Below are 57671 nucleotides of genomic sequence, written 5' to 3' on the forward strand. Positions count from 1 at the left end.
ATAAGCGATTTAAAAACTTTAACGCCTCTTCGTTAATTGCTTCATTGTATTCCAAGAGAGCTACGGCATTTCGTTCAGCCTCTCTTGCAAAACAACGACAAAGATGTAGATTTGCGGCCGTGACCGTCCCTCCTGGTAATACAAACCGATCAATTTTTGGGGATTCCTGCCAATAGAAATCAATTTTTTCTTCCAACCAAACAATGACCTGAGATTGAACCTTATAGGGGCGTTTCTCCTCAGGGGTTGCAAAGTCACTGCCACAATCAAATACCCACTGTTGAATCTGGACTAATTCTTCATACAGTGAATCTTTTTGAGCTAAAGAAGCTACGGTGAGTCCAACCTGAGCGTTTAATGTGTCAATCGATCCATACGCTTGGACACGGGGAGCATTTTTTTTTGCTCTTCCTCCCCCAACCAATCTAGTAAAACCACGATCTCCGTAACGCGTATAGATATTCATACACTTACCCCCTGATTCATAATTTGATAAATTTTCTCCAAATCGACATTTTCACGAACTAAATTAGCCAGCTTATCATACTGCTGATTTTTATACTCATGATAAGGCAACGCAATTTTGTCAATCGGGGCTAACCCTTTTTCAGCTCGAACCTGATTTAACAGTTTTCTTCGCCAAGCACTATTATCAAAAACACCGTGAAGATACGTTCCGATCACCTTTTTATCTGAACTAATTGCTCCGTCTTTCTTCAAATCTGCTTGTCCATTAGCAGAAATAATTTGAGCAAAATACTGTTGCTCGTAATTTTCAGATCTGCCCATGTGAATTTCGTAACCGTTAATCGTCTCATCATCAATTATTGCTTCTACCCTCGTAGTCGTTTTTTCTGCTTCAAAAAAGGTTTCTGTGTTCAATAGACCCAATCCATCAATACTGCCAATAGTAGATTCTACGTGATGAGGATCATGCAGTTTTTTTCCAAGTAATTGATAGCCACCACAGATTCCAAAAATCATTTTTCCTTCGGCTCTTATTCGTTCAATCTCTTTCGCTAATCCAGATTGCTGCAAGTAGAGACAGTCTTCTAACGTATTTTTACTGCCAGGTAAAATGAGAATATCCGGACTACCTAGTTGATCATTCGGAAAAACATACCGAACTGACACATCTGGCTCACTTTCTAAACTCTTAAAATCAGTAAAATTGGACATTTTAGATAGCCCTATTACAGCAATGTCTAAATCTTTCTGCGTATTATACATTCGGCTCACCTGTGATAAAGCCACACTATCTTCATCTTCAATATTTAATTGTGCATACGGGATGACCCCAACCACCGGAACATCAGTCAAGTCTTCGATCATTTTTAAGCCTGGTTCCAACAAGGCGACATCGCCGCGAAATTTATTAATGATAATTCCTTTAATTCGAGCGCGTTCTTCAGGCTCTAATAAATGAATCGTGCCATAGATCGAAGCAAAAACACCGCCCTTATCAATATCCGCTACTAAAAGGACCGGAGCATCGGCAATTTTTGCCATTCCCATATTTGCAATATCACGACTATTTAAATTGATCTCTGCTGGGCTACCTGCACCTTCCAGGACAATCACGTCATTTTCTTCTAGCAACTCCTGATATAAATCAGATATTTTTTCTATCAGCTGAGGTTTAAAATTATGGTATTCCACAGCATCCATATCGCAAAGGACTTTCCCATTAAAAATCACTTGCGATTTGCGATCAGAAGTAGGTTTTAATAAAACCGGGTTCATTCGTGCATCTGGTTCAATTCCGGCAGCCTCTGCTTGGAAAACCTGTGCTCTCCCCATCTCTTTGCCATCTAATGTGATATAAGAATTCAATGCCATGTTTTGCGACTTAAAGGGCATTACCTTCATTCCGTCTTGATGAAAAATACGGCACAAGGCTGCCACCAAAATACTTTTACCTGAATCCGAAGCAGTCCCCTGAATCATCAAGCTTTTTCCCATCTTCTTCACCTCGCTCTCATTTTAACTTGCATAAGTTCTTGCTGATTTTTTACTAGCGGAAAACCTAATTGCTGATGAATTTTCACCAACCACGGCTGCTCCAATCCTGCATCCTCAAGAAGCTTATCATCCAAAAATACTTGGTCAGCTTCTCCTTCTTTAATGATTATTCCTTTATCAAGAACATACAGATATTCGCAAATCTCATACATTAGATCCATATCATGACTAGAGAGAATAATTTTGGTCCCCTGTTGGATTAGACGAGAGATAATCTCAATCATCTGTTGTCTGCCGGCTGGATCTAACCCTGCAGTTGGTTCATCCAATAATAGCCATTTTGTTTTAAGCATTAAAACGCTGGCAATCGCAACCTTTTTCTTTTGTCCATAACTCAAGTATTGAACCGGTTTCTTTTTCAAATGTTCAATCTTCAGTAATGCGAACACCTCGTCCATTCTGGCTTTTATTTGCGTTGGTTCAATCCCCAGATTTTTTAGTGCGAAGGCGACATCATCTTCCACGATCGAGTAAAAAATCTGATGTTCAGGTTCTTGAAAGACAATTCCAACTTCCTGTCGGTACTTATACAGCGCCGCTTTTTTATAATTCAGCGGTTGATTATCATAAATGATTTCGCCTTGACTTGGTCGTAAAAGTCCTACGATCGCCGCAAATAAGGTTGATTTCCCTGAACCGTTTGCTCCTAAAACGCCGATTGCTCGATAATCGCTAAAATCCAAAGAAAGATGATGCAAGACATCTGCTTGATTTTCGTAACTGATACATAAATCTGTTACCTTAAACACGGTAGCACCTTCTTTCATTTAGTAATCATAGTGGAAAATCACCATCAAAAAATTTCATTTCAAGCGAAAGAATCATCTTATTGAAGCGATCAAAGGTTTGAAAAAATAGAAGCTTAATCAATACCCCTAATGATTGATAGCTGTTTTTCAATCCTTTGAATCCAAAACGCATATCCTGTGCACGTTTAATAATCAGAAGTTCATCAATGAAAATAAAAATAAAGCGATACATTAACATGGTTAATTCAATCAATAGCGCTGGAAAATGAGCTTTTTTCATAATCAATAAAATTTGGTGGAAAGGAACAGTTAAAATGAAAAAATAGGTACAAATCACACAACTAGCCGACCGAAAAAACAAGCGTGTTCCTAAATAAAGTGATGCTTCGGATATACCTAGAAAATGATGAAATACTGGAATCTGAAAGATAAAATCTTTTGACTGTGAACTGACGGAAAACAAGATTGTTAAGATACTAATCACAAGAAAAGGCGCTGGAACCAGCAGCCATTTGAAATACCTGCTTGCTCTCACTTTCGTAACAAAGATAGTTGCTCCACCAATAATGAGACTTATTAGCACTTGAACCAATGGCGGCGATAGAAAACAACTGATCAATAGAAAAAGATACAAACAACCTTTTATTCCTGGAGATAGATCAAGTAGCCGGTTTTCATAAGCAATCTTATCAATTAACAGCATTTTTATTTTTTCCTTTGTAGTAACCTAAAATATAGGTAATGATTCCTACACCTAAGCTTCCTTGCAGAGTAAATAATAGGCTCTCAATCTCTCCGCTTTTAGGTTCTAATAATGAATTAAACCAAGGTTGGTAATCCGGATTAATCTCTGCTATTACGTTTTCTGCTTCCCCATCTGAACCGCCATACTCGCCATGTTGATTGATTAGTAGTGCCCCCACCATCAAAGCTACGACCGCTAATAATAGAATAATATTTATACCCGTTTTTGATTTATTTTTTTCCATTGTTCAAAACCCCTCTTTCATGAAAAGAAAAATTCGCTGAAATAAGATTATAAGCAACGACGGTCAAAAGCCCTTCGGCAATGGCAATTGGAATCTGAGTCATCATAAAGACACCTACAAATTTCATGATTGCTCCAAAAATACCTGATGAAGGATCGGGGAAAACTAGTCCAAGCTGAACAGAGGTGGTAAAGTACGTCGCTAAATCTGCAATAAACGCACACAAGAACAAACAAACAGACGTTGAAACATTCGCTTTTTTCAGAAGCACATAAACGCCATAACCAACAAATGGACCAACAACTGCCATCGAAAAGGCATTTGCTCCTAAGGTCGTTATTCCCCCATGAGCTAATAATAAGGCTTGGAATAATAAACAAATGGTTCCTAAAACACTGATCACTCCGGGGCCGAAAAGAGCCGTTCCGATTCCAACACCAGTTGGATGTGAAGTAGAGCCCGTAACTGATGGGATTTTCAATGCTGATAAGATGAAAATAAACGCGCCGCTAAAAGCTAACAGTACTTTATTTTGTGGATTTTCAGCCACAGCTTTTCTGATACTGAATAATCCATAGAGAAAGAACGGAATGAATGCCGCATACCAAAACAAACACCAGCCAAGTGGCAAGAAACCTTCCATGATGTGCATCGCGTGTGCCTTTTGAGGGACAACTAGAATTAAAAGAAGCGCGACAAAGAGAATTTTTTTAACTGTTTTTATTTTCATCTTTTTACCTTCCTTTCAACGTTCTATTTTTATAAACAATCATGGTACTGAAATAGGAAAGGGAATCCTGCTCATCCAACTCATTTAGTCCAATCATAATTTTCTCTGACGACATTGAAGAATCACTGACCAATACCGTTTGTCCTAATAAATCTAGCTCCGTTAAGAGCTTTACTATTTTGGGCAGTGCTATCGAAACCTTCATTAAAATAACTGTAGAAATATTTTTTAAAGCGATTCGTAGTATTTCTTCATCAGCAGTCGCAGGTAAAACGGCATAACTCTCTTCATCAATTACCAAAGGAATCTGCAACTCATTAGAAATTTGGCAAAAAGAAGAAATGCCTGGAACTGTCTCTGTTTCTATTTGTTCTGTCATACGCTCTAACAAATAACTGTAGGTACTATAAACCATAGGATCACCTAAAGTTATGAAGGCTACATTCAAGCCGCTCTTGACATCTGAAATGATTTCCTCAGCAATCTTGTCCCAAGCGTTTCGTTTTTCCTCCCAATTATTTACCATCGGGAAGTGACGTTGTTTAATCATTAGGTCTTCCTTTAAATAAGGCGTAACAATTTGTAAAGCTAGACTTTTACCAGCTTTTTTAGGTTCTGGCGTATACAGGCAGTCAACCATTTGCAAAACTTCTTTTCCACGAATCGTTAATAAATCTGATGCTCCCGGTCCAGTCCCAACTCCATAAAATTTAGTCATTTGTCGATCCTTCCATCATTGCTGCTGCATGCTCACAAAATTGCTGTTGTATTTCCTGAAATTCACCCATACCTCTAAGGTGCGCCTCAACAGTAAAACCTGCTTGCTCCAACTGGGTTTTCCACGAATCCTCTTCATCAGAAGCCATATCATTTGTTGCATGATCACCAGCCACGAGCATTAATGGGTACAGCTTGATCTTTTTATATCGGCTATTTTTAAGTCGTTCAATCAACAAAGAAATTTCAGGATAGCTTTCCACTGCACAGATAAAGATTGGTTTTTCCAAAAGCATATGATCAAGACAAGCGTAAACTGTAAAAGCGGAATGCTGACTGCCGTGCCCCATTAAGACTAGCACCTCATTCTCATCGAGATCCGCTGCCATAGTCTCGAGCCAAGCAACGACCTTTTGATAATCTTCGATGCTGCTAAGCAATGGCTTCCCAACTTTGACAAGCTCTAGCTGATCCTTATAACGCATTGCCTGATGCAGAGCTTTAGAATATTCAATTCCAGGAATGATGTGAAGTGGTTGAATATAGATCTCTTTGTACCCTTCAGTAATCAGTTTTTTCATCTGTTGATCTACCGTTAAAACCGTTACATTTTCTTGCTCTTTAATCTTTTTGATCACCTTATTGGAAGTAAAGGCACGGAAAACATCTAATTCAGGATATTTCTCTGCTAACTTCTCCTCTACAGCTCCAATTGTTTTTTTTCGTGTCTCTGGATAACTTGTCCCAAAACTGACAGCAATTAATGCAGGCTTCATCGCTTCATCTCCTCTTTTATTTTCTCTACGACTTTGTCAAATGTAGGTTCTGTCGTCTGAATCACAGCAAGCTGATAACTATCAAAGACCGCTTTTGTTCTTTGCCCCATAACAATCACTTTCTTTTGCGCGACAATTGCCAACTCCTCCTCACTTAATGCAGCTAGGAACAGGCGGGCTGCTTTAGAATTTGGAAAATACATCAGATCGGCCTTTTGCCAAAGATCAGGAATATCAACAGTGATTTTCTCCTCGTGTGTAAGCAGCTTTTCAACGGGAGATTCGTGATTCTTTAGCTCTGCTAACGTTAAAGAATCACCTAAGAATAGGCTGTCCGTGTTTTCTTCTAATCGCTGCAGGCATTCCGTTAAATCTGGATAATTCATATCAGGGCGTATTCCGGCCTTTTCCAGAACCGATCCAGTGTGATGTCCAACAGAAATAAAATACCAGTCGGCTAATTTCCGCCAGTCAATTTCCTGTGTTTTCATTGCTCGAATAAACATTTCTACACTTAGTGGATCAGTGAAAACTACTTGTTGAGGCTTAGAAAAATCAATCGTCGTATCAAAAAATTCAATACTACTTGGTGGTAGTTCGATAATTTCCGCGCCTAAATCTGTTAAACGAGTCGCCATTCTTTTCCTTTTTGTATATGGAACGGCAATACTGACTGAATACAAAGGTCGTTCTTCAAAGAAGTTTAATTCTCTCCTTCGTGTAACCACCTCACCGATCACAATCAAACTAGGCGGCTGTAGTTTCGCGACACAGGCTTTTTCAAAAATTGTTTCTAATGTCCCGACTACTGTTTTTTGTTGTTTACGACTCGCCCATTGAATGATTGCCGCTGGAGTATTCTTATCCTTTCCATGAATCATTAGCTGCTCGGTGATTTTCTTTAGACCGGACATCCCCATTAGAAAAACTAAAGTTCCTCCAACCTTAGCCGCTGTCTCCCAATCAATTTCACGCTCAGAATTATTTAAATGACCAGTATAAACATGAAAGTCTGCTGCCAAATCACGATGAGTAATTGGAATTCCGGCGTAAGCTAATCCTCCAATTGAAGAGGTAATTCCTGGAATCACTTCAAATGGGATTCCCGCTTGCTTTAAAGCCGCTCCTTCTTCTCCACCACGACCAAAAACATAGGGATCACCGCTTTTTAGTCGGACTACATCAAGGTCTTGTTTAGCCTTTTCGATCATGATTTCTTCAATTTTTTCCTGTGAGACAGGATGGTAATCGGGCTTTTTGCCTACGTAAATTTTTTCACAGGTTGCTTTGCAGGAATTCAGAATCGCTGGATTTATCAAACGGTCATACACTATCACATCCGCATGTTTGATTTTTCTCAATCCTTTAACAGTCAATAATTCTGGATCTCCTAGTCCTGCACCAATTAAGGCGATACATCCAGTCATTTTATCGCTCCTCTTTTTTCGTTAATAATTAGTTCTTCTTACTTGTCTCAATTAGTCCTTCAATAGAAGAAAACTTTTCAGGATAGTCTAATTGCTCGCGTTGAATGACAATACACGGAATATTCAGCTCTTTACAGGCTTCAGTCTTCTCGAAAAAACCACCCGCATGACCGCTTTCTTTAGTAATCATTACCCCAGCCTGATTATGGATTAAAAGCTCGCGATTTAGTTCCTTTGAAAAAGGACCTTTAAGTGCTTCGACATTCCCCGTTGATATTTCCAGCTTTTCAACTACTTTTAACACCTCAACTGTTGGCAACACTCTGGCAACAATTCGTTCCTTAGGCAGATACTCTAAAAAATCTGCTAACGTCTTACTTCCAGTGGTTAAATAGATCTTTCCTGAATAATTTAAAGCCTGTTCACAAGCAGCTTTTATTGATTGAACCGTGATCATCTCATCAGTAATCAGTGAAGGACGTTCAAATCGAAGATAATTAGTTCCAAGCTGAGTACAAGCCGTCATGGCGTTTTTTGAAACCTCTATCGCATAAGGATGTGTCGCGTCAATCAATTGAGTGATTTGATGTTTCTTCATGAATTCGATCATTTCTCTTGTACTTAGACGTCCCTTAACCACATTGCTTGTTACTGCTGTAGCCAAATTCTCTCCGTAATCCGATACAACAGATAAATAAAAAGCTAAATTCGCTTTATTTAACTCCTGCGCAATTTTTAGACTATCAGAGGTTCCTCCAAGTAATAGAATCATAATTGATAACCTCGAGGAGTAATCATTCGGCCATCCGATAGATAGGTTTCTTTATTTCCAACTAATACAACCGTCGTCATATCTACTAAAGTTTCATCAATATCACCTATTGAAGTAAAAATTGCCTGTTCTTTTTTGCGACCTACATCTTTAGCCAATCCGATGATCGTATCTTTTGATTTATATTGTTGAATAATTGCTAATGCCTTAGCTAAATGATTTGGTCTGCCTTTGCTTCGCGGGTTATATAGACAGATTACAAAATCGGCGCTGGCTGCTGCATGAAGACGTTTTTCGATCATTGTCCATGGTGTCATTAAGTCACTCAAGCTAATGTGACAAAAATCATTCATTAGCGGAGCACCCAACAAAGCCGCGCCAGCAATACTGGCAGTAATTCCAGGAATCACTTTGACTGCAAGCTCTTCATCCATTTGACTGACAAGTTCTAAGATCAGGCCTGCCATCCCATAGACGCCTGCATCGCCACTAGAAATGACAGCGACATCCTTACCTGTTTTAGCTATTTCAATCGCTTTTTTACAGCGATCAATTTCTTGTTTCATTCCTGTACTGACAATTTCTTTTTCACCAACTAGCTCTTTGATTAAACGAACATAGGTCGTATAACCAACAATCACTTCCACCTTTTTAATAACTTCAATCGCTTCAAGTGACATCTTTTCCTTCTCACCTGGACCTAATCCCACAACGTATAACATGTGTCGTCTTCATCCTTTCCCAATGCAAAGGTGACTCCCTTATTGGCGTAACGCTCAGTCACCACTTTTCCATTACTGGCTAAGTCAGCCGCTGCCAAACAAACACTTCCTACTCCTGTTACTTTTTTAACAAAAGCTGACTGCGGATATTTCTCTGAAACAGTTAATAATTCTGCTGCTGAATAGGTTTCAAAGGGAATTTCCAGCCATTCAGCTAATTGGCAGATTCCAGCTTCTTGTTGCTTAATATCGATACTAACGATTTTCTTAATGCTGCGAAAATGGATATTTACTGATTGACAAAAAGTAAGGTATTCTTCCTTAATGATTGAAAAATCAATCCCTTTTTTTGCCCCAATCCCTAATACATACCGTCTTGGCACAATTTGGATTATTTTTTCAGACTCCAGCTCTTCTCTTTTGTCAGAAATAAGCAATACCGCTTCATAAGAATTAAATGAATCTCCTTCTTTGAGCAAAGAAAGTCCTCGAAGATCCCTCACCCAATTTCCCCGCTGGATCAAACCAACTGCTTGATGCTCTGCTAAGAGTCGATTGACTCTCTTCGTTGTCTCTTTGAAATCTGCATACCAGCCATTCAGCTCTTTACTCAACAAATCAAGAGCCGTCACATTTTGTACATCCGTTGCAGTGGTAATCACCGGACAGCTGTTTAATTTCGCTGCGATTTCTAGCGTCAGTTGATTGCCGCCGCCAATATGACCGGATAAAAGACTGATCGTGTGCCGGCCTTTTTCGTCTATTACAACAATCGCTGGATCTTTTCGTTTGTCTTCCAATACTCCTGCAATACTGCGTACTACGATTCCAGTGGCCATGATGCAAATAAGCGCGTCATATTGCTTGAATAATACCTGAATCCCTGTGCTAAATTTCCCTGTCGGAAAAAGCAGCAGTTCTTCATCCAAATTATCCTCTGATACAAAGATTGGGATTTCCTGATCCCATTTACCTCGGAGTTCTTTGGCTAATTGGATACCTGTTGACGTCAAAGCTAAAATTGCTGCTTTATTCATTACGCTTCACATCACGGTATTCATGTTTAAAAGAGGCATCATACAATTTGGAGTAGTAAAACTCATTTCCTAAAAACTCCCCAACCATGATTAAAGCTGTCTTTGTAATATCTGCTGCTTCGATTTGCTCTGCGATCTTCTCTAAGGTACTAACAATTTTCTTTTCTTCAGGCCAAGTAGCTTTATAAATAACCGCTACGGGTGTTGTAGGCTGATAACCTCCTGCTAATAATTCTTCGACTACTTGCTTGATACCTTGTATAGAAAGAAAAATGACCATTGACGTTTGATGTTGGGCAAAAGAGCGTAGACTTTCCTTATCTGGTACCGGAGTTCTTCCAGCCATACGAGTAATAATCACACTCTGAGAAATTTCTGGAACAGTATACTCCACGCCTAAGCTAGAGGCTGCGCCTAAAAAGGAGCTAACACCAGGTGTACAGGTAAATTCGATCTTGCGTTTTTTTAGCTCTTCAATTTGTTCACGAATTGAACCGTAGATAGAGAAATCACCTGTCTGTAATCGAATAACTTCCTTATTTTCTTGAACACCGTGCTCCATTTCATCAATGATTTCGGTTAGATTCATTGAGGCACTATTAAATATCTTGCATTCCTTTTTACAGTAATTTAGCAGTTCAGGGTTCACAAGTGAGCCTGCATAAATAACAACATCTGCTGATTTTAACAACTTATAGCCTTTAAACGTAATCAGTTCAGGATCACCAGGTCCTGCACCGACAAAATGAACCTTTGTCATATACTTAATCCTCTTTTCTCGTCTCGATAATGATTACTGGGTTTTGTGGTTTAAAATAGTGCCCTTGTCCTAGTTTGGTGAACTGACTAACGTGCATTTGAATCGTCTGGAAGGAGTGATGATTCGTTTCCAGCCATTCCATTGCACTAAGAGCATTTTCTAATAAAATGAAATTTAATACTAAACGACCGTCAGGCTTCAGCAGCTGGAAGCTCCAAGCAAGTATTTCAGCCATGTTTCCACCCGTTCCGCCAACAAAAATTGCATCAAATTTATCCTCTAATTCAATCGGTGCTTTGCCAAGAATACTGTGGATATTCGTTAACTGAAACTTTGCTAGATTTTGCTTCAAAACAGTTACGGCGGTTTGATTTGAATCAATTGTTGTCACTTCTAATTTTGGATATAGCAACGCTGCTTCGATCGCAATACTGCCTGTTCCTGTGCCAATATCTAAAAACTTATCTGCTTTAGCTAACTGCAGCTTTGCTATACTGACCGTTCGGACTTCTTCTTTGGTCATGGGAACATTACCGCGAATAAAACTACTATCTTTCATTGATTATCACCACTGCATTCATTTGATAGTCTTCATTGGGAACCTCAGAAGCTTTATAACGCCTTATTTTCTCATCAGAGTAGCTGAGATTTTCACCTATATAAAAAATTGAATCATTGCCTCGTTTTAGCGCTTCTTGTGCCAGTTGATAAGGACCTGTTCGTTTGTCTGTTACTATCCCGACCCTTGGCAGCTTGAAAATAAGAGAAAAGTCTGGAGATTTCCCATGACTACTAGTGATAAAGCAATCCTCCATCGGAATATTTAGTCGATTGAATAAATACTGAAGGGAACTAATCCCCGGCAAAATCAGTAAATTTTCTCCTGAAAATCGTTTTAGAAGCCAGTTGCCAATGCCATAGGTCAATGGATCACCGGAAGCTAAAATTACTAACTCATCCTTTTGATGATCGTTTAAAAAATCTTCCAGATCATCTAGTTTACGGGGAAGTAAATGAGTTTTGTGCTTCTTGTTTTTAGGAATAATCTCTAATTGACGCTGACTCCCGATAATCAAATCGGCTGCCTGAATAGCCGCTTGAGCTTTTCCAAATAAATAGTCTTGTGTCCCGCCTGGTCCGATACCTATAACAGTGATCATCGCCACTCCTCCTTTAGCTGCTCCAGAGGTTTTGTGGAAGCTAAGTATCCTCGTTGTGAAGAAAAAAGAACGACTTCAATATTTGGCTCATGTTTCCGATATTTCAATAAATCTTCGGAACGTTTCTTAACTTTTTCTGCCAGCACTTGATAGACAGCTTCGTATCCTGCACTGGCAATAATCTCTCCAGCAGCCTCAGTCGTTAAACATCTTTCGATTTCTTGCAATTGGGGTACAGGCATACCTAGTAGGGCTAGATTTGCGATCAAGATTTCCGTTCGTGCATCTGCATCTTTACTGTGAGTTGAAAAAATTCCTGCAGAAACTTTAATCAATTTGCCTAAGTGCCCAACCATCAGAACCTTTTCAAATTCCAAGCGCTGAACTTCTTTTAAGACATAGCCGACAAAATTACTCATTGAAACGATATTCTCGCCATTGAGCTTCATTGTATTTAGAACAAACTCCTCACCATAGTTTCCTGGACACAGAATGACTGAAGAATATCCTTGGCTTTTCTTCATTTCTAATTCCAGCGAGATAGACTGCTTCCAACCATCTTCAGACATCGGTGTGACAATACCGGTTGTTCCTAAAATGGAGATGCCGCCCACTATACCTAAGCGTCGATTCATTGTTTGCTTAGCGATTACTTCTCCTTCAGGAGCAAAAATAGTCACCTTTACTCCCTGATTCAGACCGATGATTTTGCGAACGGAAGCTTCAATCATTTTTCTTGGAACAGGGTTAATTGCGGCCTGACCCACAGGATTTTGTAACCCTACTTCTGTTACTCGACCGATGCCGATTCCACCATCAATTAGAATTTGATTTCCATCAATTTTGACGACCTTTGCGCCGATTAACATCCCATCTGTCGCATCCACATCGTCACCGCCATCTTTTACAACAAAAGCTTGGCTGCCATCTTCCATAGCTTCAATCGAAGCGATTGGAATAGTTAGATTTTTTTTATCGGGTAATTCAATGCAAATCTCCTCTGTGGCTTCCTCTTCAAAAAGAAATGCTGCCGCAGCGGTCGCAGCTGCAGTTGCGCAGGAACCTGTTGTATACCCTTTTCGCAGCTTTTTCCCATTATAGAAAACGAACTCTTCCATCAGTTTTCCCTTTCAATCAATTGATATAACATGGCATTGATAATCGCCGCAGCAACATTACTGCCGCCTTTGCGACCCCTGGCAATGATTGCGGGGAGATCACTTTCAAACAATGCCTCTTTTGATTCTGCAGCTCCAACAAAACCAACAGGAGCACCAATAACAGCAACCGTACTTAATTCTCCTTGTTTATGTAGCTCCAGTAATTTAAAAATTGCCGTTGGCGCATTTCCAATAACAAATAATTTTGGGCCAGAAATTGTTGCTGCTCGCTCTATTCCTGCCATCGAACGAGTCATTCCCTTTGCCTTTGCTTGTTCAGCCACTTCTGGATCGGCAATATAGCATTCATAACGAATACCTAATTTATCTAAGAGACGTTTGTTAATACCGCTAAGTGCCATAGTTGTATCTGTAAAAATTGTGCCATCTCCTCCCAAGAAAAATTTCTCTAACTCCGAAATAACATCATTAGAAAAGACGAGATTTTTCAAATAATCAAAATCGGCGCTTGTATGAATCACCCGTTTAATAATTTTTTCTTCCTTCGCTGATGAGAACATATAGTCAGGAAATTCTTGATCAATGATTTCTTGAATGATTTTGAAGCTTTCTGTTTCAATTAATTGAGGATTTCTTATATAGTCCACGCTTTTTTCTCCTTCTTATAAAAAGTACTTGTTGATGATGATTGCAGTAACACTAAATACAGTTACGCTCAGAATCGCCGTTGTATACAAAAGTTTATTAGCAGTTAATATATCCTTTGGCTTCGCTGAACGAAGTGAGACTCCGATTGTCGGTTTATAAATTTCCACACCATGATAAAGATGCGTGCCGCCAAGTTGGATTCCTAGTGCACCTGCGACCACTGCTTCGGGATAGCCGCTATTCGGACTTTTATGATTACGACAATCAGCTTTTCCAACTTTCCAAGCGTTTGAAGTATTCAAGCGCAGTATTTTAGTTGCTCCTAGTAAATAGAACCAAGTCAAACGAGCAGGGATAAAATTCCAAATATCATCCATTTTTGCGGAAAACCAGCCGATTGCGCGATATTTTGGTGTCACATACCCCACCATTGAATCCAGCGTATTGACAGCCTTATACATCATAGCCAAAGTTGGTCCTCCGAGAAATAGACAGAGTAATGGAGCGATGACACCATCACTGGTATTTTCAGCGATTGTTTCAATGGTTGCTTTGGTAATTTCGTCTTTTGTTAGTTCTTTGGTATCTCTTCCGACAATCATTGCAACCTGTTTACGAGCATTATCGAGACTGTCATTGACTAACTTCTGATAAACTTTTTTACCTTCTAGCGATAAACTTCTGGTTGCTAACGTTGTATAAGACAGATAAATGTAACAGACGATGCCAATAACAGGATGAATTAGAAAACTAAGTTTTAAAAGGATAAAAGTTACCAATCCTGATCCAAACACAGTTACCAACCACAATAGAATCCCCAAACGATAGTTTTCCTGATCACTTTTTGTCTGGGTGAACCTCTCCTGAAACCAAGCGATAAAATTGCCAATCAGCTTAATTGGATGCGGCCAGCTGTAAGGGTCACCAATCAATAAATCTAAAATGAAAGCAACAATAATCCAGTAGATCATCTGCTATTCCTCACTTTCTCCAGCAGATTCTGAAGAAAATCTTCACTTTGATAAAAATGAAGGTGAAGATAACTGCCAAACGTATTCTTTTTCTGATAACCGCCAGTCCATCTCTTCACGACTTCTCCATCGCGTTCCTTTCGCATTTCCAGAACTGTTGGTTCATTACTTTGAAAAATTGAATGATGAAATTCGTGCCCTACTACTGTTGTTCCTTTTTCCCCAAGCAAAGTCTCTTGATTCAGGTCCCCATAGCAGTAGCCAAATTTCTGAAGACCTGATGTCATCTGACTAACTCCTTCAAAAATACCTACCATCGGATAGTTCTTCTCATCTTTATTAAAGGCAGTACCTAGGTACATTAACCCGCCACATTCAGCTAGTATAAAGGCGCTTTGCTCGTGTTTTTTCTTGATATTGCTGCGCATTGATTGATTTGTTGAAAGCTCCAGAGCAAATTCTTCTGGATAACCGCCACCAAAATAATACAAATCCGCCTCTGGAAGATGGTCATCCTTCATTGGGCTAAAGGTGAGCAGCTCCACGCCATGCGTCCTCAGCAAATCAAGATTGTCTTGATAATAAAAATGGAATGCTTCATCTAGAGCATATGCGACCTTGATTTCCGGAAATTGCGGATAATACGGCGGTGTATATCGGATTTTCTCGTTCGGAAGCCGCTCTAATAACTGATCAAGCTCAAAGGTCGCTTCTAAGGATTCTGCTACCTGCTGAATTTTTTCTGTCACATCGTTGATTTCTCGATCAGGGACCAATCCTAACTGTCTAGAAGGCAGCTCTACTCCTTTTTCTCGCTTCAAATATCCGAAAACAGGAACATCGGTGTACAATTCCACTGCTTTTTTAATCAATTGATAGTGTGTTTCAGAGGCAACTTTATTAATAATGACTCCACAAATGTTTAGTTTCGTATCAAAATCGACGAATCCCTTAACCACTGCCGCCACAGATGTTGAAGCTGATTGCCCATTCACTACCAGCAATACGGAACAATCCAACTGCTTTGCAACTCCTGCACTGGAGCAAAAATCCTTGTCTGCCCCTAACCCGTCAAAAAGCCCCATTACTCCTTCAATTACACAAATGTCTGCATTTCCCGCTTCTTTTTCGAAAAGTGTTTTCATTCGTGCATTATCTTGAACTAGAAACATGTCCAAATTCCGTGAAGGGTTTCCGGTAATTCGCGTGTGGTATTCGGTATCGACGTAATCAGGACCGACCTTATAGGGTTGAACTCGATACCCGCGATTTTGCAAAAGTTTCATTAAGCCAAGCGTTATCGTTGTCTTTCCTGAGCCGCTGGAAACAGCGGCGATCATCAGCTTCTTCATTCATTTTCCTCGCTTCTATCAGTTCTACTCCTCGGTAGCAGCTTTGATGAACACTGACCTTGGAATACCAACGTGACACATTGGATTTCTTTATCACCTCTAGAACTGCTGGAATATCTTCTGGTTTTTCAATCATGATTCCAACTACTGAGCCACTATGTGCAACGTTGACTCCTAACCACTGATGGTACTGTCTAAGCTTCACCAATTCTGAGAAATAGGGTTTAGCTAAAATTTCCTGATTTAATAGAGCGCTCTGTGTCGCCGCCTCTCCAAGCATTTGCAACGACTTTTCTTTCACTGCACTCAGATAATACTGATAAACTTCTGCAAAGAGCTCTCGTTGTTGAAAAAATAAGCGCTCGTTCACTTGTGAATGAAAAGCTTCGGTTTCTAAGGTTTCTTCTGGCTCCAAAACAACCACGTAAAAATGGGGAGCCCATCCGCTGCTCTCTCTAACTGACCCATTTTTCTGCTCAAACAATGTAAGTGTTGGGAAAAGAATACTGTCTGTACGTTCAATTGCCAAACAAATGTCGATAATTTCATCTCTGGTAATCTTTCTTCCATAGTAAGCAGTTGTTGCTTGGCAAGCTGCGGCAATATCCGCTGTACTACTGGCCATCCCTTTGGCTATCGGTAGTTCTGAATTGATCACGAAAGATAGCTTTTCTCTCTTAGCAGTCGGTATTCTTAAGTGATCCAGCGTTTTATTGATCGCTTTCTCGACTTTTGGTTTAGCTCCTTTAGAAGCAATTCCCGTTTGAAGCGTTACTTTAGAAAATCGATCAATCCCATAACTAACTAATTTTTGCGAATTACCTAGCCAGCCTTGAATTAATTCTCCGCATGAACCGGTACAAGAAGCCGTTACTCTCATAAAATCGCCTCCAATGCATCAAGTAAGGATTTGTTATCAACTCTTGATTTAACTGCAATTCGATAATATTTTTGAGACAAGCCATGAAAGCTATTACAATTTCGAATCAGAATATTTTTTTGGATCAATTTTTCTTGTAGACAACCCGAACCCTGATACCGCAAGAAAATAAAATTCGTCTGACTAGAAAACGTTTCTAGCTCCTTAAATTGAGCCAACCCCTTTTCTAAAAACCTTCGTTCCTCTGCGATATAGCGCTGACTATCCTTAATAAATCTTGTTTCCTTCAATGCTTGCTGTCCGGCAATATCTGCAAAGGTATTAATGTGCCAAGGCACAGTTTTCGCTTCAATTTGAGCTAGAACAGCACGATTACTACTTAGCAAGTAGCCTAAACGCAAACCTGGAATCGCAAACATTTTTGTCAACGATCGAAAGATGTAGAGGTTTTCATTAGTGCTGATTGAAGAAACAAGTGAATATTCCTCCCCTGTAAAATCTACAAAGGCCTCATCGATAATTAAAGCTATCTCATTTCTCTGACAAAATAGAGATAATTCCTCAAGCTCTGATTGTTTCAGCATTTGACCAGTTGGATTATTTGGGTTACAGAGGCAGATGCCATCCACTTGCTGCTCCTTCGCTGATTGTATCAATTCTGCAATTGTCCATTGAAAATTGCGTTGCTCCAAATTAAAATAGCTAAATTCAGTCTTTTGTTGACTAAAAGCTGCTTCATACTCCATGAAAGTCGGTGCAAGCAATAATAGTCTTTTCAGCATAAGCGTTCTTCCCAACATAAAAATCGCTTCTGCAGCCCCATTGGCTGGATAGACAAATTCTGCTGAAATCTCGTGAAAATCAGCGATTGACTGGATTAGTGCATGGTATCGAATATCAGGATAATGAACTAGCTCCGCAATGCCCTTCGTTAGTGTTGCTTTGACTCCTTGGGGAATACCTAAGGGGTTAATATTTGCACTAAAATCAATTAACTCTTTCTTATCTATCTGATATATTTCACTGATTTCTTGAATATTTCCTCCATGCTTCACTGCCATAATAACGACTCCGCTTCTTGATTATTTTAGAAAGATTGCTTCTTTATATTTTTGTGGAATTCCTAGAATCACAATCTCAGATAGAGTTAAATTCACGACTGTCGCCAAGGTCAGGGGGACGAAAAGCATGAAAACAACCGGCCCCATCAATGGATAAAGCAATAGCAAATCCAATGGTACATTGATTACGTAAGCCACCAGCATCGAAATTATCGAAGCTGCGACCTTATTTCTTTGCAACTTTTTGCGCGTCCAGCTATAAAAGAACATACAGGCCGCCATCAATACAGCAATAATCAGATGAATTGGCAAAGTATTAGGAAACCCTGACAGTAACGCTGAGATCATGTGTCCGAAAAATCCTAAAAATGCTCCTGCGGCAGGGCCAAGAATGATTGCACCAATAAATGCAGGAAAAGAGTCTAATGCGATTGAACCAAGGATTTTAATGTTTGCCCCAATCACACATAGCGCCAGCAGAATTGCTAATATTGCCAATTTCTTTGTTGAATACTTCATCATGTTTCACTCCTTATTCGTTTTAATGTATTAATTTTTCAAGTAAAATTAGTTCGATTCGAATGTCGTATATCATTCAACTAAAGTTCTTGAGCTTTATTTTGATTCTTATTGCTTAATACCTTTCTGTTTTAAGTAACCTGCGAAAAGTTGAACTGACATCCTTATTCGTTTTAATGTATTAATTTTTCAAGTAAAATTAGTTCGATTCGAATGTCGTATATCATTCAACTAAAGTTCTTGAGCTTTATTTTGATTCTTATTGCTTAATATCCTTCTGTTTTAAGTAACCTGCGAAAAGTTGAACTGACATCCTTATTCGTTTTGATATACTATTTGTTTTCTCAGTAAATTCTGATTGATAACCAAAAAAAATAAACGCAGCGAGTCCAGAAAAGATGGTCTCGCCGCGTTTTTTATTTGTATAAATACACCAAATAATACCGTTAGCAAAATAATCTTCCCAATCCAATTATTTTTTAATCCCTGAACAAGGTATCCTGACTTTGCATCCATTTACTATCTCGCCTTCCCGAAAAGTGGCTTGTGAGAGTTCATCCGCATATACAGTAGAAAGGGGCTGTTGAGGATTTTCACCTCATTCCCTTGATCAGTTATTAAGTATTCAATTTTTCTTTATTATAGCAAACGTTTCTCCTTATTCTTGGCTTTTTTCCATAACTCAGCCACATTGTGCTATTTTGAAAAAGGTAAGAGCAAAATATTACTATATTTAAAACTGATTGACGATTTAAAAAAATGATGATCGAAATATGTACTATCCTCACAGAACCAAGCAATCGTTATCATCATTCGCTCTAGAATGTAGAAGAGAACTGTGTCCTTCAATAATCTTGATATGTATTCTAAAAAGATAGTCTTCAGAATATTATTTCCCTGCTCAAACAATATAAAATACTGCTATTTTCAGATTTAACTACTGGTTAAAGGTTTTTCTTGAATTTTAATAAAGCAATCAAAGGAAAGCTATTCAATCGCTGAAGTTCAGCCAAATTTTGTTATTTCGAACCTAAAACAAAGCAATATATTGTTATTATTTATTATTCGATTTGAAAAATCATTGATTTATCAATCTTTTCATTCATTTTTATCTACCGCTTTTTTGATGAAGTAATTCTTTTAAATCAAAATTCATCTTGTCTTTTTATTTAAAAGAAAATAAGATGGAGAAAAGACTTTAAGGAGCGGACGATGACTAAAAAACAATCTTCACAAAATCTGATTTTGATCATTACCACTACTGTGTACTCATTTTCTAGTATGATCTCAGCATTTTTTATGCTGGGAAGTCAATCACTTATTTGGTTTTTTATTAGTGCCCTCTTTTATTTTATTCCCTACGCACTGATCGTAGCGCAGTATACCAAAAAGTACGCACATCGCTCAGGAGCGATCTATGACTGGTTAAAAGAGTCCCTTTCTCCTAAGGCAGCTTTCACAACTGTTTTTTTATGGTATAGTAGCTACTTCATTTGGATGATTAGTTTATTTATGAAGATTCTCATTCCAATTTCTATTCTGTTCTTCGGGCAAGATATAACTGCGTCAATGAATTGGTTCGGTGTTTCTTCTCAAATATGGTTAGCGTTATTTTCTGTAATGGCAGTAATAGGTATCACTTGGATGAACAAACGTGGCTTCCAAGTCATTTTCCGTTTTCTGCATATTAGCGGTTACGCTATGGTTGGTTTGCTAATCCTTTCATTATCTGGTAATTTAATTTTGATTTTTAAGAATCCCGAACTGGTTTTAATAAATATCCATCATAGTTTGACTGTGCCAAGCTTTTTTCAAGAATCATCGAGCCGCCTGCTCTCACAGCTGCCTTTTTTCATTTTTTCGATCACCGCATTTGGGGGATTGGATACGATTGCGAGTCTTGCCGATAAAACCAAAAAAAGCCGCAGCAGATTTCCGCGAGCCGTGATTATCAGTTCGTTTATTGTGTTATTTTTATATGTTAGCGGCATTATCATTTGGAGCTGTGCAAATAACATTGACGGCTTACGGGAGGCAACGTCTCTTCATTTGGGAAATCTAATGTATGGTGTCATGGAACAATTGGCCAAAACATTGGCTGTCAGTTTCAACCTATCAGTTAGTCACACGCACTTATTGACTCAGATTTTTATTCGTTACACCGCCCTGACAATGGGGCTGGCATATTTGAGTCTTCTTAGCTCAATAAGCTATGGTCCATTAAAAAGTTTGATAAAGAGTACACCTAAAGTTTTCTGGCCAAAATTCTCAGCACTGAATAGGAATCAAATGCCTGAAAATGCACTTTGGATCCAAGCCTTGCTGATTTCTTTATTTATTGGGCTGTTGTCATTTAGTAATACTTTTTTATCAGATTTATTTAATCAATTAACCTACATGACGAATGTTTCACGAGCGATTCCATATTTTATTGTCGCAGCTAGTTTTCCTTTCTTTTTAAAGAAAAAAATCATCCAGAAACAGTCATTGATTATTAAAAATAATTACCTGAATTATTTTCTTTCCATAAGCGTTTGTGTCTGTATTTTTGTTGCAATTGCCTTTCAAATATATGAACCCTTAAAATTAGGAAATTATCTGAACTTTTCAACTTTGCTTTTAGGTCCAGTATTCTTTGGTGTTCTTTCCCACTTCATCTATTTTCGCTTTGAACAGAAAAAAGCTCTAGTGAATTTGTCTAAACAAAACAGCGAAAATCCGTAAAATCATTGACTAAGGAGTTACGCCTATGTACCCAATCTTAATTGATATCCAGCAGTTTTCTGTCCTAGTGATCGGCGGTGGGAGAATAGCCACTCGAAAAGTTTGTGGATTGATTGAAGCAGGTGTAAAACCCACGGTTATCGCGCCGAATTTTTCTGATACCTTACTAACAGCAAAGAAAAATGGAAAAGTTCTATTGCGGGAACGTTCCTTTCAATATGGTGATACTACTGGTTTTCAAGTCATTTTTATCTGTACAGATAATCCAGCAGTCAACCAAGCTGTTTTGAATGAAACGACACCGCGACAACTCGTAAATGATACAACCAATCAAAGCAATAGCAATTTTTTCAACATGGCATGGATTAAAGAAAAGGATTTTGGGATTGCATTAACTACTAAAGGTGCCAATCCGCGAAAGACCAAGCTATTAAAAGAAAAAATCCGTTCATTTCTGAAAGGAAACTCATTAGAATAAAAAAACGCCTGAATACAAACTGTCCGAACAATTGAGCAGCGTATTCAGGTGTTTTTTTATTCGTATTCAAATGAGGCCATTAATAAATTGATCAATGGCATCAGAAATAAAGATTTCCACTTCCTTTTCATACTGATCGCTGCTAGAGTAGGCGTGCAGGAAAGCAAAGCCTATCATACTAGAAAAAATAATTTCCGCTGATTTTTTCGGATCATGGATTTTGACTTGCTTTTTTGACTTCATTCTAATCAAATAATCCTCCAGCGTCTGAATAAAGGCTGTTGGAATTTTCTCAATATAAGGCATCGTTTCTTGATAAATTTCTTGTGCGCGAAGGCCTAAGGAAAACCGGACAATCTCTGGCGTAACCTGTGTGAGATACGCTTCCATCATCAAACGAAGATCGCTGGTTAGATCCCATTGAAATTGATCATAAATCTCCTTATTTACAGAAGGAATCCACTCGGCTTCTTTTAATGTTGTCAACAGTAGTTCTTTCTTACTGCCAAATTGCCGAAACAGCGTCACTTCGTTTACTTGCGCTTCTTTTGCAACATCTTTTGTTGTCATGTCACTGTAGCCTTTTTCAACGATTAGTTTTCTTGTAGCAGCCATGATATTGCTTCGCGTATTTTTCATACAGGAAATACTTACTCCTTTATTAGACTTGCGATCGCCACACTTCCTCCCCGAATCACTTCGATTTCTTGAGAAATGCTTTGTTGGAGATCGGTAATTAGTTGGTTATTTTGCGCGTCAGTATTGATACACTCGATCAGCATTTGATCTGTTGTTTGATCAATAATGATAAATCTGTTTGCCTGAGTCAATCCATTTAGATCGTTTTCGAGACTTTCATAATAAGGCAGCTTAACGTACATTACCTCTTTAGTGTGAATGGGAATGTCGGTGTAATCAATCACTTGGATCACTTCGATCATATTGCTTAATTGATGTTTAATTTGTTCAAAGGTTCGCTCATCGCTAAAAAGGCTGATAGTCATCCGAGAAATATCTTTGACCTCTGTCTCACCAACCGTTAAGCTATTTAAATTATACAATTTTCCGGAAAATAATCCAGAGACTCTTGCTAGTACGCCAACTTCGTTTTCAACGTAGACGCTTAACCATTTCTGTTTAATTGTCTGCATAAGTAATCATCTCCTTCAAACCTTGACCTGGTGGAACAATTGGTAGGACCTTTTGTTCTGTCTTAAGCATAAACTCCAAAATAAATGGTTGACTTTTAGCACCTTTTGCTCGGATAAATGCGTGGTCAAGCTCTTCTTCATCAGTGATTCTAATACCGTCTACTCCATAGCTGCGGCCTAAAGCGATGAAATCTGGTAGATAAGACATGCCGTTACCCCTTAACTTCGTGTAAGAATAGCGTTTGTCATAGAACATTTCTTGCCATTGACGAACATTTCCTAAACTTTCATTGTTGAAAATGCAAATAATAATCGGAATTTTTTCTAGCATCACTGTCGCAAGCTCTTGAAGATTCATTTGAAAGCCGCCATCACCCGTAATTGTCAGGACATCCTTTTCCAGATTCCCTAATTTGGCCCCAATAGATGCTGGAAAACCGAAGCCCATCGTACCTAATCCACCTGAAGTCAGCAGTTGTCTTTCCTTTGTGACTTCAAGAAATTGAGTCGTCCATAACTGATTTTGTCCAACGTCGGTTACTACAATTGCATTTGAGAAATGTTCGTTGATTTTCTGAATGATTTTTTCTGGTGTTAAACCTACTTCTTTCATGTGAACAGGCAAAAGTAGGTCCTTATTTTTGATTTCTTGTAGCCATTTCTCATGATTTTTCGAATACAGCATGTAAGTGATTTTTGGCAATATTTCTTTAATGTCTCCTACTAACCCAATTTGAGTGTCGACATTTTTATCAATGGTTGCTGGATCAATATCTACATGAATCAGCTTTGTGAAAGGACAAAACACTGCGGCATTTCCAGTCACACGATCATTCAGTCGTGTCCCTAAAGCCAAAAGAACATCACTGTTTAAAATTGCCTGATTTGCTGCATAGCTGCCGTGAATACCTACATTACCAATATAATTTGGGTGATTACTAGGTAAAGACCCTTTTCCCATAATCGTACTAACAACTGGCAGATTGTACATTTCAATAAAGGCGGCTATTTCTTTATACGCTCTAGCGCGATGAACACCACCTCCAAGCAGCAAGACAGGTTTCTTAGCGGTTTCGAGTATTTCAGCTGCGGTTTCGAGTTTTTCCAGTGGGATCATTTGCGTTTTCTGACCACCACGAATTGCTACTTCTTTTGGGTATTTTTCTGAACCGAGTTCTTGCTGAATATTTTTCGGTATATCAACGACTACAACTCCTGGTTTACCAGATTGCGCAATAACAAATGCTTTCTTCAGAATTTTTCCTAAATCCTCTCGATTCCTGACTGTTACGGCATATTTAGCAATTGAGCGACAGATTCCCACCATATCTACTTCTTGAAAAGCGTCCTTCCCAATCAGCTGTGTTGAAACCTGTCCTGTGATACAAACCAGCGGAGAGGAATCGTAGCCCGCCGTAGCAATCCCTGTTATCAGATTTGTTGCTCCTGGACCACTAGTAACTAGACAAACACCGACTTTTCCAGTAGATCGCGCATACCCATCTGCGGCATGAATCAATCCTTGCTCATGTCTAGGCAAAATAACGCGAAATTCCTTTCTCTGATAAAGCGCATCAAACAAATCAATCGCCTGTCCTCCCGGATAAGCAAAACATACGTCAACCTTCTCATCGATTAATGCTTTAACAACCAATTCAGCTCCCGAAATCATTTTACATACCTCCTAATAATGCAAGTGTTAACTTGCATTTTAACATATAAACTATGCGATTTGTAAATTGTTTCAAAAAAAAGACCGTCCGCAATCGAACGATCTCTTGAAGCATTACCATTTTTCCAATTTAACAGCCATTTCCCAAAAGGCGTATTCCATTTTACTACTGATCACGAAGGCGTCGATCATTTGCTGCTGTTCTTTGCTTGAACTTTCTTGATATAGACGATCTAAGAGCGCACACTCCTTTTTTATCCCTTCAGCAGCGGCCTCACCAGCATAGGTCTCAATCCAGCGCTGATACAAAGGATTAGGAGAGCCCGTGTCAATCAAACGAACACCGATTTCTTGATACAGCCAGGCACATGGAAGCATCCCTGCAAAAGCAGTATTTGGTGTACCGTCAATCAACTGTCGATACATATGCGAAACGTAATGATAAGCTGTAGGTGCAATCGGTGTAGTCAAAATCTCATGTTCAGTAATCCTTAATTCTGAAAAGAACTCCTTGCGAATTGCCATTTCACCTAGCTTAAGATTTTCAGCATTTTCTTGTAACTGCTCCTGCGCTTCCCGATCGTTTGTTTGTTCCGCAATTAAATGATAAAGCTTGCTAAAATGTTCAAGATAATAGCGATCCTGAAGTAAATAATAGCGAAAAATTTCTGGAGCCAAATTTCCATCTGCCAATGCCGTGATAAATGGATGCTCAAAGCTTCCTTCCCAAAATGATGCTGCTTCTTGACGCGCAATTTTTGTAAAATTCATTCTCTATCTCCTCTTATTAACTTTTTTAGTACGCCCACTTGTTACGACTCTTCCAACGTCTCCTAGTCACAACATAAAAAAACCTCCTTTATTCTCATAAGAATGAAAAGGAGGCTCTCTGCACAAAACACGCATACTGAAGAAAACCCGACCGCAAAAAAACGGTCGGGTGCAAAATTCTAAACATCACACATTCCCTGCGCCAGTACTAACTGTTTCAGGTTCAATGGGTATAATCTCAGCTTCAAAAGCACCCCTAGTGTCATTCAATTAATAAAAGTATAGCATACTCTTATTAGAAAAACGATTGCTATTTAAAATCTTCTAGCCTCTAATCAAAAATCCTTGATTCCTGAACAAGTTTTCGACTGGGTGTCAAAGTCGCCTCCGCTATTGTTTTTCCAGTATTTTTCAAATAATTCTTTATGAGATGATAACCAATCGTGTAGCCAGCGTTTCTTGAGAGTCCCACGGGTTGATACCCCTGCACACGGGCAACTTCATCCCCATACATATACGCAGAAACCTGATCAAAGCCGCGAGCATTACGTCCACCCTTCATTACTTCGATCGTATAGTCCAATTCTTCCTGGTCGTAATCTTGTACCCATGGTCCACGATGTTCGATGCCATAAAGCGTTTCGGCAAAAACCTCCGCTAAGCCTTCAATCACTAAATAATCTTCGACGCTCACATCTCCATGATTAAAGGGCTCATAGGTAAACCGAATATTATGATTAAACTCATGTGCCAAAGCAGATTTTAGTCGTGTGCGATTGAACTCATTCGGAACAACGATTAACAAAATGTACCCAGGTATCCCGCCAAATCCGCTATACCCTTCACTTGCCATCAAGACGCTGTTTTCCGGATCACCGAGCAAGATATTTACAACAAAGTCTTCGATCGGTATTTGATAGCCAATATCAGTGAAAAGCTGTGCGCTTTTTTCTATAACTTGACGACATTCTCCGAAAATATTCGTATCTTTTAAAGGGCTTACCTTAGTTTCAATCAACTCTCTCCGTTTTCGCGGCGTCCAGATGCCCATCATCTCTGATGCCATCAAAACATCATAGCCTCCCGAAGTTTTTGACATGAGAGGAACACTTAAATACCGCCACATTTCCTCGAAAGGTTGCATCAACTCATAGCGGAAAGTATTTTCATCCTTCTGACCCTGCAGACACGCTTCATAATAAGACAAAGTATCAATTATTTTTACACTAAAATTATTCATTATGGTAACCTCCTTGATTTAATCATAATCGTTGACGTTACGTGAAGGTCAAGCACTTATCTTTATAAAACTTTAAAGATGTTTGCAACCTTATTTGCAAACTATAAATAAATATGTTAGCATTCAAATAGGAGGAATTATTATGAAGAGTGATTTAACCATCAAAGAAATAAAAAAAGGCTATTCAAAAAAAGGCGACTTTCTTTTCCAATGCTTGTATTGTGATCAAACCTTTGATGATCGCTTCGTCTACCCGCTTAATGAAGGCAACAGCCAACTAGCCCGAGCAGAAGGCGCAATGATTTATCATATAAAACATGAACACCACGGCCCTTTTGACGCGTTGCTCAATCTTGATAAAAATCAAACAGGTCTAAGCGACACACAGAAAACCTTTCTGACGCTGTTTAATAAAGACATTGATGATCAGGAAATAGCCGAACAGCTGAATATTACAACTTCTGCCGTAAGGAATCATCGCTTCAAATTTAAAGAAAAGAAACGGCAGGCCAAAATTTTGTTAGCCTTATTGGAATCCATTGAAGAAAAAGATCAGGGAAATTTTATAGCGAATTCCATCATTGATTCTGATGAACGATTCATTTCCACAGAAAAGGAAAGAGAAAAAGTTTTTAAAACTTTTCTCGACGAAAATGGTAAAGCCAATCAAATTCCAAAAAAAGAAAAAAAGCGAATTATTCTCATTCAAAAACTCGCAGAAAATTTTACTTCTGAAAAACAATATAGCGAAAAAGAAATCAATGAGATCATTTCTAGGATGTTCGAAGATTATGTTACGATTAGACGATATCTCATAGAATACGGAATTTTAGGTCGAACTGTTGATGGCAGGACTTATTGGAAACTATAGCTTTTTTGAAGGGAGAGTTAAGAATGGTATTACCTATGAAAGTGGATCATCTCCAAGTTACGGTGAAGGATATTGATACGGCTGAAGTATTTTATGATGGGTTGATGGAGGCTTTGGGCTTTGATTTGAATAAAAAAATCAACGTCTATTTAGAAGATTTGGATATGAATGTTATCGAATATCTTGATCAATCCTATGATTTTGGTATCTGTTCACCTCTTACAGAGTATCAAGAGGAAACAATCCATAGACGAAAACCCGGAGCGGTTCATCATATCGCCTTCCAAGCTCCTTCTAGAAATGAAGTCAATCGAATCTATCAAAAGGTACTTGAACTTGGTGCTGAGATTTTAGATGAGCCACAAATTTTTCCGCAACATGGACCAAATTATTATGCTCTTTTTTTTAACGATCCAGATGGAATCAAGTACGAGATCGTGAATAATGATGATCATGTTTAAAAAAGTCAGCGAATCCACGCTGACTTTTTTCATTCTTTAAATATCTCTACGTTCTCTAAAGTTTTGCGTAAATTGATCGCATCCCAAGGTAAATATTCACCGATACTAAACCCTACGATTTCAGCTCTTTCAGAAACATCCCTAATGATCCGGGCAATTTGTTCGAGTGTCATTGTTCCAATCGGGGCAAGAAATTTTTCTACATCCAAGTATGGTTTACCAGGATTAATCGACCGGTAGTCCAGAGGAGACAATACATCTAAATCAAAATGAATCGCCAAGTGCTTCAATTGATTTTGATTCATCCAATTAATGATTGCACAACTATCCTCCACCAATTTATCTGGTGTGAGATAATTCATCTTCAAATCATCGACTTGGTGGTCGCACGGACGCAGTTCTTCATATTTTAGCCCCGCGAGCATAACCTGCTCGACTGTGAAGGGGTGGCGAATTTTTTCGGCAAACTGTGGTGCTCCGTGACCTAAAAGATTCCCCAGTACATGCATGTGCCCTTTTTGACTGTCATTAATGGTTGACATATCGGAATGCGCATCCAACCAAAGTAATGACTTTTTCAGGTTGCTTTTCCGTTAGAATCTTCGAAGCCTCTGACAGCTGTTTTAATAAACTATTCCCGCCAATTACACCATTTTCAAGCAGTAATTCTTTTGAGGTATTTTCATCAACTGTGATTTGAATTGTCTCTGCTTTATTGCTTTGCGGAACAATATGTCTCAACAATTCAGAACCAAAAAGATAATTTGGATTATTTCCTCCCTGCTATTGAGGAAATACTAATCGGAGAGTCTTGCTCATAAAATTTGCCTCCTTCAATTCCGTTTTCTTCACACCTTTACCCGATACGGATTTATTCCCTTAAGTATACAAGCCTTCTGCTATGAGAAGCAATTGCTCTTGAAAGTAACTCATCCACCCGTGAAAACGGGTGGCTTTTTAACACCTCTAGAAGAGGTCACTGCTCGCGTACTCCATAAATGGAGCTTTTTAAAAGACCGCCAACCGCTCATCGCTCGCTACTTTATTTCTTTTTCTTCATTTTAAATGGATCGACGTATTCTCTTTTACTTATGCTATCTCGATTTCGATCCTCTGCTTCTTGTTCTCTTTTATATTTTGCAATTGTTTTCTGATTTAACCCTACTGTACTTACATAATAGCCTTTCGACCAAAAACTCTTATTCCCATATTTATACACTAAGTTTCCATGCTGCTCATGGATAAGCGTGGCGCTTCTTCCTTTTAAGAATCCCATGAAACTTGAAATGCTTATTTTCGGTGGCACTCTAACTAACATATGAATATGATCTGGCATGGCATGTGCTTCTATGATTTCTACCGACTGTGTGATAAACTTTTGTCGTCATTTGATGACATAGAAAAACTCCTTTCGATAGTATGAGCGGTTGGTAGCCACTTATTAGTATATCGAAAGGAGTTTTTATCGCTAAAGCTATCTCGTCCACGCGTAGAAACGCGCGGTTTTCTTGTTTCACTCGCTAACGCGAGCGAAACTGACTAAAGTCATTAAGAAAAAAGAATCGGGACTAACAATCAAGTCCCAATTCTTCATGTACATACAAAGACATTTCTTCATTCTGATCAATCAAACGGTAGAAGTATTTAAGTTGTTCCTCTTCTCTTGCCGCAACAAATGCTTCAGGCAAATCCATGCATTTTTGAATGGCAAAAATCCAGATATCTGCAATAAATTCATCACACATCTTTTGATGAATGAGGCTTAAATTAAAAGTATTCACTGGCATATTCTTCCACCTCCTGTTTTTCTTGCTCTGACCGAAAGACAATGACTAATCCTTTAGAATCCGCTGATAATACCATTTCTATTCCTGTTACTTCACTGCTGCGTGCCAAAATATGATAATATAACTGATCCACATTCCAGCCTTTTGCGGCTAATGTAACCATATCCAAACACAATTTATCTACTTTTAGTTCTACTTCTGGTGTTGCATACACCATCATGGGTGCATAGCAACAGATATTTTTTAATCGATCCATCACAATCATCCCCTCTTAAGTATAACAAAAAAAGGCTTTCAAAAAGTGACAAATCCATCCAGTATCTTTTAAAAAATGAAAGAATATTCACTAAGACTATTTGAACTTGTGGCCTTAAAAAAGTCAATCTAAACTTTTTTTAACTTATAATCTGTGAACTGTTTTTTATCAAAGACTGGACCACAAAAAATTAACCAATCCAAGTTCTACTAAACAAAAATCTCCTGCTGCCTTAGCAGGAGATCGAGTTTTTGATCATTTCACTACTCTTCTTCAAGTATTCACCAGTGATTGTTCCGCTTTCTAATAAATCTTCAGGCACACCGCTAAAAACAACGTTGCCACCGTTCACACCACCATCTGGACCAATATCAATGATCCAATCGGCTTGCTTGATAATTTCACTATGGTGTTCAATGATGATCAATGTATTGCCGTTTTCTACCATTCGTTGAAATAGTTCGTTTAATTTTTTAATATCTGATAGATGTAGACCAGTTGTCGGTTCGTCTAAAACAAACACAGACTCATTTTGTGTGATTGCTTTGGTTAGTTTTAACCGTTGACGTTCTCCACCGGAAAGTGTGACTAAGTTTCGACCAATTGGTAAATACGTTAATCCTGTATCAATCATGGCTTGAAGTTTTTCAATTAATTTTCTACTGCCAAGCCCTTCATAGAAATCTTGTAGTTCTTTCGGTGTCATGTCTAGTACATCTAAAATTGTACAGCCTCTTAAACGGTAGCTTAACGCTTCATCGGAAAATCGGTTCCCTCCACAAGCTTCACATTCATTTACAATAGGGTCCATGAAAACTAACTCTACCAGTGTCTCTCCCTTGCCATGACACGTTGGACAAGCTCCAGTTGAATTAAAACTGAACATACCGGCTGGGACATTGTTTGCTTTAGCGAAGGTCCGACGAATTTCATCGTAAATACCTAAATACGTAGCTGGAGTGGCACGATTCGTCGCTTTGATTGGTGCTTGATTGATGATGGAGATTTCATTAGGAAATTGTTCGGGCAAGACTTTTGTAATTAGCGTAGATTTTCCTGAGCCAGCTACGCCAGTGATGACTGTCAATACATGTTTGGGAATATCGACTGTCACATTTTTTAAATTGTGTAAATTCGCTTCTTTGATTGTCATTTTTTCATGCCAGCTGCGAGGCTCAGTATTGATGGGTAATGTCTGACAAATTTCTTTTCCCGTTAGGCTGTCTGATTGAAGTAGAGCTGGATAATCTCCACGAAAAATGATTTCTCCGCCCTGTTTCCCTGCCAAGGGACCAATATCAATGACTTCATCAGCAATTGCAATAACATCTGGGTCATGCTCCACCACAAATACCGTATTCTCCTTATCTCGAAGATCCTGTAGCAGCCGATTGATACGAGAAACATCACGCGCATGCATTCCGGTGCTTGGTTCATCAAAGATATAGAACATGCCGTTCAACGCGCTTCCCATATGTTTCACCAATTTCACTCGTTGTGCTTCTCCACCAGACAAGGTCGGAGTTTGCCGATCTAATTGTAAATAATCCAATCCTATATCGATTAGCCGTTGAACCTGTCGCTTAATTTCATCGATGACCTCTTTCACTTCAGGATAGTATAGTTGATTTAGAAACAGTAGTAGTTGATTCATATCCATCTGAACACAGTCTGCAATGGAGCACTCGTTAATTTTCACAGACAAGGTTTCCTGATTCAAACGGCGACCTTCGCAATCCGGACAAGGCGCTTCATACAACAATTCCTTCAATTTTTCCTCATACATTTTGCTGCGCTCAGAAAGATCGCGCTTCAAAATAATCCGCTCATAATTACGACAGATTCCTTCCAATTTCGGATTAAGTGGAATCGAATCCTTGTCTGGATGTCCATAGATTAACTGATTCCATTGAGAGACGGTTAATTCCTTTAACGGCTGATCGTTATCAAAAAAGTCTGCCGCTGCATACTGCTTCCAGTACCAGTTTCCAACCGCATATCTAGTATCATTAATCGCTCCTTGATTCCAAGATTTTTCACGATCAATCAACTTTTCAAGATTGATCTGATTTACACGTCCTAGTCCAGAGCATGTTTGACACATGCCTTGAGGATGATTGAATGAAAACTGGCTCGCCGACCCAATGCGGGGTTGACCGATTCTGGAATATAACAAACGTAATAGAGAATAGGTTTCAGTAATCGTACCAACTGTAGAGCGTTGATTCCCACCTAAAGGAGTTTGATCAATCACGATTGCAGGATTCAGATTCTCAATCCTTTCTGCTTTCGGTTTGATGAACTTAGGCATCCGATTCCGTACAAATGCAGAGTAATTTGCATTCATCTGTCGTTGCGCTTCAGCCGCGATTGTATCAAATACTAGGCTGGATTTTCCCGAACCTGACACCCCTGTAAATACAATTAGCTGGTTCTTCTCGATCTCTAATGAAAGATGTTGCAAATTGTTTTGTGTGAGACCGATTAATCTCAATGGTTTCATCTGATTCCCCCCTTACCCATCTAGTCTAAACTCTTCCGCAACTGGAGAGTCAAGGCGGGGTTGAAATTTTTTTTAAATCATTCCATCTAGTTCTAATGAACCTTTAAAGTAAAAACTTCTTGCTTTAACAAAGCAAAAAACCAGCTCAATTACTGAACTGGTCCCCTCACTATAAATAATTCGCTTTTTTCAATTCATTTTGAGCAGCTATCAGATTTTTCTCATTAACTAAGATGATTGGCCCAGTGCAGCCCATTCCGCTTTCAGCATAAATCTCAGCTTCCCACAGAATTTTTACCGCATCCTCCAACTCCATGATTTCGATCCCAGCAATTTCACTAGTAACGATCTCCTTAGCAGGCGGATCAATCTCTTTCTTCGCTTCGGGTACTGCAGTTGCGGTTAGCTCTGAGCAAATTTGCTTCAGTCCAGCTTCATCAGCTTTCCGATATTCCGTCAAGCTTACCCTATCAAGTTTTCCTTTAGCCAACTCGTAAGCATATTCTAAAGCATTAGTAATCACAGGAGCGCCGCTAGCACGAGAAATGATACAAATATTGCGATCATAATTTCTTCCGATTCCTGGACCGTATCCTGAACCAATAGTTTCGTAATTTCCGCCACTTGAACTTGCTGAGAAAAGCTTCATCAAAATATTGCCAGTCAAACTATCACAAACAACAACATCAACGCTGCCTAATAACAAATCGTTCCCTCGTAGAACTTTTCCGCCATCTTCACGTTGACTTTCGCCAAAGTTAATTTCATACCCCTTTTCTTGTAACGCAGTCAATGAACGTTCAACTGTTTTTGCTCCCTCAATATTTAAGATCCCAATAGTTGGTTGCTTGATACCGCAAGTTTTTGCTGCGATGATCCCGTTAATCGCATTCAACACCATCGCTTCATTGCGAACACCGCTAGTCGTCCCGGTCGTTGTGGCAATAAACATTTCACGACCAAGAGCTGGAGTAACAACTTTTCCGACAGTGGAAACACCGATTGGAAAATTATAATGTAACGTGACACATCCTTGTATTTCTCCGCTGTCTAGCAATTCCTCCATTAACTCAGAGGATTCCTTTTGACAGTCGGTTGTCGAGTAGTGCTCGAAATCTTTCGCCCAGTCAACGTCACTTCCGATCAATACGACATCAAAAAGATTCTTTTGCTTACTGGTATAAGCAGCCTGTTTCATCACAGCCATACCGAGCTCACTGCCATCAATGGTCAAGCCAATTTTGAGTCTGGACTCCATTCGTCCGGTTTCTAGACTAGTCGCCAAATCTTCAAACACTTTCTTGACTGTTTCTTTTACTTGATCAGACATTGCTTCCACCTCTATTCTACTGAAAGATTGGCAGCGAAACTTCTCAAGGCCTGCGCAACTTCTCGTTTAACTAGTTCCTCTAAATCCTGCTGATTCTCATCTGATACTTTTCCATTGTTTCGTTCAATTAAGATCGATACACCATCAAATAAATTTGTCATTCGTCCTAAGAAGAGCGAACCTTTTCCAACGATCATGGCACGATTTTTGTCGCCAGCAGCCAAATCTTCAGCGGCAAACCCTAAATAAGGAATCCCACTAGGAATATGTCCTTGTGTCGGCGCCCAACCAACTAGTGATTTTTCATTAACAAAAGTCATCAAATCTTTTTTCTCAATATCTTTCCGTAAAACGCCGATTGCGCCAATCATTTTTAAGTTTGCTAACGGAACATCCCCAGCTCCTGCTGGTTTCGTAATATCGGGATTTTGCATTTCTACTGAGTAAACATCGACATCTTTGATGGTTAATTGAGCCTTTTCTAAAATACTGGCGATCAAGGCCGTTGTCACTGCCTGAGGACTCGATCCACTGCCAACTTCATGTTTACCAGTCAAATCATGTCGCAAAATCGGATGCACGCCATCATTTTCACTGATCAGTGCCGCGAATCCACCTAAGACATCCTCCAAAATTGGAAAGCCTTTGCCAACATGTGATTTTCCGTTCATTCCTAGTTTGGCAGTTGCCCCGCCGGCTACTAGCACGACGTTTTTATGCGTACCCGCTGCTACTAGAGAAGCTGCGGTAATCAACGCATGTGTCGGGCCCGCACAGAAACTGCGAATATCGGAACCTGTCGCATGGACACAGCCGCATAACTCAGCGATTGATTTAGCGAAATTACCGCCACCTCGTTGATTCATATCCCCACAAGCTTCTTCGCTGCACTCGATCACATAATCAATTTCTTTAGGATCAAGCTGATGCTTTTCTATCAATTGTCGCAATGCCAAAACACCACTTGCCTTTACTACTAGATTTTCCAGCATCACATGAGCGTTTAAATTCGCGTCAATCTGGTGAGCAGGACTGACACAACCGACTAATTTTCGATCATAGTATAATCCTTCGGCAGCATTTTCAGCCAACTCATTTTCGATCCACTCAAGCGGTTTTTCACTTTTAATTTTATCTACATCCTCCTTAAAAAGCGAATGTGCCGCCAAAGCCGCTCGAACTTCTTCTGCAAAAGCTTCTTCTAAATGCACCAATTCAAAAACATCGGCAATCTGTAATAAGCCGTAAAATTCTAATTCCGGCATAATCTCGCCGAATTTCCCTTCACGTTTGCCTTCAATGGAATGATTTACCCATGGCTGTGGCAGATTTTTCAATTCTTGATAGCTTAGATTTCCAATAAATGTTTGGTTTGGCGCATAATTGACTACCTCATCATAACTACGGATATGATCATATAGCTTTGCCAAATATGGACTATCTGGAGTTGTAATTCTTTCTGTTGTTTGTGTGGTGCCGTTGTGCTCAATCATATCTGGTGTATGAACTAAAACATAACTCGCTCCACGTAAAGTCGCATAATTCATAAACATCCCGCCCTAAATGTATTTCTGAATCATTTCTTCGATGGCTTCTTTCGTGCAGTCATCCTTCGCTACTTCGTCGATCTTTTCACCATTTTTATAAATCGAAATAACCGGCAGCCCTAAAATCTTATGTTGAATGCAAAAACGACGAACTTTTTTCTGCGAGGTATTAAATTTTGTAAAACGAATTTTATCTCCGTACTGGTCATACAGTTCTTCCACATCAGGCATCAAAGCTAGACAGTTTTCACAGGTCTCTCCCCACCAATCCACTAATACAGGCGTCTCCTGTTCCAATACTTCTGCCCCAAAATTTTCAACAGTTAACTCGATCATGCTGTTGGTACCTCCCTTTTGATTTTTTCTACATATTTTTGAGCTGAGAAGGCGGCGATCGCACCATCACCAGTCGCGGTCACCACTTGTCGCAATACTTTTGGTCGCATATCGCCAGCCGCAAAGACGCCTTCAATTGGCGTGCACATCGCCTCATCAGTAATCATGTATCCGTATTCATTTAATGGAACTTTGCCTTCATATAATTTGGTGCTGGGCACATTGCCGATAAAGACAAAAATTCCAAATAAGCCATCCTCTTCGTCTGCTTCAAAACGAGTGAACTCACCGGTCTTCGTATTACGAATTGTCATCGCCTCGACCATTCCGTCGCCTTCGATACTTTCTACTACGGAATCGAAAATATAGTCGATCTTGTCATTGGCCTTGGCTTGTTCGACAGCAATTGCGTCTGCCGTTAATTCACTCAGATTTTGAATAATGTGAACTTTGCGAGCAAAAGTGGTAATGAACATTGCCTCTTCAACCGCCGAGTTTCCTCCTCCGATTACATAAACTTCCATATCTTCAAAAAAGGCCCCATCACAGGTTGCACAATAGGAGACGCCTTTTCCAGCTAATTCTCGCTCACCTCTACAGCCAATTTCTCTTGGAAACGCACCGTTTGCACAGATAACTGCATGGGATTCGTAGACACTACCATCTTTACAAGTGATTTTTTTGATTTTCCCATCAAGTTCTAAATTCGTTACTTCTTTCCGAAGCTGAATCTCAGCCCCGAATTGTTCAGCCTGTTCAGCCATACGTTTGATCAATTCTGGTCCAGAGGTTTCTTTCTCAGTTTGTTTGATTGATCCGGGAAAATTGGCGATTTCATGGGTTGAAACGATTTGTCCCCCTAATTTTGTTTTTTCTAAAAGTAAAACATTCAAACGAGCTCTTGCATTATAAATAGCCGCGGTTAATCCAGCAGGACCGCCGCCGATGATTATTACGTCATACATTAAGTGAACTCCTTTCTGCTCAATTAACCGCCTGAGTGATGATTCACTCAGGCAGTATTCATTTATTCAAAAACGGTTTGTTCATCTACTGGTGTAGTCATTGCCTTTAAGGCTTTCTCGACAATGCCGCGACGTAGTTTTTGTTCTTCCTTCAAGCTTAGGCTTGGATTTCCTAAAGGATGAGGAATTGCAACTGCTGGTACGATCCGATTCGCTCCAACGGTTTGCGAGATCGGAACAACTGTACAAATGTGGACCACAGGCAAGCCTGTTTTTTCAATTTCTTTTACCATCGTTGCACCGCAACGCGTACAGGTTCCTCAGGTGGAGGTTAAAATAACTGCATCGACTCCATCTGCTACTAATTTTTGAGCGATCTCAGCCGCATACTTCTTCGCATTGGCAACAGCCGTTCCGTTACCAACCGTTGTATAGAAGTAATTATGCAGGCTGCCGATCACGCCTTCTTTTTCCATTTCTCTCACTATATCTAATGGCAAAACACGGTTCGGATCTTGATTTGCATAAACAGGATCATACCCGCCGTGAGCCGTTTCGTAAGAATCTGCCGTTAGTGTATCAACATTCTCGAGGGAATAGGTTCCATACTTTGATGCACTACTTGATTCAATTCGATCTGGATTGCCTTTAGGAACAATTCCGCCAGAAGTTACAAGCGCAATTCTCGCTTTTGACAGATCACTTATCGCGGTGGCTGGCGCGACGTTATCAAATTCAGGCATTGGGTATTCAGTCGTAAATTCCTGGTCCTTCAATTTACGCACGAGCATTTCAACGGCTCTTGCTGAACCACGTTTTTCATCCTGAAAATTTTTACGATAACGAACAAAGTAATTATCCGCTTCTGGTGAAACTTGTTCTTTTTTCAACAATTTCAACGCAAGACTGGCAATCACAGGTACCGCCTTTCTCATACCAGCCGCACTGTTTCTGGTCGGCACGATATAGGCAGCCTTTTTGTACATCTCAACTCCCGGATTTTCTTCATACATCCCAGTTACCGCTGGAATACCAAGTTCAGTCATGACTGCTTGAGCAACTTCCCCGCAAGCAATACCATATCTTCCGGCATTAAAAGCTGGTCCTGCAATAACGATATCTGGTTCAAATTGTTTAATCCGATCTAATACATCCTTTTTGGCACTATCCAAGTTCTCATTAAAGAAACTGTCGCCACACACGACGGTGCCGACGATTTCTGCCTCATCGCCAAATGAATTCATAAAAGCAAGACCTGGTCCTACTACTTCAGCTTTTGAGAATGGTTGGATATCCGCCTTTTCTTCACCACCAATTCCAGCATAAAACTGGTTGATGTAGTGAACAACTTTAAACTTAGTCATAAGACGCTCCTTTATTATTAGTATTTCCCGTATTGATTCCTCATTTCAGAAACCTCTTCAATGATGTCATCAACATCTAAAACCATTTCCATCATGCCAATCTGCTCTTCAAAAACATCTGAGTCGACAACTTCTTTAAATTCTGGCTCTACAGCGTGATATACAGCTAAACCTAGCTGTTCATTGGTCAATGGACCTGCATACGTAGGGTCTCCGTTCGTTACAGTTTCAGCAGCTAATCCAGCTGCTTCTCCTTCGGCAGCACCGATCAGAACGACCACGTTCTCTGCTCCGAAGTTTTCTGCTGCTTCTTTTACTCTACGTTGATTTTCTAAGTCCATTGCCCCAGCGGCCGTTCAGACGAAACATTCTGTGGATGAGAATATTACGTCAGCTCCGGTACCCTCAATACAAGCTTCGATTGCTTGACCTGGGATACCATCACGGTCGCCGATCACTAAGACTTTTTTATTTTTTAAATCTAAAGTCATTAGTATTTCCTCCCTATTATGATTTAAACGCCTTTTGCAGACATTTTGTTAAAACCAAGTTCATTTGTTGCACCGGTAATTGCCTGGATTTCAACTTCAATCGTGCCATCTTGTTTCAAGCTGCCATCAAAGCCGCCTGCAATGACATCGACATAATCTAATTGACCAATCACGTGATCCATTTTTGGTAATTGGATCGTTTCATTCGCGTTTCCGCCAGTAACGACTGCAGTGGCTAATTTATCCGCATCTGCTAACGACTGGCTAGCTCCGTCTCTTCCAGCATATTCATCTGTAACAATTACTGTTTTAATCCCTTTTTCTTCGACTTTCTTGCAATTCATAATCAAATCTGTATCCGGATTTCCAAAGCCTTCTTGAGAAATAATCACACCATCCAATCCAAGATACTCGCTCAATTTTGCGACAAAATCACTAGAACGATGTTTATCTTTTAAATAAACGGTTTCGTTAGTGACAATCACACCGACAAAATTGATTTCTTTCCCATGCTGCTTATACAAATCAGCGATAACTGGGTTGTTCAAATGGTGATACGTCGTGTTTTTATCACACGCAGACACGCAGTTACCACTGATAATCGCGCCATCCATGACTTCTGTTGGATAGAGGATCGTTGGTACAATATGCTTGGCATCTGTTCCATAAACATACGTATCATGCAAAAGCCCTTGTGTTTGTAGCATGTACACATAACCGATTTTAGGCAGATCAGGATATTGCTGGATCTGTTCTAACAAAGGTAATGTTTCGAAGGTTTCAATGCTGTCGGGCTCAACCTTTTCACCTAACTTGCCGATATAATCAGCCGTTTTGAGTCCCGCAAAACGTGCCGCTTCTTCGTATAAATGAGGATCTAACTCTTCTTGCGGTTTTAACACTAAACAAATTTCGATTAATTGAGAAAATGGCGTTAATTCAGCCCCAGGGCCTTGCATATCCACGATTCCTTCTTGAAAGCCGACAATTTTACCGACTGTCATAACGCCGCAGCCCTTCAATACATGGGTACGACCACTACCGACCACATCCACTTTATTGATTACGCCAGGAAAAATTCCGGTTGTTGAACCGACCTTGCACCTTGGTTCGATCACATCTTTGACTGGTGTGATACGGATACTATCGCCTGGTTTAGCGATTTCGATCTCACAGCTGATTAATCGATCGTCTTCCAAAACCAACTCTTTGATTCTCGCAGGATCGAGGGTTAATCTGCCATTTTCAATTTTCTCTTCTTCGCCTAAAACAACTTCCTTGATTTCAATGTTACCAATTTCGAGTTTCATTTATTCACCTCAGTTCTTATTGGTTGCAGACCGTTGAATCCTATCTAGCCACCCCCATTCTATCCAACGTACTCTGCGCGATATAAAAATCTACAAAAGCAAAATCGTTGAGCACCGCTAAGGACCAATTAGGGCGCTGTTTGTTTTTTATAAATTTTTCGTAGACGGCTATCGCTGATTCAATATATTCTAAACTCTCAATATCGATGTATTGAGAAGTGGTCTCTGAAGCAAAAATCGTTTTATAATAGGTTTCGTTTGGTTTGATGCTTCCACTTAACGGGTGCGACAGCAAGCGGACATGCTTTTCGATGATCTGTTGCTTTACCTTTGCCAAAACGTCTCCATAATCGCCCTCTACATAGCAAAAGACAGCAAGTTCACTCATTTTTTCCTTCACCATTGGATTATTTGTTATGATAATCATTTACTCACCCAGTTTCTAATTGTGTTTTATTTCACATGACAGGTGCTTATTAGTCCTTGAAGAATATGCTTAGACCCAAAAAAAGAGGACAACAACACACTGTGCCGTTGTCCTCTGTCACTAGCCTGAAAGATTCCCTCTACTCTGAGGTTGCTTCTTCGGCGCATTTCTGCTCTCCAGAGTTTTATCCAATTACGGTCCGTTTACCTGAGATGTTCACTGTGAATTCAGCTTGTTTCACAGCTTATACCTTCGGTGGCAGATTAGCTGCACTCTCCCGCAATTTTCTTTTTTGCAAACGCTTTCTACAATTGAATAGTAACAAGTTCATCCAGCAAAATCAACCCTAGATTTTTTTCAATCTGATAAAAATATTTCTATTGCTATAGACAAATGCTTTTTAAAATTTGATTTTAAAGAACTAAGCTAACTATTTTCAACCTTTAATTATTGCAAACTGCGTAGCTGAGCTCATTTTAGGAGTACTTCAAAAAAAATCAAATTAAGCTAAAAAGAAGCTACGTTATGACAACGCAGCTTCTTCTCATTACATATAATAAATTGTTTTATCATCAACTAAAATATTCTCTTCATAGCCCTTCAAACCATTTTGTATCTCAGCAATGCTTTCCGCAAATAATTCTTCTATCCCAAACTCCTTGCCTAAATACACATTTTCAAGCTGATTATAAAATTCAATGAAGTCCAATTTATTTTGTAAATTACTTATTTCAATGCCATAATAGCCTAGCATTTTGTGGACAAACGCTTGAGAAAAGCCTTCTTCATAGTCAAACAAAAGACAAATAAACTCCATATCACGATCATAAATCGCTATATCGCCAAAATCAATCAAGCCGCAAATGGTGTTTGTCTTTTGATCATAATAAACATTACTAGCACCAAAATCATTGTGAATGAGACATTTTTTTTCGTTGAAATTCTGTTGCAAGATTCTTTTATAAACCTCGTCAATCTCTTGTTGTACCGATTTTTTCAAAAGAGGATATGCTGCCTGCTGAATCACTTCATATTCATATGCCGCTTTGGCGTTTTTATCTACCTCAAGTCCTTCTAAGGATACTGAAAGCTCAATTTCATGAAGGGTTTTGAAAAAAGCAGCTAACTCCTTCGCGATTTCGTTCTTCTGTTCTTCAGTCAATGTTGTCAAAATTTTGGCGTCAAGTGGAACCCCTTTGATTTTTTCTTGTCCGACAAAATCTAGTTGATTCGGCTTTTCTGCCTTTCCAATAAAACATATTTCTGGAACCTTGAGGGGTAATTTGTCGTTTATTTCTTTAAAAACAACTACCTCTTTATATAGATTTCTAGCTGCTCTAGCATGTCTTGGAAATTTAAACACGTAGGATTGATTGATCAGAAATGCCTCACTATCAAATCCCTTACCTAAAATTTCCATTGTTTCAATCGTTAATTCCGGATACGCCTGTCTGATTCTCGTCTTTGCTTGTTCCTTATCCATTAGCCACCTCATTATTTAAGTCTAGTTTCATATACAATACTTCAATGGAAAATGCGTATAATTAGATTTCACGAAATAATTGTCAATGGTTAAATTAACCATACTAAAAAAATAAAGCACGACCACCCTTATTATTTGCGCAGCTAATATATTATAAGAAATTGCGCTGTTTCCGGTAGATTTCATTGGTTTAAACGATATATTCAAAGGGGTTGTGATAGAAATTCCTTTTGGAACATCGTTTGTTCGGAAAAAGAAGCAGTAACACAACTTTTATCACAGCTCCAGTCTTCCTCTTCCTGCTTTCAACGTTAAGCATGAAAAACAAGTGCTTTTTACTTAAAATCATTACATAGAGATTTCAGCATTTTTTTTAATAAATCGCTGATAATCAATCTTACCCAGGGCAAAATCACGACTCAGTAAATAAATTTTTTCATTTTTAGTCGTTTCACGGCCATAGATTTTACTTAATCTTTCGTCTTCATCTCCGATAGCCTGAGAGACATTCGCTTTTTTCGAAAAAGCTTCATAATAACGAATACCAAATTGTCTTTGTGATTCTGCATTAATATGAATGCCATCAGGATTTGCCTGCAAATTCTCAGCGCTAACCAAATAACAATTTTGCTCTTCCGCTACGACTTTGGACATTTCTTGATTGATTTCCTTAAACTCAATCGCACTTAAACCAAATCCAGTTTTTCCCAAAAAATCAGGAAGTTCCCCAACAATAATCGGCAAGTTTGCTAATCCAAGTTCTTTTCGGAAATGATTAAATACGGCTTTTAATTTTTCAGCGTAATCCTTATAGTATCCATTTAAGCTATCATTTTCACCCTGATGCCATAAAATAGCGATCAGCTCACTTGTTTCCATCGCAAATTTTGCTTCAGCGAGGGCATGACGAGTTAACGGCTGGTTTTCTGCCCACTCATCGATAGCGCTTCCTCCCTCCGCACAAGGAATTAAGCCTAGCTTTTCATCAGGATGATCTTGTGACCACGCGGCCGCAAACGATGCAGCTGGTCCAATCCCTGAGACTTCTCGATCAAAATGAAGCGGTTCAGTCATCATCTGCCACCGACCATTGCGCAACATTTCAATATTTTCATTATAAATTGCAGGAACATCCGTCAGATAACCACGACCTGCCATGTTTGATTGTCCAATTAATAAAACAGATTTCATTGTCTTCTCCTTACAAAAACGATCATATACTAACATTTTTAGTTGAATTATACTCCTATGCTAAAAAGCCCTTCTATATGATTCATAGAAAGGCTAACTGACTTAATCACTCACTTCTTGAAAGTTATGATCTAAACATGTTGTTTTATTCGCAAAATCATAATAATCTGGTTTGCGATCATAAAAAAGTTGTAAGCTAAAATCAGCATTTCTAATAATTTCTGGAAATAATTCCGCATTTAAACAATAATGATCTCTGCCTAAGTGATGCCAAAATAGGTAGGTTCCGCAGGTAGAGCAAAAACATCTTTCCACTTCTTCACTAGATCGATAATATGTCGCAGAATCTTCCGCTAACTTTAAATCAACATTCTCACTTTTTTCGGGATCGATCGCCATTACTGGACCAGCCGACATTTTTCGACACATATCACAATGACAACTATAGACAAAATTTCCGTAGTGCTTGATTGTTACCTGATTCTTTCCACACAAACAAGTTCCCTTCATATTTTCCATTTGATCACCCGCACTTTGCTATTTTCAGTAAATTATAGCATACAGGTTTCTTTATTTGTTTTTCTTCAGAAGTGAAATCTGCTACTTATTTAATAGATAATATTCATTTTCAGTTGTTTCGCTCTCAAATCTGCTTTGATTCAAGCGATAACCTTTGCCCCAAGTCGTCTCAATAATATCTTCTTCAATTCCCAGTTCTTTTAATTTCCATCTGATTCGTTTAACCAGAATAGACATTTGTGCAAGATGAGAGTTATTAGGACATTCACCCCAAATCGCCTCTGACATCTCAACCCTTGAAACAATCTCACCATTAGAATCAATTAATTTCTGGAAGAAGATTTTCTCTTTATTTGACAATACATGAAGAATTGTTTGTATTTCTTTGTGCATCAGTTCTCCGTGTTGACTAAAGACCAATGTCTTTTCTCGTTCTCCTTTGCGTACATCAGCTAATATTGTCACTAAATACTCTCTTAATTGATCAAGAGGTGAATTATCGCTGATCCATCCGTCAACCCCTAATTCCTCTATCCTGTCACGTTCAGTTTCACTAGGGATCATTGAAACCTTGCGAAAGAAAAGGTTGTTTTTTCGAAATTCCGAAATTAATTGTCGTGCCTCATCATCATTAATGGTATCACTGATAATAATTCCGGCGAAGGTATCGTCAATCTTAGTTGTATCAATTCGATGTAAAAGTTTTTCAAATAAAATTTTCGAGCAGAAAACTTCATAATTTAAAGTTTGTAAATTATTTTGTAGCGTTTGCTCAAATAATATATTTTTAGTTAAAATTAAAAGAGGTTTCATTTGAACCACACCTTTCCTTTTTTTTAAGGATATTTTTTTTAATAGCGATGCGTAAATCAGACAAAAAAACATGGGTATTGGTCTTATCCTTTCAATTTTTTTACCCCCTAAATCTAATTATTTGTCATTCTCTAAAACTTCACTATAATAGCTATCTGTAGAGTGTTTATTTCTTATTAGATTACCTAATAAGAAATAGATATGTTTAGCCTTGGCAGATTAATGTCGATACGTAGTCATGACGTTTTTCATGACGGCTTATAGTCTTAAAAAAAAAGCTCATTCAGAGCTTTTTTAGCTTGCAATCGACGTATTTTCGAAAAGAGAATCAAGCTTTTGAACGGCTTCTCTTCTTTTTTCCATCATTGAATCTGTGTATGTATCTAGCGTCATTTTAACCGATGAATGTCCCAACAATCGACTAATACTAGCGACGTCTACACCATTTTCCAAACAACGTGTTGCAAAGGTGTGACGAAGTGAATGAAAAGAAAAACTATCTAAGCCGCTACCGGATAGTATCCGTTTGTAACGATAGCTTACTGTACGCGGTTCTATGCGTTTTCCATTAAAATTAACTACGTATTCAGAATTCCTTTTAGCATGTAACTTAGTTAAGAAAGTAGTTAACTTCTTTGCTAACGGAATAACACGAACGGATTCTAATGTTTTAGGTTTTTCTTCGATAATTTGCGTGCGATGATCCAGTGAATTCTCATCTGACACTCTAATAATCGTTCGTCGAACAAATAGTATTTGCTCATCAAAATCAATATCACTCCACTTTAGTCCGCAAATTTCCCCGATCCGCATCCCTGTATAAAGAGCGATAATAACTGGCACTCCGGCGGGTGTATCGATAAACAAATTTTCCATCTGTTTTTGTTCCGTTATAGATAAAGCACGAACTCGATTCTTTGTCTTTTTGGGTAATACAGCCTGCTCACAAGGGTTTCTTACCAAGCAGCCTTCTTCGACTGCAATTTTTAAATTACTATTTAGTACAGTATAGATAAGGTGAATCGTTCCGACCGCTAGACCTTTCATTGTTAGGATTTCGATCAACATTTGAATATTATCCTTCGTAAGCTTGCCTATTTTTATTGATCCAAGTAGTGGAAAAACATGATTCCTCAATAATCGAAAATAATTTGTATAGGTAGAAGGTTTCACTTCTTTTTTTATTTTTGTAGTCATACATTCTCGTATCCAATATTCTAACGATTCATCGCTTTTTGGACTTGTGATCAAGGATGTCTCTAAATGTTTGGCCTTTACCACTAGCAATCTTTCCTTAACTTCTCGATAGCTTTTTCCGTAGATGTATCCGTAAACGATTTGATTATGTTCATCGCGTGCTTTGATAAAACGGCCTTCCCAACGTCCGTCCTTTCGTTTATAAATATTTTCTCCTTTGCGTGGCAAATTAACCTTCCTTTCTGACGGTGATTTTGACGGCGCATTCTGTTTTGATAGAAAGTGCTTTAAATCAACGATTTCTTTTCTGCAGTAAACTCATTCTTATAAAAACAGCAAAAAAATGCTCCATATATTCATTTTTTTAATATAAAAAAATTTTTTTGCGTTTGACTTCATCAATTACGATTACTATAATTAATTTAAATATAAATAATATATTCGGAAATTAATGTAAATCTCTTTTTTTCTCGTTAGGTAATCTAATCGGAAAAAAGAGTTTTTTTACTGACAAAAGTATAGCAAATAGAAAAGTTAATACCGTTCAATTTTGGCAGGTTTAACAAGCCTAAAATGGACGATTAATAAATCACGCGAATGAATAAAAAAAGAGGTTTAAAAAGATAATTGCAACGAGGAAGCGATTTTTTGGTCTTATGCTCTATTTATCATAAGGGGATCGATTAGAAAAAGATTCGTCCTTATCGATTATTTAACGAGATTATACAGGCTAAATGTAGTCGCCTGCGAAATGATCGTGATCATAGATCGCGATTTCTTAATATTTAGGAAGTTTGACTAAAACAGAAAACAATTGAATGATTTATTCTTCATAATTATTATAACTAGAAAATTAGTAGTGATAAAAAAGCAAATGAACGACGAACACTTTTATCAATTCTCAGTCATATTTCTATCATAGTTATTTTTAGCAATTACAATAAAATCCAACATATCAAGAAAATCCTTAAAAACATTATTATTCATAACGTTTAGAATTTTTAAAAGAAAAAAATACTCAAAGAAAGCCTTTTCATATACAGCGTCCAATGTTATTATAATCTCGAAAACATGATACATTAGGAAATAAGCAAATAACAAATCAATCGTGAGTGGGGGAAATCAAGGATGGATACTGTGAAGCTTGGACAAAGGCAGATTTTTGGAATGAAGAATACGAATCTTATGAAACGTGTGGCGAAATACTTTGAACAAACTAAGAATGCTTCACAGGTTGTTGAGTATTTGGTTGCGATTCTTTTGCGAGATGCTTTATGCGTCGGGGATTTTTCACTAGAGTCATTAACAGAGCTTATTCATCAGATTTTTCTTACCACAACACCGAATGATACATTGCGGATGCACTGTGTCTTTTTTGAGTCGTTCTTTTCACTTGAAGAGTGGCAAAACGTCGTGAATCGTCTGTTTAAAAATAAAAACAAATACCACCAATTTACCAAAGAAACCTGTCTCTATAAAAAATTCCTAGAGAAAAAAAACCGCGAACAGCCAGACCCTTCCGAATACCAGTACACCTTGATATCAAGCTTCAATGATTCAAATGGCAAAAAACATACCTGGACGCTGCGTAATACCAAACGAATCCCTAAACATTTAGAAAACGAAACCGCTAACATCTTGAAAATCTTAACGAGCTTAACGGTTTTTCAGTCTCCCACTGCTCGTCGCTTTGCTGAATATTTGAATTTTTATAGCCATGAAGGTCGGATTGATGCACAGCATAAAGAGATTCAAGAAGAGGAACTTGTTTCTAAAGAAACTATTGAAGAGTTAACAACCTCAAAAGCTTTGCTTGAAAATGAAAAGCCACAAAAACAAACTGTTGCTGCCTCAACGCCACCTTACGATAATGAAGTTATCACAAAAGTAGAATCCAAATCTCATTTAGCCGAAGAGGCTTTATCAAATTCGCCTTCTAAAGGAGAGAAAACGACAGTCGCCAATAACTCCTCTGCAAAAAAGGCTGCCGAGTATCTCCAGAAAGAAGACACCTCCTACTTACGATACGATAAATCTAAAGGAAAAAGTCACAACGGTCGGGAAAAGAACAAAATAGATAGGGACGCTAAAAGGTCTCAAGGAAATAGCGGTAAAGTAGGTTCAAAAAGAAATAAAAATCGAAAAAAAAGGAAAAAGAAATGATTGTAGGGATTTGTGCCGAAGAATTATCGAATAAGTTCCCTTTAATTTTGACGTAGATTTATTTGGTATGTTCAGAAATTGGCTCAGGACATTCATTGCTCGGCATTAACTACCACAAAAAAGCTCCCTCTTCAATAAGAAGCAGCTCTTTGATAGTTCGATTATTTAAAATTGAAAACCAACATTATTCGAGAATCGTTTTTAAAAATTGAAATTGCTTGTTGCCAATCCAACTTTTGCGATTATTGATTCGCAATCGGCAGTTAGGATAACAATATTATTTTATCACCGCAGCGATTTCTCCAACCTGTTTTTCTCCAAGCGATATCTCTAGCTCTTTGTCTTTCATTTCAGGAAAAACAACGATTACAATATCGTCCTTTTTGTGTTCCGCCAAATAATTTCGATCAATTTGCACCAATAGATCTCCAGCTTTTACTTTTTGCCCTTCTTGAATAATAGAACTAAATCCGTTACCATTCAATTCCACAGTATCCAGTCCGATATGAATTAAGAGATCCAGCCCATCCTCGGCTTCGATCGTTAATGCATGCAGAGACGGAAAAACTGATTTGATTGTTCCTTTGATAGGTGATTGAATCTTCCCATCAATTGGCTTGACGGCAAAGCCTTCCCCCATCATCTTTTCGCTAAAAACCGGGTCATTTACTTTTTTTAGCTCAACCACCTCCCCATTTACAGGGGTGTAAATTTCACTACTTTTCTTTTTGAATAAACCAAACATTTGTCGAACATCCTTCCTTTGTTTTAATTAAATATGATAAAATGCCCAATTCTTTTTTTCTTTTTTCTTAGTGTATAATGCTAGAGTAAGGGCTTTATTACTTTCTTTAAGAGGTGGAGAAATGGATCTAGAAATTGTAACTAAAGGTAAACAACTATCGGATAATGATCGGATAATTTTGACTTATTTAGCGTCTCATGTAAATGAACTAGAGGGCGTTTCATTGAGAAAAATTGCTGCGACACTCTATACTTCACCAGCAACGATTGTCCGTCTAGCACAAAAATTAGAATTCTCCGGTTATCTGGAATTATTTTATTTTCTAAAAAATCAATACCAGCCACAAAATCAACTCGTGGAGGCGACTGTCGATATTTCGATTCCAACAGAGAAAATTGCGCCTTCAATCCAAGCCATGAAAAAAATCTATCAAGAAAATCAAGGAAAATTTATTACAATTTATGCTACAGGTTTTTCTAGTATCATCGCTGAATATCTTTACAAAAAGCTACTCGTCAATGGAATCAAAACTCTTTTTGTCAGTGCTGCTGATTCTTCAGGGATCATCAACAACAATGCCGATAATATCAGCATGCTGATCGTCATTTCTAAATCAGGGGAGACACAAAAAGTGATCGAAAAAATGCATTTTTCGCGAGAACGAATGATTCCGACGATTTTGTTTACTGGCAATAGTCAATCCCGCGCAACAGAATCTGCTACAATTATCTTTGAAGTAGCAGATGAACGTCCCTTAGACAGTCAAAATATTAAATACAATAGTTTTTTCGGCAAGCTGCTATTGTTGATGGAGTATATTGTTCAAGAATTTACTCAAAAATAATTAGATGAAATAATCCTGAGCAAGGTGTTTATAAGCAGCACTTTTTAGCGGATCAGGAAAGAACGTTTCTTGATCCTCCTCAAGCATTCGATTCGGTTGCTCTAACAAATAGTATAACCCATAAATCGGTTCATTTTGTTGTGCGTAATAACAAGTAGTCCCAAAGATGTTTGCCGCTAATTGTCCCAACACAGGAGTTTGAAAAAAACCTCCGCTAACAGATAGTGCTTCTTTTTTTGCCACGAGTTCAACTAACTGACGAATATTCAACAAAACGCCTTCAATTACACTTCGTATCATATCCATTCGGGTATGCTGCAGCGTCAACTCTTGAAATCCCCCTTTGATTTCATTACTCCAATATGGTGCACGCTCTCCATTTAAAAACGGATAAAAGCGTAATCCATTTGCGCCTATCCCTGTTTCTTTCAATAAATCTGGGAGTGCTTCATAGAAGGTTGCGGGATTCTCTGCTAAATGGTTCGCTGCCCAGGCTAAAACGATCCCACCATTATTCGAAGGTGCTCCGCATACCAACAACTCTTTTTTTAAATAGTAGCAGAAATTTTGTTTTTTTCGATCCAAATGAATCGTGTTTGTTATTTGACGAACCGCGGCACTTGTACCAATCGTCAAACTGGCGGAGCGCCCAGTAGAGTAATAGCTGGCATATGCTGCTAACGTACCATCACTGGCACCAACAATCACTTGGATATTTTCAGAAAAGTCAAATAGCTCACGTATCTCCTTCAGCATTGTAAACTTTTGACTCGTATCTGCCAACGTTGCCAACTGCTCTTTTTTTAAACCAAGATAATCGAGAATTTCCCCATTCCATTCCTGTTTTCTCAAATCAAACATTCCCGTAGCAGAAGCTGTCGCATAATCAATGACTGGTTTTCCTGTAAAATAATCCATAACCAGTTCTTTTATACCATACCAATGAGTTTCTGCCGGATATAAATTTTCTTCTTGAAAATAAAGCACCTTGGCAAAAGGAGACATCGCATGGATTGGTGTGCCTGAAATTTCATAAAAATGCGTAGCTAATTTCGTTTGTTTAAAGCGATCTATTGTCTCAGCTGCCTGTAAATCTGACCATAAAAAAATCTGTCTTCTACCATCATCAGGCATGAGACTATGCATCGCTGTGCTAAAACTAAGATTGGTGATTTCTCTCCGTACGTTTAACGGCATCGCTAAAATTCCTGCCTGCAAAATCGCTAAAAGCTCATTTCCGTCTTGATACTTTATCCGATCATCTCCATAGGTTTGAAGCGGCAAATCGCTTGAATACAGCAACTTACTCTCTTGAATCACACCTAGCTTAATAGCGGTAGTTCCAATATCTATTCCTAAAAATACTGACAAAATCATTCATCCTTTACAAAGGCGTTTCCGCCAAAATGACTGTGCAATAATACAACAAGCTTCTCACTTATCTTATCACAATCCTCCGAAGCAAAGCGCATCATAAGTGGTTGAGTAATTATTGGTACGTTTACTTTTAACCGTAGCACTTCCTCCGCTGTCCACTTTCCTTCGCCAGAAGATGGGATAATTTCTGTAATCTTCTCTATATCAACAGGTTCGCGATAGATTTTTCGATTAATTCCATTAGCCAAGAACGAACGCCTGACCCCTGATAAAAAACTTGAGCAATCTCTGCAAGCTCATTGTCATATAGACTGTGCCTGATGGTGATGTTGCAATAAATTCTTCAGTAATCCCCAATTTACCCTAATCAGTCATCTTGATTTCCATTTTGAATCCTCCTTAAATTCTTTAAAAAAAGGATTGTAACAGCAACGTACTCAATAGACGTTACTGCTACATCCTTATCATTAATATAATTCTGGCCAAGTATCGCCGTTTTCGGCAATCAAATCATCGAGTAAATCTTTGGCAACCTTTGCGCTAGGAACAGTCTTAGATAACGTTAGTGCCTGCCACATTTTTTGATAGCTGTTTTCTACATAGGCTTCAACAACTAATTTTTCAACAGTAACCTGTTGGAACATTAAAGCTTGTTGAAAAGCTGGAATTTGTCCTTGAGCCAATGCTTCTGGCCCATCCGTTCCAACAATACAAGGCACCTCTACCATCGCATCATCTGGGAAATTGGCGATCGCGCCATTATTCTCAACAATCATCACCATCCGTTCATGTGTATTGAAAGCAATCGCGCGGGCTAGATCAACGATAAATGTTGCATGGGCATCAATGTCAAATGCGATTCCTTCCGCAGATTGATTCGCGATAATTTGTCGCGCATGATCGAAGACATTTTTTTCTCTTCCTTCCATCACTTCATTGGCACGAGTAAACTCGGGATGATCCTTCATATGCTCAAAGACATAATCAGGATACAAATAATATTTCAAATAGGTATTCGGTAAGTATTCTGGCGTAACCGCTAAAATATCTTTAGCCTTTTTGTGGGTCTCCTGCCAGCTAGGATCTGTATGTTGTGTGTCTACTTCAATTTGAGTCAAATAGCCATGTTCAGAAACATATTTTCGAATCTGATCAAGATACTCATGTCCTTCTTTATCTTTCACGCTAGTCCACCAACCAAAATGATTCAATCCAAAATAGCGAACTTCTAGTTCCTCTGGTTTCTTGCCAATAATTTGTGACATCCGACGTAGTGTTCCTACCGGCATATCACAAATATTCAAGACTTTTGAATCAGGTCTTAACACACGACACGCCTCTGCCACAATAGCGGCTGGATTAGAGTAATTCAACATCCAGCATTCCGGTGAATATTTTTCCATGTAATCAATAATTTCCAACATTCCGGTAATACTGCGCATACCATAGGCGATTCCACCAGGTCCGCAAGTCTCTTGACCGAAAACTCCGTGACGCAATGGTACTTTTTCATCCTTCTCACGCATCGCATACTTTCCTACACGAATGTGAGCCATACAAAAATCGACATCTGTGAAAGCAACCTCTGGATCAGTCGTATATAAGAAGTCAATCTCCGGTGCCTGCTCCTTTAATAGAATCTCTAAAGCCTCACCAAGAATTCCTTGTCGATCTCCGTCATTATCATATAGCTTCAATGTTCGTAATGGAAAACGTTCCAAATTATCTAACATCATCATGACGATTCCTGGAGTAAAGGTACTCCCACCGCCGGCAATCAATACTGAAAATTTTTTCATCACTATTCGTCTCCTCCATTGTCTCTGCCTAAATATTTTTCAAGTTTCTCTCGGATCTGCGGGACTGTTAACCCGTAAACCACGTGGACATTTTCGCCATTGCTGATGACCCCTTTTGCTTGGGTCTGATTTTTTAATAAGCCCTCATTCACTAACTCTGGTTTTTCCAGCTTCAATCTCAGACGTGTGTAACAATTATCAATCGTCTTAATATTTTCTGCCCCGCCTAATCCTTCCACAATCTTCCCTGATAACTCGTCATCCGATGCGGGAGCGACTAATCCACCATCAGCTGGAACCGAGGATTTTTTCTCGTTATAATCCTTTTTCGAATACAGCTTGGTCTCCTGAGCCTCGTCTTCACGTCCAACAGTTTTAAAGTTGAATTTAACGATCAAGAATCGGAAAATGAAGTAATAAATGAAGAAGAAAGCAACTCCTACTAAAAGATAGATCGGCCAGCGTGTCTTCTCTGTCCCTAATGGAATGTTATAAAGTAAAAAGTCGATAAACCCATTAGGACCAATCGCCCGCGAGCCAAGGATATTTAATGCCACCATACTCAATCCGCTCAATGCTGAGTGAATGACGAACAACACCGGTGCCACAAACATAAACGAAAACTCAATAGGTTCAGTCACTCCAGCCACAAACGAAGTGACTACTGCTGGAATCAGAATGGCTTTCACCTTGATCTTATTCTCTGGCTTAGCCGTTTGATACATCGCTAGACAAGCCCCGATCAAGCCAAACATTTTCGAAATCCCACGAGCATCCCAGATGACACTTTGGGATAACACTCTCACAGCTGGATCAGCAATTTCAGCGAAGTAAATATTTCGTGCACCTTCAAATACTTGTCCACCAACTTCTGCCACACCGCCAAGTGAGGTGTACAGAAATGGTGTATAAATCAAATGATGCAACCCGGTTGGAATCAATAATCGTTCCAACGAACCGTATAGAAATATCCCAAAGTTGCCTGTCTTTTGAATCACTCCGCCTAAGCCGTCAATTCCCTGCTGAATGACGGGCCAGATAAATGAAAGTGAAATAGCTGCCAATACCAATACTGGAATCAATACGATAAAAACAAAACGAGCACCGCCATAAACTTGAAAGGCATTATTAAAGGTCGTATCAATAAAACGATTATGGATCAAGGCAACAACAATACCTAGAATAATTCCTAGAAAAACGCCCATATCCAACACTTGTACTCCTAAGACTAATGCCTGTCCTGATCCTTGTAATTGATCTGGTGCGACTAGCATATCTCTTAATTCCATAAATTTGTTCATTGCATATAAGAAAACTAAATACCCAAGTAATGCAGTAAACGCAGCTTCCGCTTTTTTCTTATTGGCTAACCCTAGAGCAATTCCTACACAAAAAATCACTCCAAGATTTGTTAACACTGGCAGCAAGGCTGCGGACAAGATACTACCGAATCCCATTGTGATCGGATTATCTAAAAAGCCAAATGTCTCGATCAAACGCGGATTCGTAAAAACGTTTCCAATCGCAATTAAAATACCGGCGATCGGTAAGATCAACACAGGAACAAACATGGCTTTTGAAAACTTTTGCATGCTATCCATGATTTTCGCTTTCATCATTCTATCTCCTTTGTTTTATGATGTGTTCAGTATACGGGGCACTTTTCTAAAAATAAACAGATACCGCTTACAACTCAACTCGTTTCACGATTTGAAACACGTTTCATGATTAGGGCGTATTAAAAAAGAGTTTCCAAGATAGGAAACTCCAGATAACTTCGGCTTTCAGATACGTTAATAAAAAAGAAACTCAGTCCAGCAGCAAGCTATTTAGAAAGTAACTCCTTGATCGTTAATTGGATAACGTGATCAACTAATACTGGATTTCTCGTTCGGTAAGGCCACGCCCCACCTTCAAAAAGTGTATACAGCTGATCATCTACCGCTGTAATTTGTTCGACATACGGCGGTGTATCGATGGAAAATTCTGCATCCTTAAACGAGAAAAATTTATCCACTTTATCCAGGTTAAAGAAGTAAATTTCACCTGGACGATCAGGTCCCCAAGACTGAGACATCAATAAATAATCTTGATAAAAAGTCAAGCCTTGAATCATATCCAGCGTTTTCCACGAACCCAAAGAACGAGCAAATTGCGATGCAGGAACAGGTGTTACGCCTGAATGCACCCTTTCTCCTTGATCAAAACTAGAGATCTTTTCATGTGAAGCAATCGTTAAATCTCCCTGATCGTTTAACCGATAAGTCGCCATGCGTCCATATTCATTCAAAGTAAAATAGCCAACAACCAAAACACCAGATGTATACGTCAGCGCAGAAGCATGAGACACTTCTTTTAATGCTAGTTGCTGATGGTATGAAATGACACTGTCCTTTTTAAGCTGATAGTCTTCTAACTCCTTCAAATCAATGGACGCCAGACCGGCAAGCGGTCCCCCAGTTGTGACCCATACTCGTTTATGCTTTGGATCATAGGCTATTCCGCCAAGATGCGGCCGTCCCGGCAAGACAACCGTCTTAATAAAACGATGGGTTTGACGATCCAATAGATAGATTACGGAATGATCCTGATGATCGTGACTGTATGCTGAAATCAATAAATATTTTTCTGTCACGGCTATTCCCTGCGGTGTCATTGTACGACTATTAACAACCCCATTCGTTACCAGATTAAGTGATTTCGTCTCATATAATCCTGGGATCTTATACATACCAAAATCAGTACTCTCCTCTTTGTCAGAAAATGCCGCCTGATAAAAACGAGGATAACGCTCGAGCGATTCCTTCTGCTGTTCGATAGTCAGTCCCTGATGCGCGGCTTCTACTTTTACAGAAAAAAGCGAAAAAAGACACAACAAAACAATAATCCCGCAACTCTTCTTATACATTTTCATTCCACCTGATTTCATCGATAGATTATTTTACTAACCAAACATATCAAAATTTTTCCTATTCAACAATTAATCTGACATAGGATTGACCAGCAAAAAAATAAGCCTAAGAAGAACTCGCTTTTCTTCTTAGACTTATAAAATTTATAGACTAATACCAATCATCCATCATTTCTAGTGTCATGATCCCATCATCCACGCCAATTTCGAGTTGCTCTCGAATCTCCGGCATAGCTGATTCATTCACTTCCCCAGCTGCAATCAAAAATTGATAGAACTTCTTCATAGATGAGCCGGCCTTCTTAACCGCACTTTCACTGATCCAGACATTTTTTCTAGCTCCCCAACTAAAGAAGTCGCTAATCACCTCAAAATTAGATACTGCTAAATCATAGCCATAAAAAATTAAATACCCGCTGAGATAATCTTCAATATTGGTTAGATGCTTATTTACGGTCTTCTTTGTTAATTTTTCATGCTGTTCAAGGTATTGTTGAAACGCTGAAAGAATCAAGCGATTGTTTGCCAACGCCGAATCATATTCTTCATCAGAAAAATCAACTACTTTGAAATCAGCTAGGCTTTTCCAATTTTTTTCTACCACATATTTTTTCTCTACATCTTCTTGCAAAACATCGTGAAGAACTAAGGGCTTCTTAAAAACTTCTCGTAAATTATCTAGCGGAAACTCACTTTTATAAGAAGAATCTGCTAAGTAAAGACTATGCTTAACATCCACCAATATATCCAAATTAAACGTTCCATGATATTCCATGGATGTGATCATGTTATTAATGATTCCAGTAATCACACGATTATATCCTGCACTTACCTCTATATCACCCGCCAATTCAAGATATTCAACAATTTTTGTTTGAGGAATTCCAGCAGCCTGAAATACTTCTTCGATTGCTGCGGGAATAATTTTCCCTAACTGCTTCTTAGTTTGAGCGTCGATTCCGATTAATACAATCGGAAAATACGTCAAATCATTAACCAATAATAAAACTTTCTTTCGTTTAACATTGAAGTAATTGGCATGCCAAGAAAAAAGCGGGTTCTTATCTGAAAAACTTCTCGCCCATTTTTTATCCGCCACTTCAGGTAGCTGATTAAATAAAGGTAATGCCTTCTTCGATGAATTGATAATCATTTTCGCACCTCGCCTAATCGTTTTAAACGTTCATTAAACACAGTACCAGTATAACAAAAAATAAACTTTGAGGGATTCCAAAAAATCAATTTTTTCGAATACACAAAAAACGAGCTCCCAATATAGAAAGCTCGCTAAAGTCTGTTTGAACAGAATTTTTATTTTTCCTCTGCGTTGGCGTCTTTGAGACCGTATTTCTTGTTGAAACGATCGACACGTCCATCTGCTTGAGTGAATTTTTGACGTCCAGTGTAGAATGGATGAGAGTCTGAAGTAACTTCGACACGGATTACTGGGTAAGTGTTTCCGTCTTCCCATTCAACTGTTTCTTGTGAAGTTTTAGTAGAACCTGACAAGAATTTGAAACCTGTAGTTGAGTCCATGAACACAACTGGATGATATTCTGGATGAATTCCTTGTTTCATAGTTTTTTCGCTCCTTTGCCCTGAATCATTTGCTGGTTCAGAGTTATTTTTGCAATTTGCAACATGAATATACTATCATGAATGATTCGACAATGCAATTATCTTTTTTGATTTCTTCGCACGGTTTTTCCCCCGAATGAAACATCTTTGAAAGCTTTGAAAACTTGGTCGTTATTCTTTGTCTTTTTCAAAAAATTAACAAATTGTGACGTATATTCTAAGGAGTCGCCAGTCATATTATTACGTAGCTTAAAGATTTCCTCCAAACGAGATGGTGCCATTAATAATTCTTCTTTACGTGTACCTGATTTCTTGATGTCAATGGCAGGGAAGATTCGACGTTCGGATAATTCTCGAGATAATTGTAATTCTAGGTTCCCGGTTCCCTTGAACTCTTCATAGATGACATCATCCATCCGGCTACCGGTATCAACTAACGCAGTTGCTAAAATCGTTAAACTCCCGCCTTCTTCAATATTACGAGCGGCACCAAAGAATTTCTTTGGCTTATATAACGCAGCTGGATCAATCCCGCCGCTTAATGTCCGACCGCTTGGGGGAACGACTAAGTTATAAGCACGAGCCAACCGAGTGATACTATCCATTAAAATGACTACATCACGCTTATCTTCGACTAAACGCATCGCGCGTTCTAAGACTAATTCGGATACCCGAGTATGATTTTGTGGCTGTTGATCAAAGGTTGAATAAACCACATCGCCCTTCACGCTACGTTCTAAGTCCGTCACTTCTTCTGGACGTTCGTCAATTAAAAGGACGATCAATTCCACATCGGGATAGTTATCAGTAATACCATTGGCGATTTCTTTCAGGATTGTTGTTTTTCCGGCTTTAGGCGGTGCAACGATTAAGCCACGTTGACCAAATCCTACCGGTGAGAAGATGTCGATCATTCGTGTAGACAAACGACCGGGAGTTGTTTCTAAAACTAAT

The 57671-nt window shown here is 38.8% G+C and carries 60 protein-coding genes, 1 pseudogene and 4 riboswitches (2 of these 65 only partly in view); of the genes and pseudogenes, 6 read left to right on the forward strand and 55 right to left on the reverse strand.

What is annotated here, in order from left to right; translation table 11 throughout:
- The 22 genes in view from IGI52_RS06375 to IGI52_RS06480 are tightly spaced (at most 28 nt apart) and all read right to left on the reverse strand, a layout consistent with a single transcriptional unit that may run on beyond the window.
- On the reverse strand, positions 1–466 hold the 5' portion of the coding sequence (locus IGI52_RS06375) for a cob(I)yrinic acid a,c-diamide adenosyltransferase (RefSeq protein ID WP_127979260.1). The gene continues 101 nt to the left of window position 1, outside the view; 466 of the gene's 567 nt are visible here — the first part of the coding sequence; it begins with the start codon at positions 464–466; its stop codon lies beyond the left edge, outside the window.
- Positions 463–1962: a cobyric acid synthase gene (locus IGI52_RS06380; protein ID WP_438780769.1), complete on the reverse strand. Its 1500-nt coding sequence runs from the start codon at positions 1960–1962 to the stop codon at positions 463–465. The genes IGI52_RS06375 and IGI52_RS06380 overlap by 4 nt, the downstream gene beginning before the upstream one ends.
- A 5-nt stretch (positions 1963–1967) precedes the next feature.
- Entirely contained in the window at positions 1968–2771 is an 804-nt protein-coding gene (locus IGI52_RS06385; RefSeq protein WP_438780770.1) for an ATP-binding cassette domain-containing protein, read from the reverse strand.
- A 25-nt stretch (positions 2772–2796) separates the two neighbouring features.
- Positions 2797–3474, reverse strand: a complete 678-nt coding sequence (cbiQ, locus tag IGI52_RS06390; RefSeq protein ID WP_176674838.1) for a cobalt ECF transporter T component CbiQ — start codon at positions 3472–3474, stop codon at positions 2797–2799.
- Positions 3461–3760 carry an energy-coupling factor ABC transporter substrate-binding protein gene (locus IGI52_RS06395; RefSeq protein ID WP_049220531.1) on the reverse strand — a complete coding sequence of 100 codons (300 nt, stop codon included), beginning with the start codon at positions 3758–3760 and terminating at the stop codon, positions 3461–3463. The genes cbiQ and IGI52_RS06395 overlap by 14 nt, the downstream gene beginning before the upstream one ends.
- The gene (locus tag IGI52_RS06400) at positions 3747–4490 is read right to left on the reverse strand and encodes an energy-coupling factor ABC transporter permease (RefSeq protein WP_176674837.1); all 744 of its coding nucleotides are present in this window, start codon (positions 4488–4490) and stop codon (positions 3747–3749) included. The genes IGI52_RS06395 and IGI52_RS06400 overlap by 14 nt, the downstream gene beginning before the upstream one ends.
- A gap of 4 nt (positions 4491–4494) precedes the next feature.
- Positions 4495–5208, reverse strand: coding sequence for a cobalt-factor II C(20)-methyltransferase (locus IGI52_RS06405; RefSeq protein ID WP_016179907.1), 714 nt, complete (start codon positions 5206–5208; stop codon positions 4495–4497).
- Positions 5201–5983: a sirohydrochlorin cobaltochelatase gene (locus IGI52_RS06410; protein ID WP_176674835.1), complete on the reverse strand. Its 783-nt coding sequence runs from the start codon at positions 5981–5983 to the stop codon at positions 5201–5203. Before IGI52_RS06410 ends, IGI52_RS06405 begins: the two co-directional genes overlap by 8 nt.
- Positions 5980–7410, reverse strand: coding sequence for a uroporphyrinogen-III C-methyltransferase (gene cobA / locus IGI52_RS06415; protein ID WP_438780771.1), 1431 nt, complete (start codon positions 7408–7410; stop codon positions 5980–5982). Before cobA ends, IGI52_RS06410 begins: the two co-directional genes overlap by 4 nt.
- Before the next feature lie 28 nt (positions 7411–7438).
- A complete protein-coding gene (cobK, locus tag IGI52_RS06420; RefSeq protein ID WP_127979266.1) occupies positions 7439–8182 on the reverse strand; it encodes a precorrin-6A reductase in 744 nt (247 codons plus the stop codon).
- Positions 8179–8904 carry a precorrin-3B C(17)-methyltransferase gene (gene cobJ / locus IGI52_RS06425; RefSeq protein WP_016179903.1) on the reverse strand — a complete coding sequence of 242 codons (726 nt, stop codon included), beginning with the start codon at positions 8902–8904 and terminating at the stop codon, positions 8179–8181. Before cobJ ends, cobK begins: the two co-directional genes overlap by 4 nt.
- Positions 8883–9941, reverse strand: coding sequence for a cobalt-precorrin 5A hydrolase (locus tag IGI52_RS06430; protein ID WP_438780772.1), 1059 nt, complete (start codon positions 9939–9941; stop codon positions 8883–8885). The genes cobJ and IGI52_RS06430 overlap by 22 nt, the downstream gene beginning before the upstream one ends.
- Positions 9934–10701, reverse strand: a complete 768-nt coding sequence (locus IGI52_RS06435) for a cobalt-precorrin-4 methyltransferase (protein WP_438780773.1) — start codon at positions 10699–10701, stop codon at positions 9934–9936. The genes IGI52_RS06430 and IGI52_RS06435 overlap by 8 nt, the downstream gene beginning before the upstream one ends.
- Positions 10702–10705: 4 nt before the next feature.
- Positions 10706–11260 (reverse strand): decarboxylating cobalt-precorrin-6B (C(15))-methyltransferase, encoded by a 555-nt coding sequence (locus IGI52_RS06440; protein ID WP_438780774.1) that lies wholly within the window; start codon positions 11258–11260, stop codon positions 10706–10708.
- Positions 11250–11861: a cobalt-precorrin-7 (C(5))-methyltransferase gene (locus tag IGI52_RS06445; protein ID WP_438780775.1), complete on the reverse strand. Its 612-nt coding sequence runs from the start codon at positions 11859–11861 to the stop codon at positions 11250–11252. Before IGI52_RS06445 ends, IGI52_RS06440 begins: the two co-directional genes overlap by 11 nt.
- Entirely contained in the window at positions 11858–12979 is a 1122-nt protein-coding gene (cbiD, locus tag IGI52_RS06450; RefSeq protein WP_438780776.1) for a cobalt-precorrin-5B (C(1))-methyltransferase CbiD, read from the reverse strand. Before cbiD ends, IGI52_RS06445 begins: the two co-directional genes overlap by 4 nt.
- On the reverse strand, positions 12979–13629 hold the full coding sequence (locus IGI52_RS06455) for a cobalt-precorrin-8 methylmutase (RefSeq protein WP_438780777.1): 651 nt from the start codon (positions 13627–13629) through the stop codon (positions 12979–12981). The genes cbiD and IGI52_RS06455 overlap by 1 nt, the downstream gene beginning before the upstream one ends.
- Positions 13630–13644: 15 nt before the next feature.
- Positions 13645–14601: an adenosylcobinamide-phosphate synthase CbiB gene (gene cbiB, locus IGI52_RS06460; protein ID WP_438780778.1), complete on the reverse strand. Its 957-nt coding sequence runs from the start codon at positions 14599–14601 to the stop codon at positions 13645–13647.
- The gene (locus tag IGI52_RS06465) at positions 14598–15953 is read right to left on the reverse strand and encodes a cobyrinate a,c-diamide synthase (protein WP_438780779.1); all 1356 of its coding nucleotides are present in this window, start codon (positions 15951–15953) and stop codon (positions 14598–14600) included. Before IGI52_RS06465 ends, cbiB begins: the two co-directional genes overlap by 4 nt.
- Entirely contained in the window at positions 15844–16833 is a 990-nt protein-coding gene (locus tag IGI52_RS06470) for a GHMP family kinase ATP-binding protein (RefSeq protein WP_431414368.1), read from the reverse strand. Before IGI52_RS06470 ends, IGI52_RS06465 begins: the two co-directional genes overlap by 110 nt.
- Positions 16830–17894 (reverse strand): threonine-phosphate decarboxylase CobD, encoded by a 1065-nt coding sequence (gene cobD, locus IGI52_RS06475; RefSeq protein WP_438780780.1) that lies wholly within the window; start codon positions 17892–17894, stop codon positions 16830–16832. The genes IGI52_RS06470 and cobD overlap by 4 nt, the downstream gene beginning before the upstream one ends.
- Before the next feature lie 21 nt (positions 17895–17915).
- On the reverse strand, positions 17916–18416 hold the full coding sequence (locus tag IGI52_RS06480; protein WP_127979275.1) for an ECF transporter S component: 501 nt from the start codon (positions 18414–18416) through the stop codon (positions 17916–17918).
- A 470-nt stretch (positions 18417–18886) separates the two neighbouring features.
- Positions 18887–19056, reverse strand: a riboswitch (cobalamin riboswitch).
- Between the two features lie 569 nt (positions 19057–19625).
- Here IGI52_RS06480 and IGI52_RS06485 point away from each other — a divergent pair.
- Positions 19626–21137, forward strand: coding sequence for an amino acid permease (locus IGI52_RS06485; protein WP_311945511.1), 1512 nt, complete (start codon positions 19626–19628; stop codon positions 21135–21137).
- Positions 21138–21162: 25 nt separating this feature from the next.
- On the forward strand, positions 21163–21615 hold the full coding sequence (locus IGI52_RS06490; protein WP_118368090.1) for a precorrin-2 dehydrogenase/sirohydrochlorin ferrochelatase family protein: 453 nt from the start codon (positions 21163–21165) through the stop codon (positions 21613–21615).
- A 66-nt stretch (positions 21616–21681) separates the two neighbouring features.
- Here the strand turns inward: IGI52_RS06490 and IGI52_RS06495 are convergent, their stop codons facing one another.
- From IGI52_RS06495 to IGI52_RS06515, 5 genes are all read right to left on the reverse strand, one after another.
- Positions 21682–22254 carry a TetR/AcrR family transcriptional regulator gene (locus IGI52_RS06495; protein ID WP_016179889.1) on the reverse strand — a complete coding sequence of 191 codons (573 nt, stop codon included), beginning with the start codon at positions 22252–22254 and terminating at the stop codon, positions 21682–21684.
- An 11-nt stretch (positions 22255–22265) separates the two neighbouring features.
- Positions 22266–22766, reverse strand: coding sequence for an acetolactate synthase small subunit (ilvN, locus tag IGI52_RS06500; RefSeq protein ID WP_048717980.1), 501 nt, complete (start codon positions 22764–22766; stop codon positions 22266–22268).
- Positions 22753–24438, reverse strand: coding sequence for a biosynthetic-type acetolactate synthase large subunit (gene ilvB / locus IGI52_RS06505; protein WP_438780781.1), 1686 nt, complete (start codon positions 24436–24438; stop codon positions 22753–22755). The genes ilvN and ilvB overlap by 14 nt, the downstream gene beginning before the upstream one ends.
- A gap of 114 nt (positions 24439–24552) precedes the next feature.
- The gene (tenA, locus tag IGI52_RS06510; RefSeq protein ID WP_118368093.1) at positions 24553–25209 is read right to left on the reverse strand and encodes a thiaminase II; all 657 of its coding nucleotides are present in this window, start codon (positions 25207–25209) and stop codon (positions 24553–24555) included.
- 176 nt (positions 25210–25385) lie between these two features.
- Positions 25386–25477: riboswitch (TPP riboswitch) on the reverse strand.
- Between the two features lie 63 nt (positions 25478–25540).
- Positions 25541–26449 (reverse strand): DUF2268 domain-containing protein, encoded by a 909-nt coding sequence (locus tag IGI52_RS06515; RefSeq protein WP_118368094.1) that lies wholly within the window; start codon positions 26447–26449, stop codon positions 25541–25543.
- A gap of 142 nt (positions 26450–26591) precedes the next feature.
- On the opposite strand from IGI52_RS06515, the gene IGI52_RS06520 reads away from it, so the two are divergent.
- Positions 26592–27320: a DUF2087 domain-containing protein gene (locus IGI52_RS06520; protein WP_070504997.1), complete on the forward strand. Its 729-nt coding sequence runs from the start codon at positions 26592–26594 to the stop codon at positions 27318–27320.
- 23 nt (positions 27321–27343) lie between these two features.
- Complete coding sequence (locus IGI52_RS06525) at positions 27344–27781, forward strand: VOC family protein (protein WP_049220810.1); 438 nt, start codon at positions 27344–27346, stop codon at positions 27779–27781.
- A gap of 29 nt (positions 27782–27810) precedes the next feature.
- Here the strand turns inward: IGI52_RS06525 and IGI52_RS06530 are convergent, their stop codons facing one another.
- From IGI52_RS06530 to IGI52_RS06620, 19 genes and pseudogenes are all read right to left on the reverse strand, one after another.
- The gene (locus IGI52_RS06530) at positions 27811–28323 is read right to left on the reverse strand and encodes an arginase family protein (protein ID WP_438780782.1); all 513 of its coding nucleotides are present in this window, start codon (positions 28321–28323) and stop codon (positions 27811–27813) included.
- Entirely contained in the window at positions 28310–28522 is a 213-nt protein-coding gene (locus IGI52_RS06535; RefSeq protein WP_438780783.1) for a hypothetical protein, read from the reverse strand. The genes IGI52_RS06530 and IGI52_RS06535 overlap by 14 nt, the downstream gene beginning before the upstream one ends.
- A gap of 301 nt (positions 28523–28823) precedes the next feature.
- A pseudogene (gene tnpA, locus IGI52_RS06540) lies at positions 28824–29147 on the reverse strand (IS200/IS605 family transposase); the annotation flags it as partial.
- 202 nt (positions 29148–29349) lie between these two features.
- Complete coding sequence (locus IGI52_RS06545; RefSeq protein ID WP_048720531.1) at positions 29350–29568, reverse strand: hypothetical protein; 219 nt, start codon at positions 29566–29568, stop codon at positions 29350–29352.
- Complete coding sequence (locus IGI52_RS06550) at positions 29549–29824, reverse strand: hypothetical protein (RefSeq protein WP_438780784.1); 276 nt, start codon at positions 29822–29824, stop codon at positions 29549–29551. The genes IGI52_RS06545 and IGI52_RS06550 overlap by 20 nt, the downstream gene beginning before the upstream one ends.
- Before the next feature lie 232 nt (positions 29825–30056).
- A complete protein-coding gene (locus tag IGI52_RS06555; protein WP_438780785.1) occupies positions 30057–32327 on the reverse strand; it encodes an ATP-binding cassette domain-containing protein in 2271 nt (756 codons plus the stop codon).
- 169 nt (positions 32328–32496) lie between these two features.
- Positions 32497–33657, reverse strand: a complete 1161-nt coding sequence (gene grdD / locus IGI52_RS06560) for a glycine/sarcosine/betaine reductase complex component C subunit alpha (protein WP_438780786.1) — start codon at positions 33655–33657, stop codon at positions 32497–32499.
- Positions 33658–33668: 11 nt separating this feature from the next.
- Complete coding sequence (gene grdC / locus IGI52_RS06565) at positions 33669–35204, reverse strand: glycine/sarcosine/betaine reductase complex component C subunit beta (protein ID WP_438780787.1); 1536 nt, start codon at positions 35202–35204, stop codon at positions 33669–33671.
- Between the two features lie 12 nt (positions 35205–35216).
- Positions 35217–35540 (reverse strand): thioredoxin TrxA, encoded by a 324-nt coding sequence (gene trxA, locus IGI52_RS06570; protein WP_438780788.1) that lies wholly within the window; start codon positions 35538–35540, stop codon positions 35217–35219.
- The gene (locus IGI52_RS06575) at positions 35537–36505 is read right to left on the reverse strand and encodes an NAD(P)/FAD-dependent oxidoreductase (protein ID WP_438780789.1); all 969 of its coding nucleotides are present in this window, start codon (positions 36503–36505) and stop codon (positions 35537–35539) included. The genes trxA and IGI52_RS06575 overlap by 4 nt, the downstream gene beginning before the upstream one ends.
- Positions 36506–36567: 62 nt before the next feature.
- A complete protein-coding gene (gene grdB / locus IGI52_RS06580) occupies positions 36568–37869 on the reverse strand; it encodes a glycine reductase complex selenoprotein B (protein WP_438780790.1) in 1302 nt (433 codons plus the stop codon).
- 17 nt (positions 37870–37886) lie between these two features.
- A complete protein-coding gene (gene grdA, locus IGI52_RS06585; protein ID WP_081638476.1) occupies positions 37887–38360 on the reverse strand; it encodes a glycine/sarcosine/betaine reductase complex selenoprotein A in 474 nt (157 codons plus the stop codon).
- Between the two features lie 23 nt (positions 38361–38383).
- Entirely contained in the window at positions 38384–39670 is a 1287-nt protein-coding gene (locus tag IGI52_RS06590; protein WP_438780791.1) for a glycine/sarcosine/betaine reductase component B subunit, read from the reverse strand.
- A 40-nt stretch (positions 39671–39710) separates the two neighbouring features.
- A complete protein-coding gene (locus IGI52_RS06595; RefSeq protein ID WP_065422882.1) occupies positions 39711–40097 on the reverse strand; it encodes a GrdX family protein in 387 nt (128 codons plus the stop codon).
- Positions 40098–40209: 112 nt separating this feature from the next.
- Positions 40210–40279: riboswitch (glycine riboswitch) on the reverse strand.
- Positions 40280–40282: 3 nt separating this feature from the next.
- Positions 40283–40387, reverse strand: a riboswitch (glycine riboswitch).
- 257 nt (positions 40388–40644) lie between these two features.
- Positions 40645–41580: a phosphotransferase family protein gene (locus tag IGI52_RS06600; protein WP_240128483.1), complete on the reverse strand. Its 936-nt coding sequence runs from the start codon at positions 41578–41580 to the stop codon at positions 40645–40647.
- A 348-nt stretch (positions 41581–41928) separates the two neighbouring features.
- Positions 41929–42771 carry a sialate O-acetylesterase gene (locus tag IGI52_RS06605; protein ID WP_438780792.1) on the reverse strand — a complete coding sequence of 281 codons (843 nt, stop codon included), beginning with the start codon at positions 42769–42771 and terminating at the stop codon, positions 41929–41931.
- Between the two features lie 102 nt (positions 42772–42873).
- Complete coding sequence (locus IGI52_RS06610) at positions 42874–43290, reverse strand: GFA family protein (RefSeq protein WP_438780793.1); 417 nt, start codon at positions 43288–43290, stop codon at positions 42874–42876.
- Between the two features lie 81 nt (positions 43291–43371).
- Positions 43372–44103 (reverse strand): winged helix-turn-helix domain-containing protein, encoded by a 732-nt coding sequence (locus IGI52_RS06615; RefSeq protein ID WP_431414429.1) that lies wholly within the window; start codon positions 44101–44103, stop codon positions 43372–43374.
- Positions 44104–44397: 294 nt separating this feature from the next.
- On the reverse strand, positions 44398–45528 hold the full coding sequence (locus IGI52_RS06620) for a tyrosine-type recombinase/integrase (protein ID WP_438780794.1): 1131 nt from the start codon (positions 45526–45528) through the stop codon (positions 44398–44400).
- Between the two features lie 1185 nt (positions 45529–46713).
- Here IGI52_RS06620 and IGI52_RS06625 point away from each other — a divergent pair.
- On the forward strand, positions 46714–47463 hold the full coding sequence (locus IGI52_RS06625) for a hypothetical protein (RefSeq protein ID WP_438780795.1): 750 nt from the start codon (positions 46714–46716) through the stop codon (positions 47461–47463).
- Positions 47464–47740: 277 nt separating this feature from the next.
- Here the strand turns inward: IGI52_RS06625 and IGI52_RS06630 are convergent, their stop codons facing one another.
- Entirely contained in the window at positions 47741–48208 is a 468-nt protein-coding gene (locus IGI52_RS06630) for a PTS sugar transporter subunit IIA (RefSeq protein ID WP_438780796.1), read from the reverse strand.
- 121 nt (positions 48209–48329) lie between these two features.
- Between IGI52_RS06630 and IGI52_RS06635 the strand changes: the two genes are divergently transcribed.
- Entirely contained in the window at positions 48330–49052 is a 723-nt protein-coding gene (locus IGI52_RS06635; RefSeq protein ID WP_016179860.1) for a MurR/RpiR family transcriptional regulator, read from the forward strand.
- On the opposite strand, the gene IGI52_RS06640 is transcribed toward IGI52_RS06635, so the two are convergent.
- The 8 genes from IGI52_RS06640 to rho all read right to left on the reverse strand — a co-directional run.
- Entirely contained in the window at positions 49053–50429 is a 1377-nt protein-coding gene (locus IGI52_RS06640; RefSeq protein ID WP_438780797.1) for a gluconokinase, read from the reverse strand. It lies immediately after the preceding gene.
- Positions 50426–50677, reverse strand: a complete 252-nt coding sequence (locus tag IGI52_RS06645) for a hypothetical protein (RefSeq protein WP_438780798.1) — start codon at positions 50675–50677, stop codon at positions 50426–50428. The genes IGI52_RS06640 and IGI52_RS06645 overlap by 4 nt, the downstream gene beginning before the upstream one ends.
- Before the next feature lie 219 nt (positions 50678–50896).
- On the reverse strand, positions 50897–52228 hold the full coding sequence (locus IGI52_RS06650; protein WP_438780799.1) for a 6-phospho-alpha-glucosidase: 1332 nt from the start codon (positions 52226–52228) through the stop codon (positions 50897–50899).
- A gap of 2 nt (positions 52229–52230) precedes the next feature.
- Positions 52231–53844 carry a PTS transporter subunit EIIC gene (locus tag IGI52_RS06655; protein WP_438782234.1) on the reverse strand — a complete coding sequence of 538 codons (1614 nt, stop codon included), beginning with the start codon at positions 53842–53844 and terminating at the stop codon, positions 52231–52233.
- A 209-nt stretch (positions 53845–54053) separates the two neighbouring features.
- The gene (locus IGI52_RS06660) at positions 54054–55136 is read right to left on the reverse strand and encodes a YncE family protein (protein ID WP_438780800.1); all 1083 of its coding nucleotides are present in this window, start codon (positions 55134–55136) and stop codon (positions 54054–54056) included.
- 154 nt (positions 55137–55290) lie between these two features.
- Positions 55291–56292, reverse strand: coding sequence for a DUF6933 domain-containing protein (locus IGI52_RS06665; RefSeq protein ID WP_438780801.1), 1002 nt, complete (start codon positions 56290–56292; stop codon positions 55291–55293).
- A gap of 158 nt (positions 56293–56450) precedes the next feature.
- Positions 56451–56717: a type B 50S ribosomal protein L31 gene (locus IGI52_RS06670; RefSeq protein ID WP_010744532.1), complete on the reverse strand. Its 267-nt coding sequence runs from the start codon at positions 56715–56717 to the stop codon at positions 56451–56453.
- Positions 56718–56815: 98 nt separating this feature from the next.
- Positions 56816–57671, reverse strand: the 3' portion of a protein-coding gene (gene rho / locus IGI52_RS06675; RefSeq protein ID WP_016179853.1) for a transcription termination factor Rho. Its footprint extends 440 nt past the window's final position; only the last 856 of its 1296 coding nucleotides appear in the window; its start codon lies off the right edge, out of view; its stop codon occupies positions 56816–56818.

It is taken from the genome of Enterococcus sp. DIV0187, from assembly GCF_051713785.1.
GTDB lineage: Bacteria > Bacillota > Bacilli > Lactobacillales > Enterococcaceae > Enterococcus_A > Enterococcus_A avium.

What these genes read in the sequence shown, in the direction of transcription:
- IGI52_RS06380 (WP_438780769.1), bottom strand. Translation starts at nt 1,962, where the DNA reads ATGGGAAAAAGCTTGATGATTCAGGGGACTGCTTCGGATTCAGGTAAA.
- cbiQ (WP_176674838.1), bottom strand. Translation starts at nt 3,474, where the DNA reads ATGCTGTTAATTGATAAGATTGCTTATGAAAACCGGCTACTTGATCTA.
- IGI52_RS06395 (WP_049220531.1), bottom strand. Translation starts at nt 3,760, where the DNA reads ATGGAAAAAAATAAATCAAAAACGGGTATAAATATTATTCTATTATTA.
- IGI52_RS06400 (WP_176674837.1), bottom strand. Translation starts at nt 4,490, where the DNA reads ATGAAAATAAAAACAGTTAAAAAAATTCTCTTTGTCGCGCTTCTTTTA.
- IGI52_RS06405 (WP_016179907.1), bottom strand. Translation starts at nt 5,208, where the DNA reads ATGACTAAATTTTATGGAGTTGGGACTGGACCGGGAGCATCAGATTTA.
- IGI52_RS06410 (WP_176674835.1), bottom strand. Translation starts at nt 5,983, where the DNA reads ATGAAGCCTGCATTAATTGCTGTCAGTTTTGGGACAAGTTATCCAGAG.
- cobA (WP_438780771.1), bottom strand. Translation starts at nt 7,410, where the DNA reads ATGACTGGATGTATCGCCTTAATTGGTGCAGGACTAGGAGATCCAGAA.
- cobK (WP_127979266.1), bottom strand. Translation starts at nt 8,182, where the DNA reads ATGATTCTATTACTTGGAGGAACCTCTGATAGTCTAAAAATTGCGCAG.
- cobJ (WP_016179903.1), bottom strand. Translation starts at nt 8,904, where the DNA reads ATGTTATACGTTGTGGGATTAGGTCCAGGTGAGAAGGAAAAGATGTCA.
- IGI52_RS06430 (WP_438780772.1), bottom strand. Translation starts at nt 9,941, where the DNA reads ATGAATAAAGCAGCAATTTTAGCTTTGACGTCAACAGGTATCCAATTA.
- IGI52_RS06435 (WP_438780773.1), bottom strand. Translation starts at nt 10,701, where the DNA reads ATGACAAAGGTTCATTTTGTCGGTGCAGGACCTGGTGATCCTGAACTG.
- IGI52_RS06440 (WP_438780774.1), bottom strand. Translation starts at nt 11,260, where the DNA reads ATGAAAGATAGTAGTTTTATTCGCGGTAATGTTCCCATGACCAAAGAA.
- IGI52_RS06445 (WP_438780775.1), bottom strand. Translation starts at nt 11,861, where the DNA reads ATGATCACTGTTATAGGTATCGGACCAGGCGGGACACAAGACTATTTA.
- cbiD (WP_438780776.1), bottom strand. Translation starts at nt 12,979, where the DNA reads ATGGAAGAGTTCGTTTTCTATAATGGGAAAAAGCTGCGAAAAGGGTAT.
- cbiB (WP_438780778.1), bottom strand. Translation starts at nt 14,601, where the DNA reads ATGATCTACTGGATTATTGTTGCTTTCATTTTAGATTTATTGATTGGT.
- IGI52_RS06465 (WP_438780779.1), bottom strand. Translation starts at nt 15,953, where the DNA reads ATGAAGAAGCTGATGATCGCCGCTGTTTCCAGCGGCTCAGGAAAGACA.
- IGI52_RS06470 (WP_431414368.1), bottom strand. Translation starts at nt 16,833, where the DNA reads ATGAGAGTAACGGCTTCTTGTACCGGTTCATGCGGAGAATTAATTCAA.
- cobD (WP_438780780.1), bottom strand. Translation starts at nt 17,894, where the DNA reads ATGGCAGTGAAGCATGGAGGAAATATTCAAGAAATCAGTGAAATATAT.
- IGI52_RS06480 (WP_127979275.1), bottom strand. Translation starts at nt 18,416, where the DNA reads ATGATGAAGTATTCAACAAAGAAATTGGCAATATTAGCAATTCTGCTG.
- IGI52_RS06485 (WP_311945511.1), top strand. Translation starts at nt 19,626, where the DNA reads ATGACTAAAAAACAATCTTCACAAAATCTGATTTTGATCATTACCACT.
- IGI52_RS06490 (WP_118368090.1), top strand. Translation starts at nt 21,163, where the DNA reads ATGTACCCAATCTTAATTGATATCCAGCAGTTTTCTGTCCTAGTGATC.
- IGI52_RS06495 (WP_016179889.1), bottom strand. Translation starts at nt 22,254, where the DNA reads ATGAAAAATACGCGAAGCAATATCATGGCTGCTACAAGAAAACTAATC.
- ilvN (WP_048717980.1), bottom strand. Translation starts at nt 22,766, where the DNA reads ATGCAGACAATTAAACAGAAATGGTTAAGCGTCTACGTTGAAAACGAA.
- ilvB (WP_438780781.1), bottom strand. Translation starts at nt 24,438, where the DNA reads ATGATTTCGGGAGCTGAATTGGTTGTTAAAGCATTAATCGATGAGAAG.
- tenA (WP_118368093.1), bottom strand. Translation starts at nt 25,209, where the DNA reads ATGAATTTTACAAAAATTGCGCGTCAAGAAGCAGCATCATTTTGGGAA.
- IGI52_RS06515 (WP_118368094.1), bottom strand. Translation starts at nt 26,449, where the DNA reads ATGAATAATTTTAGTGTAAAAATAATTGATACTTTGTCTTATTATGAA.
- IGI52_RS06520 (WP_070504997.1), top strand. Translation starts at nt 26,592, where the DNA reads ATGAAGAGTGATTTAACCATCAAAGAAATAAAAAAAGGCTATTCAAAA.
- IGI52_RS06525 (WP_049220810.1), top strand. Translation starts at nt 27,344, where the DNA reads ATGGTATTACCTATGAAAGTGGATCATCTCCAAGTTACGGTGAAGGAT.
- IGI52_RS06530 (WP_438780782.1), bottom strand. Translation starts at nt 28,323, where the DNA reads ATGTCAACCATTAATGACAGTCAAAAAGGGCACATGCATGTACTGGGG.
- IGI52_RS06545 (WP_048720531.1), bottom strand. Translation starts at nt 29,568, where the DNA reads ATGCCAGTGAATACTTTTAATTTAAGCCTCATTCATCAAAAGATGTGT.
- IGI52_RS06550 (WP_438780784.1), bottom strand. Translation starts at nt 29,824, where the DNA reads ATGGATCGATTAAAAAATATCTGTTGCTATGCACCCATGATGGTGTAT.
- IGI52_RS06555 (WP_438780785.1), bottom strand. Translation starts at nt 32,327, where the DNA reads ATGAAACCATTGAGATTAATCGGTCTCACACAAAACAATTTGCAACAT.
- grdD (WP_438780786.1), bottom strand. Translation starts at nt 33,657, where the DNA reads ATGTCTGATCAAGTAAAAGAAACAGTCAAGAAAGTGTTTGAAGATTTG.
- grdC (WP_438780787.1), bottom strand. Translation starts at nt 35,204, where the DNA reads ATGAATTATGCGACTTTACGTGGAGCGAGTTATGTTTTAGTTCATACA.
- trxA (WP_438780788.1), bottom strand. Translation starts at nt 35,540, where the DNA reads ATGATCGAGTTAACTGTTGAAAATTTTGGGGCAGAAGTATTGGAACAG.
- IGI52_RS06575 (WP_438780789.1), bottom strand. Translation starts at nt 36,505, where the DNA reads ATGTATGACGTAATAATCATCGGCGGCGGTCCTGCTGGATTAACCGCG.
- IGI52_RS06590 (WP_438780791.1), bottom strand. Translation starts at nt 39,670, where the DNA reads ATGAAACTCGAAATTGGTAACATTGAAATCAAGGAAGTTGTTTTAGGC.
- IGI52_RS06595 (WP_065422882.1), bottom strand. Translation starts at nt 40,097, where the DNA reads ATGATTATCATAACAAATAATCCAATGGTGAAGGAAAAAATGAGTGAA.
- IGI52_RS06600 (WP_240128483.1), bottom strand. Translation starts at nt 41,580, where the DNA reads ATGGATAAGGAACAAGCAAAGACGAGAATCAGACAGGCGTATCCGGAA.
- IGI52_RS06605 (WP_438780792.1), bottom strand. Translation starts at nt 42,771, where the DNA reads ATGAAATCTGTTTTATTAATTGGACAATCAAACATGGCAGGTCGTGGT.
- IGI52_RS06610 (WP_438780793.1), bottom strand. Translation starts at nt 43,290, where the DNA reads ATGGAAAATATGAAGGGAACTTGTTTGTGTGGAAAGAATCAGGTAACA.
- IGI52_RS06615 (WP_431414429.1), bottom strand. Translation starts at nt 44,103, where the DNA reads ATGAAACCTCTTTTAATTTTAACTAAAAATATATTATTTGAGCAAACG.
- IGI52_RS06630 (WP_438780796.1), bottom strand. Translation starts at nt 48,208, where the DNA reads ATGTTTGGTTTATTCAAAAAGAAAAGTAGTGAAATTTACACCCCTGTA.
- IGI52_RS06635 (WP_016179860.1), top strand. Translation starts at nt 48,330, where the DNA reads ATGGATCTAGAAATTGTAACTAAAGGTAAACAACTATCGGATAATGAT.
- IGI52_RS06640 (WP_438780797.1), bottom strand. Translation starts at nt 50,429, where the DNA reads ATGATTTTGTCAGTATTTTTAGGAATAGATATTGGAACTACCGCTATT.
- IGI52_RS06650 (WP_438780799.1), bottom strand. Translation starts at nt 52,228, where the DNA reads ATGAAAAAATTTTCAGTATTGATTGCCGGCGGTGGGAGTACCTTTACT.
- IGI52_RS06655 (WP_438782234.1), bottom strand. Translation starts at nt 53,844, where the DNA reads ATGAAAGCGAAAATCATGGATAGCATGCAAAAGTTTTCAAAAGCCATG.
- IGI52_RS06660 (WP_438780800.1), bottom strand. Translation starts at nt 55,136, where the DNA reads ATGTATAAGAAGAGTTGCGGGATTATTGTTTTGTTGTGTCTTTTTTCG.
- IGI52_RS06665 (WP_438780801.1), bottom strand. Translation starts at nt 56,292, where the DNA reads ATGATTATCAATTCATCGAAGAAGGCATTACCTTTATTTAATCAGCTA.
- IGI52_RS06670 (WP_010744532.1), bottom strand. Translation starts at nt 56,717, where the DNA reads ATGAAACAAGGAATTCATCCAGAATATCATCCAGTTGTGTTCATGGAC.